Consider the following 56,551-nt stretch of genomic DNA (forward strand, 5'->3'; position numbering starts at 1 on the left):
GATGGAGGGGCATGCAGGAGCGCGCCCGATTCAATATCTCCCTCTGCCCACGCATGACCTAGCTCATCTAGGTTATCGAGCCAGGGCCGCAGGCTTGATGTGGCATCCGAGAAGCATTTGCGGTCTTTCACGGAGTCAATGTGAAAATTCTGGATAGTTTCCCTGCCCCCTCTTACCCGCATCGGGAAGCGGGCGTTGATCATCGGGATCCCATGATCGCGGGCCATGCGGTCAATGGCTCGAGAAAGTGGCTCACCGGCTCGGGCTCCACTGAATTGCAGTGCAGCATCATGAATTTTCCAAGCCGCGTACATTGGGCGCATCCTCTCAATGCTCGCGTCATGCAGGCCATAGAGAATCTTGAGATCGCTCAATCGCGTGTACTCTTCTTCGGTGAGCTCGTCACGAAGCGTTCTTCTACCTGAAAGGAACTTGAGCTTGCGGATGGCGGGCCACAGAATGAGGCTGCGAAATACCCCGCCATCGTGCTCCACGGTCACGCCCGGAGGGCTCAGAATTGCATCAGACGTCGAGATTGCTGCTTCAACGCTGCGAGTATCGATGGATAGGCTCTTTCTTAGGGGTTGAATCGTGCCCAGTACAAGCAGCGTTGAAGAGCCTTTTCTGAACTGCCAGATGCGCGGGCCGGGGGCTGAGTGGACCGCGTGGATCGCAGGAAGATGAGTTGCATCGGCATTCTCTTGATCCGTTGCGTATCCATTGATGGGCGCCATCGCCATCAGGGCGATGGCCGCCAAGGTAATGGAAGGAGAATGAAATCTATCCATGTTCAATCCAGGCATGCCGTATAACGCGTGTGTGGCTTGGTTCGCGGGTCATTGGAGAACATGTGCCAAGCTTCATCGATTGTTTCGGGGTGGAACATCGGGAACTTGGAGGATTTCATGAAGTGTTGCCTGATGTACTGCCAATAGATGGCCTGAGGTCCCATTGCACGCTCAAGGAAACGATAGACGTCAGCCATCGTCCAGTAGTCAGCTACTTCAGATGGAAGCGATGCTCGCGTCTGTATAGGCTCGATGGCATCTCCGAAAGTAATAGTTGCTCGAAGATCCCGGTCAACGACGGAGATGGCTGGCAATATGCAACTTCCGGTTTTGCGCGCCATTGCGGCGGTTCCCAGCATGATGTCCAAGGGGCGCCCCAAAAATGGAATGCAATAGGTTTCTTCGCGAAAGCGGTGGACATCGGGCATCATGATGACTGCAGCTCTATTTTTCAGTGCGCGAAGCGCTATGCCTATCCCTCTGGCATTCGAGTGGATGATGCTCGCGCGGCATCCGGCGTGATTGAAGAGCCGGTGGTACAGGTCGTCGAACAATTCGTTGCCTGCATGGTTCTTTGGGTCGCCATAGAAGATGTAGATGTCACGCAGATGGCGAATGTGCTCCATCAGACGGACCGCAGACAGGATATAGTGGCCGTGATGCGGCAGTGCGATCACAACTCCCCTGTCGGCAGGGAGCTTTCCATCGATTGAGGAGTAGTCGGAACGGTCGATGCTGTGGACCGCCTCCAACAGTGACGGGCGGCAAAGGTCAGCCAACTGGGAGCTGATGGAGGCTTTCGATTGATACCAGCTGTAGTAGGAATCCATATCGAGTCCGCTGACTTCGCATGCGGAGAGGATGGCTTTCCTTTCCCTATCGGAAAGGGTCAATCCAAGCTGTTGCTCTGTCTGGACGCTGTGCCGAAAGGTGGCCTCCGGGGCAGGCTGACGACTCTCATGTGCTTGACTTTCGTGCATCCTGGACCTCCTTTGCTCGCTGCGATGCGCGGTAGAGGTTCTTGAGTTGTCCATGGAGCCAATCGAAATGCTTGGGATTGAAGTCAGGATGCTTCCAGTACATGTGCATCAGAGCTGAGTGAAAGACACGCTGACGGAATCTGCTCTCGGCTAGCCGTGTAGCAGGCCATCGCTTTGTCTGAACTGGTTGCGCGAGCCAGTCTCCTCCAAGCTTCTGGTTGGAATCCAGATGGTTCGAAATAGTGCGCAGAACGGAAGTGATGGGTGAGCAGGGTGGCAATGTGATCGTGTCATCGCATGTGCCTGTCATGATTTGAAATTCGTGGATGCTGTTGAGGACTCCTTCCACCAGAGGCAGGTAGCGCTGCTGCCCGTGGTGGGATGTCAAGACAGGAGCGTCAAGGCTGGATGTAAGCTGGTCACTGAACACGATAATGGTGTGAATTCCCGCATCACCCTCCAGTTTGCGAATCGCGTCGGATGGCGTTGTCGAGTAAGCGGGATCTGTGCCAATTATCTCGGTGATCAATCCCCTTCTGCGGAGTTCGATAGCGCGATTAATATTGGATCGAGTCGTCGCGGCAATGATTGCGGTCGATGATGATGTGTCGTTTGGCAAGGGGAATGTTCCATCGCATCGCATGCGGCTTTGTTCTGGGCTTTGTGCTATTCGGCTCATGCCGTCATGACTGCGAGTCATCGTGATTCTGATCCTGTTTGATAGTGTTGATGACACGCATCCACGCCGCGTGCCATCAACGGAGTCTGTCAGCGCTCTTCGTAATTGTTCGATCCGCAGCAGTCACTGCTGAATGCGGCTACTTTGATTTCGTCCGCCTCGGTTTCAAACACTGCGTCGAGGGATCTTGCATTTGCGCTGGATGATTTCATCCATGCGGCGACGGCGCTTGGATCTGAAATGGTTGCGGATGCGTGCATGACGTATTTCCTTTTATAGGTGTGTGTTGATGACCAGGGCACATCCCTTGGTCGGCATCAAGAATGCGCCGTCCGTATGGCTACTTGCTGTCAGTGGTAGCGGGTTCGTTGCGTAGGACTTCTCTTCTAATTTCTGCATCAGTCTCGTAGTCGAGCAAGCTGCTCTGCGCGTTGTGTCCGTGGCTTGTTCTGATGCGTGGAGCTTCTCTTGAATGTCGGGGCCGGGGATGTAGCGCAGGGCGGCGTCGAGATCCTGGATCGGTTCGGCGCTCGCGTGTATCAATCAGACGAGGACGTGACTCAGGGAGCATCCTCGAGTGGGAGGCGATCACTGGATATTTCACGACTGGATGCGTTTGCATCGCGTGTCGGGGAGGTCATGGGTTGACGGTGCTACCATCCCCATTCGGTAGCTCGGAGAACGGTCTGTTCACCGTTTTGACATTGCCGTGCCGACCGTTGATCAGCAGACATGGGCTCGAGACTCTATCTGCACTATAGGAGCAGTGATGCAGGTTCAATCGTGCTCAAAGACTCGGATGCACTTCCGTATCTTTCGTTGCCTATCGCTGGTGACGAGCCTTGTGACCGCTGTTCCAGCCATGGCGGACAATGGCGAGGTGAGCAGAACACGTGAGGGCTCACTTGAGCAGGTCATCCTGCTCAGCCGCCACAACCTGCGCGCGCCGGTGGTGGCGTCGGGCGCGCTGGCCAATGCCACTCCGGAGCGCTGGCCAGGCTGGGACGTGGGCGCAGGCGAGCTCACCACCAAAGGCGGCGTGCTGGAGGTCTACATGGGCCGTTACATGGGCCAGTGGCTGCGTCAGGCGCAGCTGTTGCCGGCTTCGGGTTGCCCGCAGCTGGCTGACTTCCACGCCCATGCCAACAGCCTTCAGCGCACCCAGGCCACCGCGCAGTTCTTCGTTGCCGGTGCCTTCCCGGGCTGTCATGTCGCAGTCGAGCAGCGCATGGCGCTGGGCACGATGGATCCGTTGTTCAATCCGGTGATCCACAACAGAGACACGGTCTTCCGCGAGCGCGCACTGTCGGCAATGCAGCGAGCGCTGGCCGCATCGGGACTGGCACCGGCACTGTCCGTGGTGGAGCAGATCACCCGCTACCCGCAGTCGGCGGCCTGTGCGGGGCACAGCGAGTGCCATCTGATGCTGGCCGACACGATCTTCAATGCGGAACCGGGCAAGGAACCACGCGCGTCCGGTTCGCTGGCCCTGGCCAGCGGGTTGGTCGATGCCTTGTTGATGGAGCACTACCAGGGCAGTGGCGTCCCCCGCGAAGGCTGGGGCCGGTTGACCACCGAGGCGCAATGGCAGGCGCTGGCGCAGATCCGCAATCGCTACCAGGACATCCTGTTCGGAACGCCCGAAGTGGCGCGCGATGTGGCCGCTCCGCTGCTGGCAAGAGTGAATGCGTTGTTCGAGGACCCGGCATCGCCAAAGGTGAGCCTGCTGGTCGGCCACGATTCCAACATCGGTTCGGTGCTGGTGGCGTTGGGAATCACGGACTACAGCCTGCCGGGGCAGTACGAGAAGACGCCGATCGGCGGCCTGCTGCAGTTCGAGCGCTGGCGTGATCGTGGGGCCGGTGAAGTGCGTTACCGGTTGGTGTATGTCTATCCCACGCGCGAGCAGCTACGTGGTGCGATCCCGTTGACCGACGCACAGCCGCCGGGCCGGGCGGAGCTGATGCTGCCGGGCTGCGCGCAGTCGGGTTGCAGTGAAGCGCAGTTCAACAACCTGTTGCATTCACCTTGAATCCGGGATGGATGGTGGCGTCGCAGTGTGATGAGACGGAAGCAGCTTCGCGCCCCTTATGCTCGGATTCGAGTAGTCTCCAGCAATCAACCAAGCGATCCCGGTGAATCATGAACATCACGGACTTTCTTGTAATGGACGGCGATGGAGATGAAATATGGGCCGACCCCCATGGCAGCAACATTGCCTTTACGTGTTTTGATTGTGGATATCCGGTGGTGGCTGATGCCTCGGAGAACCAACGTGGGAGCGATGAGGATTGTCCCGCTGCCTGCCGCGGGTGTGGTGTGGAGTACTTCCTCGATTTGAGACTGGACTCGAGGAAGCTGTATATCCACATCGTCTGATTGAGTGGCGGCAGAAGCGGTGCGAACCAAGGTTCGCACCCACCAGGATGGCAGTTCGCACCGCCAGGATGGCAGTTTGCAACCGCCAGAACAGAAAACGGCCCGGGTTTTTCCCCGGGCCGTTATCATTCAGCTCACACCGGCGCGATCACTCGATCGGCTGGTCCAGCATCAGCTGGCGGGCGAAACGCACCGGCGGTGCGCCGTAGGACAGCATCTGGTCGTGGTAGGCCTTGAGGTTGAACTTGTCGCCCAGCTTGTCCTGCATCGCCTTGCGGGTGTCGAAGTGTTCCTGCGCACCGACAAAGTAGGTCGGTAGCTGCGCCGAGGTCAGCTGTGCACGCACCCACTTGCCCGCTGCCTCGCTCTCCTGCTGGAACGCATCGTGGGTCATCAGGTGCATCGCCTTCTCGCGATCCCAGTTGTCCACGTGCACGCCCTGGTCGAGGATCGCGTTGGAGATCGTGCGCAGGTAGAACTTCAGCTGCACCAGGTGGAACAGCGGGTCGTTGTTGAGGTAGCCCTGCTCCTGCATCATGCGCTCGGTGTAGACCGCCCAGCCCTCGGCGAACAGGCCTGAACGCAGTACCGCACGCAGGGTGGAGGGGAACTTCGCCGAATGCCAGCCTTCCAGGTAATGGCCCGGGGTGCCTTCGTGGATGCTCAGCAGGTGGATCATGCGCGAGTTGTACTCACGCAGGAACGAGTCGACCTGCTTGTCGTTCCAGTCGTCCGGAATCGGCGACACGGCGTAGAAGGTCTTCAGGTTCTTGTCCAGCGGGCCCGGTGAATCGCAGTAGGCCACGGCCACGCCGCGCTGGAATTCCGGCATCAGGATGATGTCCACCGGCGCATCGGGCAGCGTCATCAGGTCGTGCTCGCGCACGAACGCGGTGGACTGCTCCAGTGCGGCCTTGGCATCGTCGACCACCTTGTCGCGTGCCGGCTTGTCGGCGTAGGCCAGTTCCAGCGCGGCCTCGATCGCCTTCTGCTGCTGCTCGTCGGTCGGCTGCGCCGGCATTTCCGGCGCACCCGGCTTGTCCTTCAGCACGGTCTGCGCGATGCCGTACATATCTTCGCGCACGCGCTTGAGTTCGGCACGTGCACGCTCACCGATCTCCTGGCGCGACAGCGACGAGCTCAGCGCGAACTTCAGCTTCTGGTCGTACTTTTCCGCACCGATGCGGAAATCGCCCTTTGCGTTCGGCACCAGGGTCTTGTCCAGCCAGGTCTGCTGCTCGTCCACCGCCTTCTTCAGGCCGTCGATGGCCGCCTGCAGGCGCTGCTGGTCGGCCTGCGGCAGTTCACCGATGTGCGGCGTGATGAAGGTATCGACGATGCTGAGGATGCCCTTGTTCTGCTTGGCCACGGTCTCGGCATGGATCTTCGGCACGCGGGCCGGATCCAGGTTCTCGCGGGCCTGGGCGAAGATCGCCGGCAGCTTTTCCATGCGCGCGGTGGCCGACTTCAGGCGCTCCGGCAGCGGCGCGAACTCGCGGGCCATCAGGCCGTAGATCGCGCTGCCGGCGATGCCGTTGTACAGCTGCGGGTCCCACTTGCCGGACTGCAGCACTTCGGCGTTCCAGATTTCCGATTGCAGCTGGTTGCGCAGGATCGCCGCGTCCACCTGGTTCTCGCGGCCCAGCTTGGCTACCTCGATCTTGTCCAGTTCGCCCAGCAGCGCCTTGTATGCCGCCACGGTCTTCTGCTGGCCGGCGGCGCTCAGGTCGTCCAGTTCGCTGTCGTAGCGGTGGTCGCCGATCTGGGTGGCGCTGACCGGCGACAGCTGCATCCAGGTGTCCAGGGCGCGCTTGGACAGATCGGCGAAGGCGGCATCGACCGCCGCGTCACCGGCCTGCTGGCTGGTGGCCGGGGTGGAAGCGTTGGTCGGGGCGTCGGCCGGCTGGCAACCGGCGAGGGCGGCGACCAGGGCGAGGGCAAGAAGATGCGGGCGCATCGGCGTTCCTGTACAGGGTCAAACCCCGAGCATAGGGCCCCGGGGCTGCTTTGTCCCCGTGCCATAGGATTACCATGGGCGCAGACACGGACCCTCCAGCGGAGCGCAGGACATGGAATACCAGGGAAGCTGCCATTGCGGCAGGATCGCATTCACCGTACAGGCCGAGGCGCCGATCAGCGACGTCATCGACTGCAACTGCTCGATGTGCCGCCGCCGCGGCAGCCTGCTGTGGTTTGCCCCGCGCGAGGCGTTCCAGTTGGCCACCGATCCGGCGGACGTGGCCACCTATCATTTCAACAAGGCCCATATCGATCATCACCATTGCCGTGAGTGCGGTGTCGCGCCCTACAGCGAAGCGGTGGACCCGCGCACCGGCACGCCGATGGTGGCGGTGAACGTGCGCTGCGTACCGCAGGTGGATCTGGGCACGCTGGCGGTGACTTCCTATGACGGAGCTGCACTGTGAGGCCGATGCGCGCGTGGACGCGCGTGGCGGCGATGCCGGTGCTGCTGCTTGCATTGGCAGCCTGCGCCAAACACGGCGATGCAGCGGCCGATGCGGGCGCCAGTGCCGCCGAAGCTGCCGTCGCTTCACCGGAAGGCGCATTCCTCGCCTACGAACACGACGTGCAGGTGCAGCTGGAAGCGGCGCAGATCGCACCCCGCATCCAGCAGGTGGCGCAGGCCTGCCAGAGCGCGAAGTTCGGCGATTGTGCGGTGCTGCAGGTCGACCAGCGCAGTGGCGAGCAGCCCAGCGGCGAGGTCAAGGTACGTATCGCGCCGAAGGGCACTGAGCCCTTGATCGCGTTGGCCGGTGAGGGGGGCACGCTGCAGTCGCGCAACACGCGCGCCGAGGACCTCGCTCAGGCGGTGGCCGATACGGCACTGACCAAGGCACGGCTGGAGAAGGAGCACGCGCGGCTGCTGTCCTACCAGGACCGCAAGGACCTGAAGATTGAAGACCTGATGGCGATCACCACGCGCCTGTCGGAGATCGAAGCGGGTGTCGAGCAGGCCAACAAGGATGCCGCGCAGCAGCGCCGGCGCATCGATACGCAGCTGGTGACGATCCATTTCGACACCACCTCGGGCCAACGCAGCCGCAGCGAAATCGGTGAGGCGCTGAGCGAGTCGGGCAGCATCCTCAGCACCAGCGTGGCGTTCCTGATCCGCGCGGTTGCCGCGCTGCTGCCGGTGGCGGTGCTGGCCTTGATCGCGGCCTGGGGTGTGCGGGCGTGGTGGCGTCGCCGTCGTCGCAAGCTACCCCCCAACCTCTGAGGTGAAGGCTGATGCCGGTAGCCTGCCGGCATCAGCCCTCGTCGGTCTCGTACTCGACGAACACATCCAGTTCCAGGGCCAGCTCCTGCACCGCATCGCGCACCTTCTGCGCGGTGCTTTCATTGCCGACTTCCACTTCCACCTCGTGGATGCCCGGGCCGATGTCATCGGACAGCCCGGCCGAACTGGAATCGTCGTCGTCCATGTGCGGCATCAGGTCGTCGGTTTCCTCGACATGTTCGATGCCGTCCAGGCCGAGCAGCAGGTCGCTGATGGCGCGGGCGTCGTCTTCGGTTCCGGTGATGCGCAGTCGCAGCATGGCCATGGCATAGGTACGTTGTGGGTTCGCCAGCAGCCTAGCCAGCGTGAAGCAAAGAGCGGGTGAGGGCGCAGTCAGGCGCGTGTGGCCGGGCGCCCGAGCAGGCTGTCCGGCAATGCCGGAATGGGCGTGCGTTCGTCCTGCGCCTGCTCCAGCAACCAGTCGATGAACAGGCGCGCGGTGGGGCTGGGTGGTTGTCCTTCGGCATGCACCACGTGATACGCATAGCGCGCCTTGAGCGCCGGGCCGGGCAGGCGCACCACCTCGTAGCGCTGCAGGTAGGGTTGAGCGATGTGGGTGCGCGCCAGCACCGCACCCATGCCGTATACCGCTGCACGCATCGCATCGGTGCTGTCGGCGAAGGTGTGCATCGGCGGCAGCGGCGACGGTGGGCGCACGCCGGCGTGACGGAACCAGTCGCGCCAACCCTGCGGTGACAGGTCGGTCAGCAGTGGCAGCTCGGCGATGCGGGCCGGATCGTCCAGCGTTTCGACCCCGGCCAGCGCGGGTGAGGCCACCGGGAACAGGTAGTCGTCCATCAGATGCTGCGCACGCAGGCCCGGCCATTGGCCCAGGCCGTAGCGGATGCCGACCTCGGGCCCATTGTCGTCGTAGCGATCCAGGCCGCTGCCGGTGTGCAGCTCGATGCGGATGTGCGGATAGGCCTGGGTGAAGCGTGGCAGTCGAGGCAGCAGCCAGCAGTAGGAAAGCGAGCGCAGCGTGGTGATCCGCAGCGGCACGCTGTCGGCATCCGGCTGCAGATGATGGGCGACCGCCGCGACATCCGTGAAGGCGGCGCTGGCGGCGTCGGCCAACTGCCGGCCCTCCGCGGTCAGGCGCACGCCGCGGGCATGGCGCAGGAACAGCCGGGTCTCCAGTACCTCTTCCAGGCGCCGCACATGGTGGCTGACCGCGCTGGCCGTCAGGTGCAGTTCCTGCGCGGCCTGGGCGAAGTTCTGATGGCGCGCCGCGACCGCGAAGACGGCCAGTGCGGGGAGCAGGGAAGGGCGTAGCTGCACGGCGAGCCTCAAACCATATTTGTGGCTGGCAGCGATACTACTCGCTTGTGCGGCGGGCGTCTGCACCCGATCCTGTCTGCCTTGGCGAGAAACAGACGATGGACGGAGGCAGGGTATGAATGCGGTCCCACAGGCGGTCGAGCGCGACTGGCGCACGCCGCTCGAATTGACCCTGCTGGGCGCCATCTGGGGCTGCTCGTTCCTGTTCATGCGGGTGGCGGTGCCGTCGTTCGGCCCGTTCGCGCTGGTCGAGGTGCGGCTGGTGCTGGGCGCGCTGGTGCTGCTGCCGTTCCTGTGGCGCGCCCGCGCGCAGTTCCCGCCGCGTCGTTGGCTGTGGCTGGCACCGATCGGCCTGATCAATTCGGCGCTGCCGTTCGTGCTGTTCGCCTATGCTGCCGAGCAGGCGCCGGCGGCGATCGGCGCGATCTGCAATGCGATGACCGTGCTGTTCGCCGCGCTGATCGCCTTCCTGTTCTTCGGCGAGAAGATAGGCATGCGCCGCGCCGGCGCCTTGCTGGTTGGTTTCGCCGGCGTGGTGGTGCTGGCCACCGCCAAGGTGTCCGGCCTGAGTATTGGTACCGCAGTGATCGCCGGCGCTGCGGCGTCGTTGCTGTACGGGCTGGGCGTGAACCTGGTGAAGCGGCACATGACCGGCCTGCCATCGGCCGCGGCGGCGGCAGCCACGCTGTCGTGTGCCTCGCTGTGGATGCTGCCGATGGCGGTGACGCACTGGCCACAGGCCGCCATTCCGCTGAAGGCCTGGGGTGCAGCGATCGCCTTGGGCGTGGCCTGCACCGGCCTGGCATTCCTGATGTTCTATCGCCTGATTGGCCGCATCGGCCCGTCACGCGCGTCGACGGTGACGTACCTGATTCCGCTGTTCGGCGCGGCGTTTGCGTGGTTGTTCCTGGGCGAGGCGGTGACGGTACAGATGTTGGTGGCGGGGGCGTTGATTCTGGGGAGCGTGGCGGTGAGTCAGAAGGGCTGAGGCGTTGGCGTTTTGCGCGTGGCGCGTGCTGAAGGTGCTTCATTGTTCATGGGCGTCACTTTTCTTTTCGCGCGAAAAGAAAAGTAACCAAAAGAAACGCGCCGCCAGGTCGCGAGCCGCCGCGCTTCGCACGTCGGTCCCCTGCGCTTCTCGGTGAATCAGGGGACGGTGCCGAACTCGCTGCGCTCAGACATCGGCACCTCTTCGCCCCTGATTCCCCTGCGATGCTCGGCTCGCTCAAGGCGGACCCAGATCAAAGGCCACAGCTGCACCCAGTAGATCCACGCCATGCGTGGATGCTCTTGCTGTTGATCTTGACCTTCCAGTCCGCCTTGAGCGAGCCGAGCACCGCAGGTCCGGCGAGGGCGAAGAGGCGCCACGCACTTTTGTAGAGCCGAGCCATGCTCGGCTGCTCTCCGCGCCGTCCCTCGACGGGCCGAGGAGCGCAGGGTACCGGCGCGCAGCGCCGGCTCGCGACCGGCGGAACGTTTCTTTTGGTTACTTTTCTTTGCGTACAAAGAAAAGTAACGCCCATGAACAGTGACGTACCTTCAGCACGCGCAACGCGCAGCAAGCCAGGCTCCTACCGCACCGGCACCGGAATATTGCAGAGATCGATATGTCCCGCCGGACGCTTGTAGAAATCATCCACGCGATTGCGTCGCGCCTCTACCGTATCGGCGAAGGTCTTCGAATCGGTGCGCAGCACCTGGATCGGCGTGCGCTCTGCCGCCGGCACGTCGCTGGCACGGCGGATCGACACGATCGGCGTACGCAGCTTCGGGTCGGTGTAGAAGCCCATCGGCGCCGGGCCGCGCGGCGTCGCGCTGAGCAGTTCCATGCCCTTCAGCACGCGACCCACCAGCGTGATGTTGCGGTCGAGCTGGCGCGGTGACTGGCCGGTCACCACATAGAGTTCGGCGCCGATGCTGCTGTCTTCCTCGTTGCTGCGGCCGGCACCGAGCATCCCGTAGCAGTGCGCCAGCCAGGCCTTGCCGGCCTGCGGGTCCTGGCCGACCGGGAAGCCGTCGACGAAACCGGTCTGCGCGGCCCAGCCATCGCGGTCCGGCAGCACGCTGACCTTCAGGCCGGCGCTGGCGCGCTCGAACTCGGCCGGCAGCTTGCGCGCGGCACTGCCGAACGGCTTGGCCTTGGCTGCGTCATCGGCGTCGGCATCGCCGAACTGCACCACGAAGTTGTCCTGCGAGCGGTAGATGCTTGTGCCGTCCCAGAAATGCTCGTGGGCGAAGGTCTGGATGTTGGCGACATGGCGCGGGGCGAACTGCGGCGCCAGCTCGATGATCACCCGCCCGGCGGGCAGGTCCATGTACAGCAGGTTGGCCGGGTCCGGTGTGCGCCAGTCGCTGGCCGCCGAGGCATCGAGGATCTGCTGCGGGCTGCGGTACGGGGCGGCAGCGCTGGCCAGCGAGGGCAGCAGGCAGGCCAAGGCGAGGGCGGTCAGGGCAAGGCGACGGCGGTGCGGCATGGGAACCCCGGAACATGAACGAGGCTTCGATTCTGCGTGAGCCGCGCAGCCGCGCCAACCGGCACGATGACTAACGACACATTCGCTATACCGAACTTCGCACTACTGTGGACTTCAACGTAGTGGAGGGCCGGCCATGTCCGAGGACGATGTCCACCTGAAGAAGTTCCAGAAGGAGCTCAGCGCCGGAACCGTGTCGCTGGCCCTGCTGGCGGTGCTGGCCCGGGCCGGGGAGCCGCTGTACGGCTACCTGATCGCCAAGGAGCTGGAGCGGGTGGGCGAGGGCGTGCTGAGCGGCAAGCAGAGCGCGCTGTACCCGGTGCTGCGCAACCTGGAGGGCGCCGGGCTGCTGGAAAGCCATGTGGAGCCATCCAGCAGTGGTCCGCCCCGGCGCTACTACCGCATCAATGAACGTGGCCGCGGCGTGCTGGCGCAGTGGCGCCAGGCCTGGCAGGCCACCCGTGATTCCGTCGATTCCGTGTTGGAGGGGGTACCGCAATGAACGACCCGAGCCTGGCAGGCCGCGCCCTGCCGACCACCATCCCGCAGTATCTGGCGCAGCTGCGCGCGGCGCTGGAAGGTGCCGATCCGGCGATGGTGCAGGACGCGTTGTACGACGCCGAAGAATACCTGCGCTCGGAGCTGGCGGCGCAGCCAGGCCGCAGCGAAGCCGAGGTCATCGCCGATGTGGCCGGCAGCTATGGCGCCCCGGACGAAGTGGCCGAGATCTACCGCGAGACCGAAGTGACGGTGAACCGCGCGCTGCGCACGCCGCGTGCGGATACCACGCCGGTGCTGCGTGCGGCGGCGGAAGCCAGTGGCGTCGAGCCGGCCTCACCGCCGCCGGCGCCGGTGCAGCGTTCGCTGCTGGCGCGTGTCTTCGGCGTGGTGACCGATCCGCACACCTACGGTGCGCTGTTCTACATGCTGCTGTCGCTGGCCACCGGCATCTTCTTCTTCACCTGGGTGGTGACTGGCCTGTCGCTGTCGCTGGGCCTGCTGATCCTGATCGTGGGCATTCCGCTGACCGTGCTGTTCTTCGGCTCGGTGCGCGGGCTGGCGCTGCTGGAAGGACGGCTGGTGGAAGCGCTGCTGGGAGAACGCATGCCGCGCCGTCCGCGCTACACCGACCGCAGCCGCACGTGGCTGCAGCGCATCGGCGACATGTTCACCGATGGCCGTACTTGGCTGACCCTGCTGTACTTCGTGCTGATGCTGCCGTTGGGCGTGGTCTACTTCACCATCGCGGTGACGCTGCTGTCGCTGTCACTGGGGTTCATCTGGGCGCCGGTGGCCGCGCTGTTCAGCGGTGACATTCCGGGTGTCTACATCGATGGCGTGAACGTGTTGCCGATGGCCGCCTCGCCGCTGGTGGGCATCGTGATCGCAGCCGTGGGCGTGCTGCTGCTGCTGTTGACGATGCACCTGGCACGGGGCATCGGCAAGCTGCACGGGCTGATTGCCAAGAACCTGCTGGTGCGGTTGTAACAGGCCAGGGGTCGGATCCCTGTTCGCAGAACAGGGCTCTGACCCCGGATCCCATCATGCTGGGTCAGAGCCCTTTCCGTTGGAAAGGGATCCGACCCCACGGCGGCGAGTTACCCCGCCTTTCGCCGCAGCGGGGTGACGTTGCTCTTCTTCTTCGCGGCCTTCGCCGCCGGTGCTTCGGCATGCGCGGCGAAGAAGTCGCGCACCTTCGGGTACACCACTTCGCGCCAGCGACGGCCGCTGAAAATGCCGTAGTGGCCGGCACCTTCGACGATGAAATGCTCACGGCGGTCCGCAGTGATGCCGGTGCACAGCGCCTGCGCGGCTTCGGTCTGGCCGAGACCGGCGATATCGTCCAGCTCGCCTTCGATGCTCAGCAGCGCGGTATCACGGATCGCTGACGGATCGACCTTCTCGCCGTTGACCACCCACTCGCCACGCGGCAGCAGGAAGTCCTGGAACACCACGGAAATCGTATCCAGGTAGTACTTGGCCGGCATGTCCAGCACGGCGTTGTACTCGTCGTAGAAACGACGGTGCGCGTCGGCATCTTCCAGGTCGCCCTTGACCAGGTCGGTGTAGAAATCCCAGTGCGAGCTGAAATGGCGGCTGGGGTTCATCGACAGGAAGCCGGCGTGCTGCAGGAAGCCCGGGTACACGCGGCGACCGGCGCCGGGGTAACTGGCCGGCACCGTGTGGATGACGTTGTTCTCGAACCACGACAGCGGGTTCTGCGTGGCCAGGTTGTTCACTGCGGTCGGGCTGCAGCGCGCATCGATCGGGCCACCCATCATCACCAGCGTGCGCGGCGTCGGTTCGCCACGGCTGGCCATCAGCGAAACCGCGGCCAGCACCGGCACTGTGGGCTGGCACACGCTGACCACGTGCAGGCGCTCGACACCGAGGTGGCGGATGAATTCCTGGATGTACGCAATGTAGTCGTCCAGGCCGAATTCGCCCTCGCTGGACGGCACCATGCGCGCGTCGACCCAGTCGGTCACGTACACGCGGTGGTCGCGCAGCAGCGTGCGCACGGTGTCGCGCAGCAGGGTGGCGTGGTGGCCGGACAACGGCGCAACGACCAGCACGAACGGCTGGTTGAGCATGGTATGCAGCTGGTCGGCTTCATTGCTGTGGCGCTTGAAGCGCAGCAGTTTGCAGAACGGCTTGCTCACTTCCTCGTGCACCACGATCGGCACGCGCTCGCCGTCGACCTCGATTTCGTTGATGCCCCATTCGGGCTTCTCGTAATCCTTGCCGATGCGATGGAAGAGTTCATTGACCGCCGCCAGGCGATCAGCGCCCGGCATCTGCGACCACCAGTGACCCTGGTTGGCGAAGAATCTGGCGTTGGCCTGGGCCTGATGCACCCAGGGGGCGAGCAGGTTGCGGGTCAGTTCGTGCAGTTGATAGAGCATGACGACCGAATATGTATGGTCATATGTTGCCGCGCAGCATATCCCATCCGGGTGTCCCGCAGGTTAAGTCGGCTGAAAATAATGAATCCGGATTCACATCCGTTCCAGCGCGGCCGCATCGCCTGCCAGGGCGGGGCCGAGCCAGCAATGCGACCCTACCGGCTGCAGGCCGTGCCGGGCCAGCGTGCGGCGGTACCAGCGCGCTGGGCGGGCCTGGAAGCCGTCGTGGTCGCCCTCGAACGCGTCCTCGGCGGCGAAGGTCTCCAGGAAGGCCACGCCGCCGGTCAGCTCGGCCACGCCGGCCAGTCCTGCACGCAGCTCGCGGTCGGGCACGTAGTGCATCACGTCCGAGCAGATCAGCAGGTCGACCGGGGCACAGGGCCGCAGCCAGGCGAAATCGCCGAAGCGGGCCAGGTGCAGGTTGCGGGTGCGACCGTAGCGGCGCACAGCGTACTCGCTGCTGTCGAAGCCGAGGTATTCGACCTTCGGACGCAGCTTCAGCAGCGGCGCGCGCCAGGCGCCTTCACCGCAGCCGATATCCAGCACGCTGCGGATCGGCCGCTCCAGGTAGTACTCGGCGCTGGCCACGGCCAACGCGACCTTGCGCGCCAGGCGGGCGCTGCCGCCGATGTCGGCACGGCGGTACCAGCGTTGGAAGTAGGCGGCGTCGTAGGTCTTGTCCATGGGGCGGTGCGCGGTCGGGGAAAACGGCGCCTATCGTACGGTGTTGCGGCGCGCCATGCGTCGATGTGTCGCGGCGGCGGTGCGTGGGGCGCGGTGGTCACCGCGTGCGAGAATGGCCGCCCATCTACGCCAGCCGCTGGAGCGAGCGCATGCAGAGCTACTACTGGGTGAAGACCTTCCACATCGTGTTCGTGGTGGCGTGGATGGCCACGGTGTTCTACCTGCCGCGCATTCTGGTCAACCTGGCCGAGACCGCAGGCCAGCAGGCCGTGACCGAGCGCCTGCAGCTGATGGGCCTGCGCCTGTACCGCTTCGGCCACTCGATGTTCGGCCTGGCATTCCTGCTCGGCCTGGTGCTGTGGCTGGGTTACAAGGTCATCCCGGATTTCCCGACCATGGTCGCGCCCGGTGGTGCCGGTTGGCTGCATGCCAAGCTGGGGCTGGTGGTGGTGCTGCTGGTGTACTTCAGCTGGATCGGCCGCCTGTTGAAGGGCGTGGCCAAGGGCAGGGCGTTGCCGTCGTCGCGCGCGCTGCGCTGGATCAACGAGATCCCGCTGCTGGCCTTCATTCCGATCGTGTGGCTGGTGCTGGCCAAGCCGTTCTGACAGTCTGTTATCCGTAGAGCCATGCTTGGCTCTACGGGTTCGCGTGATTCTTCGCCAAAGCAGAGGCATCCACGCATGGCCTGGATCTACTGGGTGCAGCTGTGGCTTTTGATGTTCAGGTCCGCCGTGAGCGAGCCGAGCATCGCAGGTGAAACAGGGGCGAAGAGGCGCCGATGTCTGAGCGCAGCGAGTTCGGCGCCGCCCCCTGATTCACCGAGAAGCGCAGGGAACCGGTGCATAGCACCGGCTCGCGTTCGGCGGCGTGTTCTTTGGTTACTTTCTTGCACGAGCAAGAAAGTAACAAGCCGATGAATCAGGCCGCTTCGTACGTGCCGTAGCTGCGCAGGCGGGTGTAGCGCTGTTCCAGCAGCTGTTCGGTGGACAGCTTGTCCAGCGCGTCCAGTTCGTTCAGCAGCACGGCCTTCAGGCGCTTGGCCATCTGGGTCGGGTTGCGGTGGGCGCCGCCGGTGGGCTCGCGCACGACCTTGTCGACCAGGCCCAGGCTCTTCAGGCGCGGCGCGGTCAGGCCCAGCTGCTCGGCGGCTTCCTTGGCCTTGCCGGCGTCCTTCCACAGGATCGAGGCGCAGCCTTCCGGCGTGATGGTCGAGTACACCGCGTATTCCAGCATCACGGTGCGGTCGCCCACGCCCAGCGCCAGTGCGCCGCCGGAGCCGCCTTCACCGATCACGGTGCAGATGATCGGCACCTTCAGTTCGGCCATCTCGATCAGGTTGCGTGCGATCGCTTCGGACTGGCCGCGCGATTCGGCGTCGATGCCCGGCCAGGCGCCGGCGGTGTCGATCAGGGTCAGCACCGGCAGGCCGAAGCGCTCGGCCATCTTCATCAGGCGCAGGGCCTTGCGGTAGCCCTCCGGCTTGGGCATGCCGAAGTTGCGCTTGATCTTTTCCTTGGTGTCGCGGCCCTTCTGGTGGCCGATCACCATCACGGAACGGCCATTGATGCGGGCCAGGCCGCCCATGATGGCCTTGTCGTCGGCGAAGGCGCGGTCACCGGCCAGCTCCTGGAACTCATCGAACATGACGCGGATGTAGTCGGCGGTATACGGGCGCGACGGGTGGCGGGCCAGCTGCAGCACCTGCCACGAGGTCAGGTTGCGGAAGATCTGCGCGGTGCGCATGCGCAGCTTGTCCTGCAGCGCGTGCACTTCCGCCTCGACATTGACCGCCGGCCCGGCACTGGCGTTGCGCAGTTCCTGGATCTTGGCTTCCAGGTCGGCGATGGGTTGCTCGAAGTCGAGGTAGTTCGGATTCATCGGAAGCCGTCGTGTAAAGAAGAGGGGAATTCTAGCCGAATGCGTGCAAACCACCCGTACGCCTTCGTCTGGAAGGCGACGGTAGCGCAGCCGGGCAGGGCGCGCCAGTCAGCTCAGGGCACCACCAGCGCGCTGCGGCCCATCAGCTGGCTGCGCTGGGAAACGAAGTCGTTGTAGGCCTCGTTGGCTTCCCGGCCCAGGCCGCTGCCCAGGGTGGCGGTGGCCGAGGTGAAGGCCATCTGCGCGTCGAAGTCCTGCTTGCGCAGGGCCTTCTGTTCATCGGCGGTGGTGGCCTTCAGCCAGCGCGCATAGACCTCGCGCAGCGGCGCGGCGTGCGCCTCGAAGGCGGGGTCCAGTGCCGGCAGGCTGGCCGGGGCCGGTTCCAGGCTGAATGCCGGGGCCACGTAGCCGGCCGGCTGTTCGCGCTTGAATGCACCGGGTTCGCCCATGCCTTCCTCGACGTAGGCGATGAAATCCGGGGCCGTGAATACCTTGGCCACGATCTGGCCGCCGCTGGAATCGACGTGGGCCACCACCTTTTCCTTCGGGAAGGGCTCGCGCACGCCGTAGGTCCAGGTCTTGTCGATGAACAGTTCGTGGTGCTTCTCGAACGGACCTTCGAAGTCGACGCCGCCCAGCTCGATGCCGGCCTTGCCGGTGCCGAAGTTCTTCAGCTTGCTCTCGTCGGTGACGTAGATCTCGCGGGCGACCACGTACTCGCTCAGGGTCGGGTTGATCAGTCCGCCGCGGCCATCGACGTAGACGATGAAGCGCACGTCGCCCAGTTTGTCGGTGTGCAGGCGGTGCTCACCGACGGCGAGCGAGATCGGGCGCGAACCCTGTGCGGCCACCGGCAGGTCCTTGCCATCGATGCTCAGCGCCAGCGGCGTGTCGGTCGGGTTGTCGATCTGGAACTCGATCTTCGACGGCGAGCAGGCGGCCAGGGCCAGAGCGGCGGCAAACGGGAACAGCAGGGTCTTCATCGGCAATCGTCCTTGATACTTGGAACGGGGAAACAGGGGGGCAGGAAAACCAGGGAGCCAGCCTCAGCTGGCCCACGGTGGGCTGTAGCGCACTTTCAGCGTGCGCACGGCCGGGTCGGCGCGCAGCGCCTCCATCAGCTTGGAATCAATGCGTACCGCGCTTTGCCCGGACACATCAAGCATGCCGGCGATGCCACCCTGCGGGCCCTTCAGCAGCAGGTCCAGGCGCAGCGGCGTGCGCCCCGGGCGATGGCGGTCGAGCAGGGCATTGATGCGCTCCCAGACCGGGCGCTGCTGGCGCAGGTCCAGGCGCAGCGACAGCCGCGTGGCGTAGTTGGCGCACACTTCGTCGAAGTCCCAGCACTGGCGGATGCGCAACGCGAAGCCGCCGTTGAATTCGTCCTCACGCAGGCCGCCCTTGACCACCAGGATGCGGTCCTTGGTCATCAGGTGGCCGAACTCGGCCATCGCATCGGAGAACGCGCTGCACTCCACCCGGCCGCGACCGTCCTCCAGCTGGATGAAGATCTGGCTTTCGCCCTTGCGGCGCACGCCGACCACCTGGCCGGCCAGCACGGTCTGCACTTCCGGGCGCCAGCGCTTCTCGCCGCCACCGCCGCCGCTGTTGGCGCTCCAGATCTTCTCCACCGAACCCAGGTCGTTGCCTACCAGATCGCGCACATCGTCGCGCCAGGGATCGAACGGGTGGCCGCTGAGGTAGAAGCCCAGCGTATCGCGCTCGCCGTTGAGGCGCTGCAGCAGCGGCCATTCTTCGGCTTCCGGCAGGTCCAGCTGGATCGAAACGGTGCTCGGATCGGGCCCGCCAAACAGCGAATTCTGCCCGGACGCACGCTCGCGTGCCATCTGGTCGGTGGCCTTGATCACTTCCGGCAGCTGCAGCATCAGCGAGGCACGGTTGCGGCCGAGTTCATCGAGCGCACCACAGTTGATCATCGCTTCCAGCGTGCGCCGGTTGAGCTTGGCCGAGCCGACGCGGGTGCAGAAGTCGAGCAGGTCCTTGAACGGGCCGCCCTTCAGCCGCTCCTCGACCACCGCCTCGCAGGCACCCTGGCCGACGCCCTTGATCGCACCGAGGCCGTACTGGATGGTGTCCGGGGTGACCGCTTCGAACATGAAGGCCGATTGGTTCACCTTGGGCGGCAGCACGGTCAGGCCAAGGTTGCGCACCTCGTCGAGGAAGCCGACCACTTTGTCAGTGTTGTCCAGGTCGGACGACAGCGTGGCCGCCATGAACTCGGCCGGGTAGTGGCGCTTCAGCCACGCGGTCTGGTAGCTGACCAGCGCATAGGCGGCGGCGTGCGACTTGTTGAAGCCGTAGCCGGCGAACTTCTCCATCAGGTCGAAGATCGCATCGGCCTTGGCTTCGTCCACGCCGTCCTTGGCCGCACCTTCGCGGAAGATCTCGCGGTGCTTGGCCATTTCGGCCGGCACCTTCTTGCCCATCGCACGGCGCAGCAGGTCGGCGCCGCCCAGCGAGTAGCCGCCGACGATCTGCGCCATCTGCATCACCTGCTCCTGGTACACCATGATGCCGTAGGTGTCCTTCAGGATCGCTTCGGTGCGCGGATCGGGATAGATGATTTCTTCCTGGCCGTGCTTGCGCGCGTTGAACGAAGGAATCAGGTCCATCGGGCCAGGGCGGTACAGCGACACCAGCGCGATCAGGTCTTCGAAACGGTCGGGGCGCGCGTCCTTCAGCAGGCGGCGCATGCCCGAGGATTCGAACTGGAACACCGCGCCGGTGTTGCCGTTGGCGAAGATGTCCTTGTAGGTGGGCGTGTCGTCCAGCGGGATCGCGGCGATGTCCACCGGCGGAATGCCGGCGCGCTCGTGGCGCTTGTTGATCGCCTTCACCGCCCAGTCGATGATGGTCAGCGTGCGCAGGCCGAGGAAGTCGAACTTCACCAGGCCCACTTCTTCCACGTCGTTCTTGTCGAACTGGGTGACCGGGTTCTTGCCCAGCCCGTTCTCGTCGTGTTCGGCATACAGCGGGCAGAACTCGCTCAGCGGCTCGGGCCCGATCACCACGCCACCGGCATGCTTGCCGGCGTTGCGGGTCAGGTCTTCCAGCTGCAGCGCCAGGTCGATCAGGTCGCGGACATCGTCCTCGGTCTCGTAGCGCTGGATCAGTTCCGGCGAGGCCATTTCCGAGCTGGGGCCTTCCTTGCCCTTGCCCAGTGCATCCTTCAGGTGGATGCCCAGGATGTTCGGGATCAGCTTGGAAACGCCGTCGACCAGGCCGTACGGGAAGCCGAGCACGCGACCGGAGTCGCGCACCACCGCCTTGGCGGCCATGGTGCCGTAGGTGATGATCTGGCTGACGCGCTCGCGCCCGTACTTGCGTGCGACGTAGTCGATCACCTCGTCGCGGCGGTCCATGCAGAAGTCGATGTCGAAGTCGGGCATCGACACGCGTTCCGGGTTCAGGAAGCGCTCGAACAGCAGGTTGTACGGCAACGGGTCCAGATCGGTGATCTTCAGCGCCCACGCCACCAGCGAACCGGCACCGGAACCACGGCCCGGGCCGATCGGGATGCCCTGGTTCTTGCCCCACTGGATGAAGTCGGCCACGATCAGGAAGTAGCCCGGGAAGCCCATCTTGATGATGGTGTTGAGCTCGAACTCCAGGCGCTCGAAATACTCTTCGCGGGTCTTGCCCGGCGCCAGCGGATTCTTCTCCAGGCGCTCTTCCAGGCCGTCGCGCGACATCTTCTGGATCCAGGTGTCCAGGGTCTCGTCGTCGGGCACCGGGTAGTTGGGCAGGAAGTAGGTGCCCAGCCGCATCTCGATGTTGCAGCGCTCGGCCAGCGCCAGCGTGTTGTCGATCGCATCGGGGATGTCGGCGAACAGCGCGCACATCTCCTCGGCCGACTTCAGGTACTGCTGGTCGCTGTACTCGCGCGGGCGCTTGGGATCGTCCAGCACGCGGCCGGTGGAAATGCACACGCGCGCTTCGTGCGCGCTGAAATCGGTGGGCGACAGGAAGCGCACATCATTGCTGGCCACCACCGGCAGGCCACGCTGGCCGGCCGCCATCAGCGCGAACTGGTTGAAGGTTTCCTCGCCCTCGCGGCCGGTACGGGTAAGTTCCAGGTGCAGGCCGTCGCCGAACACGCGCTGCCAGTCGGCCAGCTGCTGCTCGGCCAGCTCATGCTTGCCGTCCAGCGCCAGGCGCCCGGCCAGGCTCTGCCGGCCGGCCAGCGCGAACAGGTTGGCGTTGCCGGCCTTCAGCCAGTCCGGATGGATGGCCACACCGCCTTCCGGGCGATGGCCTTCCATCCAGGCGCGGGTCAGCAGCCGCGACAGGCTCAGGTAGCCCTCGCGATCGCGGCACAGCAGGGTCATCCGCCACGGGTCCTGGCCTTCCTCGGCGATCAGCACGTCGGCACCGGCGATCGGCTTGATGCCCACGCCTTCGGCGGCCTTGTAGAACTTGACCAGCGCGAACAGGTTGTTGAGGTCGGTCACTGCCAGCGCGGGCAGGCCGAGCTCGACCGAGCGCGACAGCAGGTTGGCCTGCTTGGCCTTCTTCGGGTCCGCCTGGTCCGGTTTGGCCGGCACACGGATGGTGGAGTCCGCCAGCGAGAACTCGGTGTGGACGTGGAGATGTACGAAGCGGGAGTTGGACATGCCGGACCAGGTTGGAGCGCGCGGGCCCCGGGTGCTGACGGGGGAATCGTCGCCGGGGTCGGGAAGCGCTGGAGTGCCCGGTCAGGGTAACGAGGGCGGGGGGAGGCGACAAGGACTTGACGGTACGTCGATTGCGCGAATACCGCCGGGCATGGCCCGGCGCTACCGGGTGCGTTCACATTGCCGTGGTAGCGCCGGGCCATGCCCGGCGGCTGTTCAGGCGATCGTGGCGGGCTGCTCGGCCTGCTCGGCCTGCAGGCACTCACGTACCGGGGCGAAGCTGCGCCGGTGCTCCATGCAGGGGCCGTGCTCGCGCAGGGCGGCCAGGTGGGCCGGGGTGCCATAGCCCTTGTGTTGCTCGAAGCCGTACTGCGGGTGGCGGGCGTGCACGTCCTGCATGTAGCGATCGCGCGAGACCTTGGCCAGGATCGATGCGGCCATGATCGCGCGGTCGATGCCATCGCCGCCGATCAGCGCCTGCGCCGGCAGTACCAGGCCCTTGGGCACCACGTTGCCGTCGATGCGCGCGAAGCCGGCCACGTGGGCGACCGCGGCGACGACATCGCGCATGCCCTGCAGGGTGGCCTGGTAGATGTTCAGGCGGTCGATGGTGTCCACGTCCACCAGCACCACGTGCCAGGCAAGGGCGCGCTCGATGATGCGGTCATGCAGCTGCTCGCGGCGCGCCGCGGTGAGCTGCTTGGAATCGTCCAGGCCGTTGATGCGTGGCCGTGCCGGGTCGAACACCACCGCCGCCACCGCCACCGGCCCGGCGAGCGGACCACGGCCGGCCTCATCGACGCCGGCAACCAGGCGTTCCGGCTCGATTACCGCGCTGCCATCGAACAGGGCCAGGCTGGCCGCTGCGGCGTGGCGGCGGCTCATGCCTGGGCCTGGTCGCGCATCAGCAGCTCGCCGACGGCGTCGGCGGCACGTGCCGAAGCATTGCGGCGCAGGCGCTCATGCAGGCGTGCATAGGTGTCCTGCAGGTCGGTTACCCGTTGTGGGTGGTCGAACCACTGCTGGATGGCCGCGGCCAGCTTGTCCGGCGTGCAGTCGTGCTGCATCAGTTCCGGTGCCAGGTCCTGCCCGGCCAGGATGTTGGGCAGGGCGAAGCGGTCGACCTTGATCAGGCCGAATGCCTTGACCAGACGGTAAGTCAGTTCGTTGACACGGTAGCCGACCACCATCGGCCGCTTCACCAGCATCGCCTCCAGGGTCGCGGTACCGGACGCCAGCACCACCACGTCGGCGGCGATCATGGCGTTGCGGGCCTGGCCGTCGAGCACATGCGAGTACGCGACCGGCAGCGCCGAGCGTGACAGCTGCTCTTCGATCAGGCGCTTGCAGGCGGGGTTGGCGGCAGGCACCACCACGTGCAGGCCCGGGATGCGTTCGGAGACCTGCCACGCAGCCTCGAAGAAGGGCTCGCCGAGGCGCGAGATTTCGCCCAGGCGGCTGCCCGGCAGCACCGCCAGCACCTTGGCCGAGGTCGGCAGGCCAAGCGCGGCGCGCGCTTCCTCGCGGTTGCCCTGCAGCGGAATGTCGTCAGCCATCGGATGGCCGACGAAGCGCGCGTCGATGCCGTGCTTGGCATAGATGGGCGGTTCCATCGGGAACAGGCACAGCACCAGGTCGGCGCTGCTGCCGATCTTCTCGGCTCGCTTCTCACGCCAGGCCCAGACCGAGGGGCTGACGTAATGCACGGTGCGCACGCCTCGCTGCTTCAGCCAGCGCTCGATGCCCAGGTTGAAGTCGGGGGCGTCGATGCCGATGAAGACGTCCGGCTGCCAGTCCAGCGCACGCTGGCGGAACGCCGAGCGCAGCTTCAGCAGGCGCGGCAGATGGCGCAGTACTTCGGTCAGGCCCATCACCGCCAGTTCGCTGGCATCGTGCCAGGTCTGGCAGCCGGCGCTGCGCATGGCGTCGCCACCGATGCCGGCGAACTCGGCATTCGGGAAGCGCGCTTTCAGTTCGCGAACCAGGCCCGCACCGAGCAGATCGCCGGAGGCCTCACCGGCCACCAGGGCGATCCGCAACGGGCGCTCGCTGAGCACCCGTTGCGCGGGGACGCTGCCGGTCATCGAGGCCAGCGGAATCACAGCGGCGCCGGCCGGCGCCTGGCCGGTCGTGCTGCTCATCGCAGCAAGGGCCTCTCGGCGTGCTCGATGAAGTCCAGCATGGCCTTCACGTCATCGCTGTCACGCGCCTGTTCGGTCAGCTGCACCTTGGCTTCGGCCAGCGGCAGGCCCGCCACGTACAGGGTGCGGTAGGCACGCTTGATGGCGGAAATGCGCTCGGCATCGAAGCCGCGGCGCTTCAGTCCTTCGCTGTTGATGCCGCGCGGGCGGCCCAGCGAATCGGTGCCGACCATGGTGAACGGCGGAACGTCGCCATTGGTCAGCGCCCCCATGCCGAGGAAGGCATGCGCGCCGATCCGGCAGAACTGGTGGGCACCGGCGAAGCCGCTGATGATCACGTAGTCGCCCACGGTCACATGGCCGGCCAGGGTGGTGTTGTTGGAGAACACGCAGAAGTTGCCGACATGGCAGTCATGCGCCACGTGCGTGTAGGCCAGCATCCAGTTGTCGTCGCCGATGCTGGTGATGCCGCCGCCGCCGCCGGTGCCACGGTTCAGCGTGACGAACTCGCGGAACACGTTGCGGTCGCCGATCACCAGCTCGGTGCGCTCCCCTGCATACTTCTTGTCCTGCGGTTCGCCACCGACCGCTGCGTGGCCGATGAAGCGGTTGTCGCGGCCGATCTTCGTCGGGCCGTGGATGCTGCAATGGGGGCCGATCACCGTGCCGGCACCGATTTCCACATCGGCACCGATCAGGGTGAACGCGCCCACCTGGACGTCATCGGCCAGGCGCGCGGCCGGGTCGATGACGGCGGTCGGGTGGATCCGCGGTGCGTTGTCAGTCATTCCTGCCTCCAGTGGATCAGCCCTTGGCGCCGGCACACATGACTTCGGCCGAGGCAACGACTTCACCGTTGACCTTGGCTTCGCCGTAGTACCAGCCCATGTTGCGGATCAGGCGCTTCATCTGCACATCCAGCATCAGCACGTCGCCGGGCACGACCTGCTTGTTGAAGCGGGCGTTTTCCACCTTGACCATGTAGAACAGCTTGGACTGCGAGTCACGGCCGAGCGTGAGCTGGGTCATCACGCCACCGGCCTGCGCCAGCGCTTCGATGATCAGCACGCCAGGCATGATCGGGCGGCCCGGGAAGTGACCCTGGAAGAACGGCTCGTTGATGCTGACGTTCTTCTGCGCAAGGATGCGCTTGGCCTCGATGTCGAGCTCAAGCACCCGGTCCACCAGCAGGAACGGGTAGCGGTGCGGGAGCAGTTCCTGGATCTGGCAGACGTCGATCGGAAGCTGCAGCGTGTCGTTCATTCTTTCTCCTTGCCAGCAGCCAGGACGCGGCGAGCCAATGCGTCCAGCTGCTTGAAGCGCGCGGCGTTCTTGCGCCACGTGCGGTTGTCGGTCAACGGGGTGCCGGACGAGTACTCGCCCGGCTCATGGATGGAATTGCGGACCACCGACTTGCCGGTGATCACGACTTTGTCGCAGATCTCGAGGTGGCCGACCACGCCGACGTGGCCGCCGAGCAGGCAGTAGCGGCCGATCTTGGCACTGCCGGCGATGCCGGTGCAGCCGGCGATGGCCGAGTGCGCGCCGATCTGCACGTTGTGCGCGATCTGCACCAGGTTGTCCAGGCGCACGTCTTCGTCCAGCACGGTGTCTTCCAGCGCGCCACGGTCGACGCAGGTGTTGGCGCCGATTTCGCAATCGTCGCCGATGCGCACGCCGCCGAGCTGCGGCACCTTGATCCACTTGCCGGCGTCCATGGCCAGGCCGAAGCCATCGGCGCCGAGTACGGCGCCGGGATGCACGCGAACGCGCTTGCCGAGCTTGACCCGGGTGACCAGGGTGACCCGCGCGATCAGCTCGCAGCCGTTGTCCAGGCTGCAGTCTTCGCCGATCACGCTGCCAGTGCCGATGATGCAGTTCTCACCGACCACGCTGCGCGCGCCGACGGAGACGAAGGGACCGATATGGGCGCTGGCGGCGACCTGGGCGCTGGGATCGATGACGGCGCTGGGGTGGATGCCCGGCGGGCGCGTTGGCGCGATATCGAACAGCGCGGCGATCTTGGCGAAGGTGGTGTACGGGTCCTTGGCCACGAGCGCGGCGCCGGGGGCGGCCTCGGCGTCGTCGGCACGCAGGACCACCAGCGAGGCCTGGCTGTCGGCCAGCTGGGCGCGGTAGCGTGGATTGGCGAGGAAGGTCAGCTGGCCAGTACCGGCATGGGCGAGGGTAGCCACGCCATGGATGGCGGTGGCGGGGTCGCCATGGACCTGCAGGCCGAACTGCTCGGCGAGTTGCTGGGCGGTGTAGGTGGGAGTATTCACGGCGGGAGTTTAACGTGTGACGCCATTGCGGTCATGCGGGGCGGTTCTGCGGCCAACGGCGGGGCCCCTCGTGGCTGGCAGAGTCAGGCCCGTGGGCTGGGTCGGACGGGTGGGGCCCGCGAGGGACGGCGCAAGTACGTCCATGTAGCCTTGGTCGCCGCATCCATGCGGCTCACACCCTCGCAGGCCCCACCCATCCGTCCTCCGACGGCGTGGCGCGAGTGCCAGCCACGGAAAAACAGGAAAGATCAAAAGCGGAGCGCTCGCTTCCGCCAGCCCTTCTAAACGAAAACGCCGGGCAATGCCCGGCGATTCGAGACCCGTCTGGTGGAGAGCCCCCCTTCTGTTAAGGGGGGCGCGCCAGCGGCGCGGGGGATAGGTGAAATGCGCGGGCAATTCACCGGAGGTGGATCAGTTCTGGGGAACAACGTTCCTCAGAACTGGCCACCGAACGTGAATTGCAGCCGTTCGATCTTGTCGCCGTCTTCCTTCTTCAGCGGGAACGCGTAGCTGATCGAGATCGGGCCGACCGGGGCGCGCCACAGCAAGGCCACACCGGTGGAGACACGCAGCTCGTTGGCCTTGAAGTTGTCCACGCCGGTATAGACGTTACCGAAGTCGACGAAGGCCGACACGCGTGCCGACGGGCTGTCAAACAGGCGCGGGAAGTAGGCTTCGACCGAACCGACGGTCTTCAGCGATCCACCCAGCGGCTGGCCTTCTGGATAGCCACGGGTGACTTCGCGCGGGCCGAGGGTGTTGTCCTCGAAGCCTCGCACGGAGTTGGTGCCACCGGCGTAGAAGTTCTCGTAGAACGGCAGCCCCTTGGCGGTGACTGAGCGCAGGTTGCCGTTCTCGTCCGGCACCATTGCGGTTTGGTCCTTGCCGTAGCTGTCGCCGTAGCCGATTTCGGCGCGGGTGTTGATGACCAGTGACGGCATGATCGGCCAGTACTTGCTGATCTGGTAATTCAGCTTGTAGTACTCGATGGTCGAGCCCGGCAGGGTGGTTTCCAGGCCAACACGCTGGTAGGTACCGCGGGTCGGCATGAAGTAGTCGTTGCGCGAGTCGCGTGCCCAGCCCAGCTCCGTACGCCACGCGTGGAAGGTCTTGCTGCCCAGCACGTTGATGTAGTCGATGATCGACTGCGGGGTCGAGCCCTGGTAGGTGGTGATCTGGTTGCTGTCGATGCCGAACATCAGCGAGACGGTATCGGTCTCGGTGATCGGCACGCCGAACACCACCTGCGCCGAACCATTGGTGCTGTTGTACTGCGCGGTGTTAAAGTCGGAGTAGTCCAGCTCGCGCCAGGACAGGTTGTAGCCCAGCGACACGCCGTCATCGGTGAAGTACGGGTTGGTGTAGCTGAAGCCGTAGCGCTGCAGGTAGCTGCTGCGCGAGGCTTCGACCGACACGCGGTTGCCGCCGCCGAGGAAGTTGTTCTGCGACAGCTGCACCGACGTGGTCATGCCGTAGGACTGCGAGTAGCCCAGGCCGAACACGAAGCTGCCGGACGTGGTTTCCTTGACGTTGTAGACGACGTCAACCTGGTCGTTGCTGCCGCTGACGGCCGGGGTTTCCACGTCCACCGACTCGAAGTAGCCCAGGCGCTGCAGGCGGATCTTGGAGCGGTCGATCGCGGCCTGCGAGTACCAGCTGTTCTCGAACTGGCGCATTTCGCGACGCATCACTTCGTCGGACGTACGTGTGTTGCCACGGAACAGGATGCGACGCACCGACACGCGAGGGCCGGGCACGACCTGCATGTTGATCGCCACGGTCTGCTCGGGGCGGTTGGTGGTCGGGATCGGGTTCACCTTGGCGAACGCATAGCCGATGTTCGACAGCGAGTTGGTGATGGTGTCCGAGCTGAATTCCAGCAGCGCACGCGAGAACGTGTCGCCGGACTTCTGGATCACCATGCGCTCGACGTCCTCCTGCGGGAGGATCGTGTCGCCGCTGACCTTGATCTCGGAGATCTTGTACTGCGCACCTTCGGTCACGCCGGCGGTGAGGAACATGTCGCGCTTGTCGGGGCTGATCGACACCTGGGTCGAATCAATGCTGAAGTCGACATAGCCGCGGTCGAGGTACCAGGAATTGAGCTTTTCCAGGTCGCCGGACAGCTTTTCCTTGGAGTACTGGTCGTCACGGCGGTACCACGACGCCCAATTGTGCTCCTTGGACTCCCAGGTCTCCAGGATGTCCTTGCTCTCGAACTTCTCGGTGCCGACCAGGTTGACGTGACGGATCTTGGCCGCCTTGCCTTCCTTGATCGCGATCGCGATGTCCACGCGGTTGCGGTCCAGCGGGCTCACCGTCGGGGTGATCTCGACGTTGTACTTGCCGCGGTCGTTGTACTGGCGGCGCAGTTCCTGGGTCACGCGGTCCAGGCTCAGGCGATCGAAGGTGCCGCCCTCGGTCAGGCCGATGTCGGACAGGCCCTTGAGCAGCTGCTCGGACTTGATGTCCTTGTTGCCGGTCACGGTCAGCTTGTTGATCGCCGGGCGTTCCTTGACGGTCACCACCAGGATGCTGCCCTGGCGGTCCAGCTGCACGTCTTCGAAGAAGCCGGTCTTGTACAGGGCGCGGATGGTCTCGCCGACCTTGTTGTCGGTGACCGTCTCGCCACGCTCCACCGGCAGGTAGGTGAATACCGTGCCCGAGCTGATGCGCTGCAGGCCATCCACGCGGATGTCGCTGACAGTGAAGGGCTCGGCTGCCTGGGCCAGGGCGGGAGCGCCGGTGACGGCGGCGAGGGCGAGGGCCAGCAGGCGGCGATTGGGGAGTCGCGTCATGTCACGTCCGGTAGGAAGGTCGATTTCGTTGGTGCGGGATGCCGACGCTGTAGACGGCAACAACATGGAAAAGTTCATCGCGGGACCAGGCCGAGGATGTCGTTGTAGAACGCCAACCCCATCAACCCGGCCAGCAACGCCAGGCCGATGTACTGGCCGGCGGCGATGGCACGCTCGCTCAGCGGGCTGCCCTTGACCAACTCGATAAGGTAATACAGCAGGTGGCCGCCGTCCAAGATCGGGATCGGCAACAGGTTGATGATGCACAGGCTGAGTGACAGCAGGGCAAGGAACTGCAGGAACCAGTCCAGGCCGCGTTTGGCTGAAACATTGGCCACGCGGGCGATGGTCACTGGTCCGGAAACGTTCTGCAGCGAGGCTTTGCCGGTGACGATGCGGCCCATCATGCCCAGCGAATCGGCCGCCAGGCGGCCTGTTTCGCGCACGGCCACGGTGACCGCGTCGAGCGGGCCATAGCGCAGCAGGGTGTCATAGGGCGGGCTGAACGAGGTCGGGAACTGCACGCCGATCTGCCAGATCGGCTCGCCCTTGGAATCCTTGCCCTGGCGCGGGGTGACTTCCAGCGCCAGGCGTTCGCCGCCCCGCAGGACCTCGATCATGCCCGGGCCGCCAGCGCGGCCCAGCGTCTGGATCTCGCCGATGACCTGGTCGGCACCGTCGATGCGCTGGCCGTCGATCGCCACGATCAGATCGCCCGGCTGCAGCTGCCCGGCCACCACGGAGTCCGCGGTGAGCGAATCGACCCGTGCCGGTTGCAGCCACGACTGCCAGTAAAGGCCAGCCAGGATCGGCACGCGTCGTTCATCGAAACCGGGGGGCAGCTGCGACAGCGGCAGGGTGCGCACGCGCACCTGATCGGCCGGGTCCAGCACTTCCAGCGTCACGTCGCGGCGGTCCATCGCTGCGGCGGTCAGCGCCATGCTGGCCTCGCCGAGGGTGATCACCGGGCGCTCGTCCACGCGCAGCACGCGGTCGCCTCTGGTCAGGCCGGCGCTGGCGGCGATGCCGCTGACACGGCCGATGGTCGGCGAATAATCCTGCTTGCCGATCACGAACATCGCCCACAGCAGCAGGATGCACAGCAGCAGGTTGGCGATCGGTCCGGCGGCGACGATGGCGATGCGCTGCCAGACGGTCTTGTGGTTGAAGGCCTGGCCGCGCTCGTGCGGGTGGACTTCGACTTCGCGTTCGTCGAGGAATTTCACATAACCGCCCAGCGGGATGGCGGCGATGGCGAACTCGGTACCGTGCTTGTCCCGGCGCGACCACAGCGGCCGGCCGAAGCCGACCGAGAAGCGCAGGATCTTGACCCCGCACAGGCGCCCGACCCAGTAATGCCCGAACTCGTGGAACGTGACCAGCAGCCCGAGGCTGACGATCATCCACCAGACCGATCCGATGAAGTCAGTCATGCAGGCTCACAGTGGCGGGCAGGGGCGGCGTCGTCATGCGTGTGCGAGGCGGTCGTTCAGGCGGCGTCGATGGCGTTCAGGGTGAGCTGGCGTGCCCGCTGGTCGGCGGACAACAGGACCTCCAGTGTATCGGCTGGCTGGGTCGGCAGTGTTGAAAGAGCGTTAGCAACCAGTTCCGGGATGGTCAGGAAACCGATCCGGCCCTGAAGAAACGCTGAAACGGCCTCTTCATTGGCAGCGTTCAGCACCGCCGGCGCGGTGCCACCGGCCTGCATCGCCTGCCAGGCGAGGGCCAGGCAGGGGAAGGCGTCGGTGTCGGGGGCCTCGAAATCCAGACGGCCCTGGGCCAGCAGGTCCAGCCCCGCCACGCCCGATTCGATGCGTTGTGGCCAGCCCAGGCCAACGGCCAGGGTGGTGCGCATGTCCGGCAGGCCCATCTGCGCCAGGGTCGAACCGTCCACGAACTCGACCAGCGAGTGGACCAGGCTCTGCGGATGCACCAGCACGTCGATGCGCTCACCGGGGATGCCGAACAGGTGGTGGGCCTCGATCACTTCCAGGCCCTTGTTCATCAACGTCGCCGAATCGACCGAGATCTTCGGGCCCATCGACCATTTCGGGTGGGCCACGGCCTGGGCCGGGGTGACCTGGGCCAGCGCGGCCCGGCTGCGGCCGCGGAACGGGCCACCGGAGGCGGTCAGCAGGATGCGGCGCACACCGGCACCGTCAATGCTGGCGTCGCGCGAGCGCAGGCACTGGAAGATCGCGCTGTGTTCGCTGTCGATCGGGATGATTTCGGCGCCGGCACGTTCGGCAGTGCGGGTCAGCAGCTCACCGGCCAGCACCAGCGATTCCTTGTTGGCCAGCAGGATGCGCTTGCCCGCGGCGGCCGCGGCCAGGGTGGAAGACAGCCCGGCCGCACCGACGATGGCGGCGACCACGGTGTCGCAGGCATCGCTGGCGGCCAGCTGATCCAGCGCGGCATGGCCGGCATGCGCCTCGGTGGCCAGTCCGGCATCGCGCAGGCCGTCGCGCAGCTCGGCGAACAGAGATGCGTCGGCGATCACCGCGTGCGCGGGCTTGTGCTGGCGGCACAGCGCCAGCAGCGCCTGCACCTGGCGGCCGGCGGCCAGCACGGTGGCCTGATAGCGCTGCGGGTGGCGGGCGATCACGTTCAGCGTGGAGGCACCGATCGAGCCGGTGGCGCCGAACACGGCGACCCGGCGCAGGTCTGCGACAGCATTCATGGTCAGAACCCGAAGATTTCCTTGCCGAGTGCGAACACCGGCACTGCAGCCAAGACGCCGTCGACACGGTCGAGCACGCCGCCATGGCCCGGAATCAGGTGGCCCGAGTCCTTGGCGCCGGCGTGACGCTTGATCAGGCTTTCAAACAGATCACCCAGTACCGAGGCGAACACGGCCACCACCGAGGTGATCAGCAGGCCCGGCAGATGTGCGGTATCGATGCCGGCCAGCCAGCCCAGGCCGACGGCCACGGCGACACCGGCCAGCAGGCCGCCGAACAGGCCTTCCCATGTCTTGTTGGGGCTGATGCGCGGGGCCAGCTTGTGCTTGCCGAAGTGACGGCCGGCGAAATAGGCGCCCGAATCGGCCGCCCAGACCAGTGCCAGGGCAGCCAGTAGCCACAGGTGGCCCTGCTTGCCCGGCGGATCGCCGCCAGCATGGATCAGCACCAGCGCGGCCCAGGCCGGAACGATGGCCAGCGTTCCGGCCAGCATCTTCACGATGCGCGAGGGTGCCGACGGTTGCGCGCCGAAATTGAAGAAGCGAAGCCAGACCAGCGCCGCCAACCACCAGGCGACGCCGGCCAGGGTGGTTATCTGGAACAGCACCAGCGTGCTGCCATCGGCCCAGACCAGCAGCACCATCAGCAGCAGGTTCAGCACCAGCAGCACGGTGCGCGCGAGGGTGTCTTCGATGCCGGCCAGCTTCAGCCACTCCCACAGGCCGATCAGCAGCACCGCAGCCGCCGCCGCTGCCAACCATTGGGTCGGCAGCAGCAGGATCGCGGCAATGGCGACCGGCGCCATGATCAGCGCGGCAAGGACTCGGGTCTTGGTCATGGGCTGGAAGTCTCGGTGGCCAGTGCGGCGATCTGGGCGCTGGTCAGGCCGAAACGACGCTCACGGCTGCCATAGGCGTCCAGCGCCTGCTGCAGCAGAGCGGGATCGAAGTCCGGCCACAGCGCCTCGGTGAACCACAGCTCGGTGTACGCCAGCTGCCACAGCAGGAAGTTGCTGATGCGGGTGTCGCCACCGGTGCGGATGAACAGGTCCGGTGGCGGCAGGTCGGCCAGGGCGACCTGGCTGCCCAGCAGCGATTCGTCGATCTGTTCGGGCAGCAGGCGGCCGGCGGCGACTTCGGTGGCCAGTGCGCGCGCGGCACGGGTGATGTCCTGGCGGCCACCGTAGCTGGCGGCGATCGACAGGGTCAGGGTGCTGTTGTCCGCGGTGCGCTGCTCGGCCAGCTGCATGCGGCTGACCAGCCCGGCGCCGAAGCGTTCGCGCTCGCCGATGAAGCGCACGCGCACGCCACGCCGATGCAACTCGTCCACTTCGCGGTCGAGCGCGCCGAGGAACAGCTTCATCAACGCATCGACTTCTTCCTGCGGCCGGCCCCAGTTTTCGCTGGAGAACGCGAACAGGGTCAGCGCCGGAATACCCAGCTCAAGGCAGCGCTCGATGGTGCGGTTGACCGCACGCGCGCCGGCCCGGTGGCCGATCACGCGCGGACGACGGCGCTGCTGTGCCCAGCGCCCATTGCCATCCATGATGATGGCAATGTGGCGGGGCAGGGCGGCCGGCAACGGAGGCGGGACTGAAGGCATCGACTTCAGACCGACAGCAGTTCTTTTTCCTTGTCGGCAACGACCTTGTCGACGTCCTTGATGTGGGTGTCGGTCAACTTCTGGATGTCGTCTTCACCGCGCTTCTTCTCGTCTTCGCTGATCGCCTTGTCCTTGACCAGCTTGGCGATTTCCTTGTTCGCGTCCTGACGGATGTTGCGGATCGCGATCTTGGCGCCTTCCCCTTCCTTCTGCACCTGCTTGACCAGCTCCTTGCGGCGCTCTTCGGTCGGCGGCGGCATGTTGATGCGGATCGCGGTGCCCAGCGTGTTCGGGGTGAACTCGGCGTTGTAGAGACCCTTTTCGATCTCCTTGATCATGCTCTTGTCGAACGGCGTGACGAGCAGCGAGTGGGCGTCGGCGTTGGAGATCGATGCGACCTGGTTCAGCGGGGTGCTGGCGTTGCCATAGGCGCTGACCGTGACGCGGTCCAGCAGGGCCGGGGTGGCGCGGCCGGTGCGGATCGAGGTGAGGGTGTGCTTCAGAGCGTCGATGCTCTTGGCCATGCGCGTCTGCGCGTTGTTCTTGATGTCGTTGAGCATCGCCCGGTCCTGGGTGTAACTGGAATCGGGCGATTATAGGCGAATACGGGACGCTGCCGGGCCTGAATCGGCCCGGAGCTCGCCTGGCACTCAGGCTCAGGCCGGGTCGCGGCCCTGGACCAGGGTGCCGATGTTCTCGCCGCTGAGGATCTTCAGCAGCTCGCCCGGCTGGCCCATGTCGAACACGCGCATCGGCAGGTCGCTGTCGCGGGCCAGTGCGAAGGCGGCGGTATCCATCACTTCCAGGCCACGGCGGATCACTTCGTCGTAGCTCAGGCTGTCGAAGCGGACCGCGTCGCTGTGCTTGTTCGGGTCCTTGTCGTACACGCCGTCAACCTTGGTCGCCTTCAGCAGCAGGTCGGCGCCGATCTCGATCGCGCGCAGGGCGGCACCGGAGTCGGTGGTGAAGAACGGGCTGCCGACGCCGGCGGCGAAGATCACCAGGCGGCCCTTTTCCAGATGGCGGATGGCGCGGCGCCGGATGTAGTCCTCGCACACGTCGTTGATCTTGATCGCGCTCATCACCCGGGCCTTGGCGCCCAGCTTTTCCAAGGCGTCCTGCATGGCCAGAGCGTTGATGACCGTGGCCAGCATGCCCATCTGGTCGCCGGTGACCCGGTCCATGCCGCCAGCGGCCAGGCCGGCGCCGCGGAAGATGTTGCCGCCGCCGATAACCAGTGCAACTTCGGCGCCTGCCTGCTGGGCTTCGATGACCTCACGGGCCAGGCGGTTGATGATCTTCGGGTCGATGCCGTAGTCCTCATCTCCCATCAGCGCCTCCCCGGACAGTTTCAGAAGGATGCGGCGATAGGCGAGCTTGGACATAGGGACCTCGGGTGCGTGGAAATCGCGGGCGATTCTACGCGCATGCGGCGTCGGGCCAAAGTGTTTTGTGCACTGCGGCGCAAAATCCTGCCATCCGCCCCGGTCACGCGGGGCGTCCCGTTCAGCCCAGCTCGGCGCCGGCGGTGGCTGAAAGCTTGTCGTGGCCGAGGGCGCCTGGGGAGCGGGCGATCACCCGGTTGCGGCCCAGGTTCTTCGATCGGTACAGCACATCGTCGGCGGCACGCAGCAGGTCCTGCACGTCGGCAAAGCGCTCGTAGCCGCCCTGGGTGGCCACGCCGGCGGAGAAGGTGACGAACAACGGACCTCCCTCCAGCTCGGCCATCGGCGTGGCGACGATGTTGGCCAGTACCCGGCGGATCACGTCCAGGGCCACGCTTTCGCTGGTATTGGGCAGCAGCGCGACGAATTCCTCGCCGCCGAAGCGGGCCACGGTGTCGCTGTTGCGCAGCTGGCCCTGCAGCTTGCCGGCAAAGGCGCGCAGCACCTCGTCGCCGGTCAGGTGGCCGTGGGCATCGTTGATCTTCTTGAAGTCGTCCAGGTCGATGAAGGCCACCGACAGCGGCCAGCCCTGGCGCCCGGCGCGCAGGAACTCCTGCTCCAGCACCGCCTCCAGCTGGCGGCGGTTGAGCACGCCGGTCAGGGCGTCGCGGTGGGCCTGGTCGGCCAGGCGCTTGGCCCGCGCCTCGAATTCGTCGGCGCGGCGGCGCGCCTGGTCGGCATCCTGCAGCTCGCGCAGGTTGCGCAGGGTGGCCAGCTCCTGCGCGTGGTCGATCAGCTCACGGACCCGCGAGGGCGAATTCAGCCCGGCCTCGAACAGGCTGGCGATGTCCGGCAGGGCCTCGCTGATGCGGGTCAGCACCTGGTCGAAACGGGCGCTGTCGAGTTCCAGCCGGTCATGTACCTGGTGCAGGGCGCGCTCGCGGGCGGCATCGGCATCTTCGTCCAGCCAGATGTCGGCGACCGCGCCGGACAGCTGCACGCAGGCCTGGAACGGCGAATCGGCAGCGTCGTCGTCCTCGCTGTGGCTGATGCTCTCCACCAGATAGCGCGGCAGGCCCCATTGCTCGGCCACCCAGGCGCCGACATCGGCGTGGCTGCAGCCGAGCGCGTCGCGCTCGCGGGCAACCAGGTCCGTGTTGTCACGGGCTTCGCGCAGCAGCGGCAGGTAGCGCTCCGATTCGGCCTGGGCCAGGCACAGCACGCCCAGGTCCTGCAGCAGCCCGGCCAGCATCAGTTCCTCCAGGCGGCGCAGGCCGCGGGCCTGGCCCAGCTGGCTGGCGGCCAGTGCGCTGAGAATGCTGCGCTTCCACGCGCGCTGGCGCAGGTCGTGGTCGGCACCGGCGCCGCCGGTCAGGCCCTGGGTGACGGTGAAGCCCAGGGCAAGGCTGATCGTGGCATTCAGGCCGAGCATGGTCAGTGCCTGGCCGAGGTTCTCGATGCGGCGACGACTGGCGTACAGCGGCGAATTGGCGATGCGCAGCATGCGAGCGCTCAGCGCCATGTCGATGGCGATGATGTCGGCGGCGGTGGCGATGTCCGCTTCCGGGTCCTGTGCCAGTTCGATGATGCGCAGGGCAATACCGGGTGGCGAAGGCAGGTTGCGGCAGAGCGCCAGGGCAGCTGTCAGCTCGGGAGGCATGTCGGGTCGTTCAATTCCATTGGGACAAGAATACCTAGGAATGCATCACAGTCCGCGATTTTCGTTCCTGCTATGTGACTGTGGATTCCCTGCGCCGAGTATCGGCTTGATTCGCGCGCAACGCAAAGGTGCCGGTGTGCGCGGCGTCGGTGTGCGCAACAACAGTTGGAGCATGAGCCTCCCATTGTCCCGGGCATAAAAAAAGAGCCGCGGTTTCCCGCGGCTCCCTCTGGTCGCTTCGCAGCCGGAAGGCTGGAATCAGACCTGCATCGCCTTGGCAACTTCAGCGGCGTAGTCTTCCACGACCTTCTCGATGCCTTCGCCGACGATCAGCAGCTTGAAGCCAGCCACGTCGGCGCCAGCGGCCTTGACCACCTGCTCGACGGTGGTGTCGCCCAGCACGTAGGTCTGGCCGTACAGGGTCACGTCGCTGACGATCTTGTTGATCTTGCCGCTGATGATCTTTTCCAGGATCTCGGCCGGCTTGGCCTTGTCCTTTTCGGACATCTTGGCCAGCTCGATTTCCTTTTCCTTTTCGACGAAGTCGGCCGGAACGTCCGACGCCTTGTTGTGCGGCGGCTTCAGGGCAGCCACGTGCATCGCCAGGCCACGGGCCAGCTCGACGTCGCCGCCGATCAGGTCGACCAGTACGCCAACCTTGCCGTTGGTGTGGACGTAGGCACCGATGTTGCCGGTGGTGTCGACCTTGACCATGCGGCGGATCTGGATGTTCTCACCCAGGGTCTGCACGGCGGTGGCGCGGGCTTCTTCAACGGTGCGGCCATCGGCCAGCTTGGCAGCCTTCACGGCTTCGACGTCGGTGGCGCCCGATGCCAGGGCGGCAGCGGCGACGGCATTGACGAAGGACTTGAAGTTGTCATCGTTGGCGACGAAGTCGGTTTCCGAGTTGACTTCGACCAGCACGGCCTTGCCGCCATCCTGGGCCAGGCCCAGGCGGCCTTCGGCGGCCACGCGGTCAGCCTTCTTGTCGGCCTTGGCGGCGCCGGACTTGCGCATGGCTTCAGCAGCAGCGTCGATGTCGCCGTTGGCTTCGGTGAGAGCCTTCTTGCATTCCATCATGCCGGCGCCGGTGCGCTCGCGCAGTTCCTTGACCAGGGAAGCAGTGATTTCCACGGGATTACCTCACGAAAGAAAGGGGTTGGGCCGGCATGGTGGCCGGCCCGTGTGACACGGTCCTGTCACGCGCCAAAGGCTGCGTGCAGGGAGGGTGGATGCCGGGCGTCCACCCCGGGGCCTGGATCAGGCCTGGGCGTCGTCGCCCTTCTTGGCAGCCTTCTTGGCCGGAGCGCGGCGGGCCGGCTTCTCTTCGCCTTCAGCAGCGGCTTCAGCGAACTCTTCCTCACGCACCGAGGCAGCGTGCGGAGCAGCAGCCTTGCCTTCCAGCACGGCGTCGGCAGCGGCGCGGGCGTACAGCTGCACAGCGCGGATGGCGTCGTCGTTGCCCGGGATGGCGTAGTCCACCAGTTCCGGGTTGTAGTTGGTGTCGACCACGGCGATGACCGGGATGCCCAGCTTCTTGGCTTCCTTGATCGCGATGTCTTCGTGGCCGATGTCGATCACGAAGATGGCGTCCGGCAGACGGTTCATGTCCTTGATGCCGCCCAGCGAGGCTTCCAGCTTGTCGCGCTCGCGACGCAGGCCCAGCACTTCGTGCTTGACCAGCTTCTCGAAGGTGCCGTCGGTTTCGCCGGCTTCCAGTTCCTTCAGGCGGGCAACCGACTGCTTGACGGTACGGAAGTTGGTCAGGGTGCCGCCCAGCCAACGCTGGTTCATGAACGGCATGCCGCAACGCTCGGCTTCTTCCTTGATGGTCTCGCGGGCGCTGCGCTTGGTGCCCAGGAACAGGACGGTGCCGCGCTTCTGGGCAACCGACGAGATGAAGTTCATCGCGTCGTTGAACAGCGGGACGGTCTTTTCCAGGTTGATGATGTGGATCTTGCCGCGGGCGCCGAAGATGTACGGAGCCATCTTCGGGTTCCAGTAGCGGGTCTGGTGGCCGAAGTGGACGCCGGCTTCCAGCATCTGACGCATGGTGACCTGGGGCATTGCAATACTCCTGATATGGAACCAGCGATTCCGCCCGCGGGGATAGGTATGCGGGACGCGTGGAAGCGCGATCGGTTCCGGGGTTGGGCTTCCCTGTTGCCTCCGTGGCCGAACTCCTTGCGGAGCACCCCGGCACGGATGGGGGCAGCAGGTGTGGATTCACCGGTGACGTCCGGTGTGGACGGTCTCCCGCGCACGCAGGCGGCAGGAATCCGGTCGATTATAGCCCGCTCGGTGCGCTCGCTGCAATTGCCGGGTCCGGCACGGTCAGATCGACCACGCGGTCGTCCTGCAGCCGGGCCTGGAAATGGCCACGGGCATAGCCGTCGGCATGGGCGGGGAGGGCCCAGCGACGCTCCCGGCCCGCCAGCAGGTAGCCGGCCAGTCCCGGCAGCAGCAGGGTGCGGCGGCCATCGTCGGCGACGAACGCAAGATCGTGCAGGCGGGCGTGTACGGTACCTGCGTTGCTCAATCGCAGAAAGGGATGTGACGTACCGGGTTCGATCCCGGCATGCAGCTCCGGCCACGCCAAGGGCATGGCGTGTCCCCTGAACAAGGGCAGTGAGTACCGTGGCAGGTCCGGTTCAGTGGGAGCCAGAAGCACCCGGTAGGCCTGCTCGACGGCAATGGGCGACCTGTCCCGGGGCAGCAGCCAGATGCGTTGGCGGGTGCCGGGCGGGAGGTCGAGCCGGGCAGGGCTGGCCAGGATCTGGTCGCTGGGCCGCAGCTTTTCCGCGTCGGCCTGCTGTTCCCAGGCCAGGATCCGAACCTCGCCCTGCCAGCGGCCGGGACCGGGGTTGTACAGCCACAGCTCGCTGTGTTCCCCTTCGGCTGGCAGCTGCAGGGTGGTCGGCACCAGGTCCAGCGCCGACGCGGGCAGCGCCAGCAGCAGTACCAGCAGGCTCAGCAGGGTACGCATCAGTAGATGACGGTCACGGCGGGCGCCGCGTCGTCGCTGTCGGCCGGCGGCGCGAGATCGCGGATCTGTTGCGGAAGCTCGGGCGCGTCGCTGCGCTTGTGCGGTGCCGCGCATCGGGTGTTGCCGGCATCACCGCTGCAGCCCTCGACCACGGTCAGCCGGATCTGCAGGGGTGTACTGCCGGGATCGGCCCACGCGGGCGTACTGGCGACCAGCATCGCCCCGATCAGAAGTGCGCGAACCACCTGCCATCCACCGTGCTGTAGGACCCGTTGCGCGGTATCGGCAGGTTGCGCCGGAACTGTAGAGCCGAGCCCATGCTCGGCTTGCCGGATGCCAGAAAATGAAGCCGAGCATGGGCTCGGCTCCACAGGGGACTCAATAGGTGATCGTCACCTGCACCAGATCGTTGTAGGTACCGGCCGCGGGCTGGCCGGTGACCGGCGGCACCCGGCCATAGATGGTCAGCTGCTGCGCGCTGCCACTTCCGGTGCCGCCAACGGTATCGACGTTGAGGGTACTACCCCAGCGCAGGCTGCGCGCGGCATCGCGGTACAGCTCATAGGGGAGGTAGTAGGTGCCGCTGCCAATGGTGGTGGCCATGCGCCGGGTGGTGGAGGCGCCGGGGTTGTTCTGGCCATTGTTGAGGCTGATCTGGTAGGCAGTGTTCTTCAGGCAGGTCAGCGTGAGCGTGGCGGTCCGGTCGATGTTGGCGGGAATGCTGCCGGTGACGTTGCCGAAGTCCATGCTGGTGGTGACGTAGCTGCCGCATTGCGGCAGCACGTTGGCAGTGGCGGTGAAGCTGAAAGCCCCACTGGCGCTGTTGGTGCCGGTCGCGCCGCCGTTGCAGGTGGCCGGCACGGTGGCGGTGCCGAGCAGGACTTCGTTCCAGGCCCAGGTAAGCACCACGTTGGCGCCGCTGAAGGTGCTGCTGTAGGCACCCGAAGCGAGGATCTGGTTGGCAGGGATCTGCGCGAACAGCTGCACGGACTGCGCACCGCTGCCGCCGGTCAGCAGCGGCACGCTGTAGCTCATGGTCAGTTCCTGCGCGGGTGGCGTGCCGCGCGGCACCAGGCCGGTGGCCTGGCTGTAGCTGGCGGTGTTGTACAACTGGAAGTTCATGGTGTCGCTGGTGGAGGTGGACATCGTGCGGAAGGTGGAGCTGCTGCCGCCGCCACTGCCGGCGCCGATACCCACGCAGACGCGGACGCCGGTGGTGGCCAGCAGGCTCAGTGCGGCGGTGGTGCAGGTCACCGTGATGTTCAGCGTTGCCGCTGTAGGGCCGGGAGCGTTGCTGTTGATGTTGCCGAATGGCAGGGTCGGGTTCGCGATTGCCGTGCAGACCGCTGTCGCCCGGGCCGGCAGTGCCGCGAGCAGGCCGGCGACCAGCAGCACGCCGAGCAGCAGCACCCTCACGGCGCGACCTCCGGAATGCACTGCAGCGGTGCCGGCTTCGGCCGGGCGCCAGACGCCACCACCTTGGGCTGGTCGGGTACCTTCACCCGGCACTGGCCGCGGCTGGTGGTGATGTACAGCACGCTGCCGGCAGCGATGTCTTCCAGGTACAGCAGGCCGTCATAGCCCACCGTGGCCTGGCGTCCATCGGGCAGCTGCACTTCGCTGCCCACTTCCAGTGGCTGCCCGTCCATGCTCTGAAGCGTCAGGCTCAGAGAGGGACGCGAGCGCAACTGGAACGTCACGTGGGTACCGGCGCGCTGGCGCGGCGTCACCCAGTCCTCGATGCGGTCGGCACGCATGTCCTCGGGCAGGTCCAGGGTGTCGATCGAGACCCGGTTGCGCTGCCAGGACAGCAGCGGGCTGACCAGCAACAGGCCACGATCATCGGTGACGCCGATCAGGCGGTTCTCCAGACGCACCGGCACGCCGCCGACGCCGTTGGTGCTGATCACCGCGAACGCGTCCGAGACCTCGCGGGTGGCGAACGCGTGCCCGCTCATCCAGACCAGGCTGCCACTGGCGCTGCCGTAGGCATAGTTGAGCCCGCCCTGGCGCGAGGCGCCGAACGAATAGCGGCCGATGTCATTGAGGATGCCGACTTCGGCCAGGCCGCCGTTGCCGTCCTCGCCGTGGCGCACCTGCGCGCGCCAGCCGATGCCGCCTGCACTCCCATCACCGGGCACCGGCTGGGTGACGTCGGCCACCCAGGTCTGGCTGTCGCCGTTGCGCTGGCTGGACAGGCTGGCCTGGCGGTTGTTGCCCAGGCTGGCGGTCACCGACAGATAGATGCTGCGGTCATCACTCTGGTCCAGGTTCTGGTTCACCGACAGGTAGGCCGACCAGCGCTGGCTCCAGGTGCGCGACCAGAACAGGCTGGCATAGCGGTTGTCTTCGCCATCGGGGTAGCGCAGGCGCAGGTAGCTGGCGCTGAGCGTGCCCAGCCGCAGCAGATCCAGCCCGACCGTGGCCTGTTCGCTGATGCTCGGCGGCAGGTTGCCCTGCAGCGCGCCGAGGTCACGGTAGTCGCCGTGGCTGCGCACGCTGCGCAGGTTGACGTTGAGACGGCGGTTGTTCCAGCTGTAACCCAGTGCCCACTGCCCGCCCTGCAGGCCGTGATGGTTGCTGTGCGCGTAGGCCGCATTGAACACGCCGGCGCCGCCCAGCAGCCACCAGCCGCCGATGCCGGCCTGGGCCAGGCCACCTCCGCCCTCGGCATGCGCTTCACCGGTGAAGGTATCGCTGATGCCGCCGCGCCAGCTGGCACTGGCCACGGTGCGATCGTCGTAGGCGAAGGAGCGCTGGCCGAAGTCCTGGCGCAGGTGGCCGACGCCGACCGACCAGTCGGACAGTCCCTTGGCCAGCAGTTGCTGGGTGCCATAGAAACTGAAATCCAGTGTCTGCATGCGGCCGAATGCGTCGGTGACCACGACCTGTGCGTTGCCGGTGCCGCTGATGCCTGGCTGCGCGGCCAGCTGGAACGGGCCGACCGGGACCTGGCCGCTGTACTGGCGCAGGCCGTCGACATACAGCTCGACGGTGGAGGGCACCACGGCCTGGCCGAGGAAGCTGGGCGTGGGAGTGAGCACGCGATACGGCTGCAGGCCGTAGTTGCGGCCGATCTGCAGGCCGCCCAAGCGCACCGGGCGGGTCCAGTCGACGAAGCCGCTGTAGAAATCGCCGACCTCCAGCGTCATCGCCTTGTCGGGGAAATCCAGGCTCCAGCGCGTATCCAGGCGCACGCTCTCACCGCGCCAGCGACGATCGCCGGGCTGCTGGTAGCGTCGGCTGACCGCGGTGTTTTCGAAGGTACCGTTGCCGACGCCGAACAGGCGCAGTTCCGAGCTCAGGCTGAGGTTGCCGAGCGTATCCACCCGGCTGCCATACACGTCATAGTTGAGCAGCAGTCCGGGTGAGGCACTGCCTGCAGGGGCGCGCGTCTGCGGGCGGCTGAGCACGGTAGTCGGCAGGGTCAGCTGGTCCAGCGGCACGTCCAGCGCCAGGGTCTGCAGGCGTGCGTCATAGCGCACCACCGCGCCGCTGATCTGGTCCAGGTACACCGGTGCATCGCCGTTGGCGTTGAAGCCGAGCTGGCGCAGCACGTCGGGGCTGGCCTGCAGGCGGCCACGGTTCTCGATGAAAGGCATCAGGCCGCGTGGGGTGCTGTTGAGCGCCACGTCCAGGTACAGCGTCTGGTTGGCGGTCAATGGTGTGGGCGGTGGCAGGATCGCATCGGCGGAGATGCCTGATACATCGGCGGCGGTGGTGGCCGCTGCACCGGACACATCGGCGGCTTGGATCGCCGCAGGAGCCAAGGCAGCAAGCAGCGCACCCATCAACGCCTCAGCGAGCCGATGGAGGCGACAGCGGCGTCTGTTCCGACTCGCCATTGAGCTTGGCCGTGATCTGGTCGTTGTCGCGGTCGATCGCCGTGCGCTCGATCGGCCAGCGCATCACCTGCCCGGGCAGCACGTATCCCAGCAGTCCGGGATGCACGATGCGCGGGCGCGTGGCACTACCCAGCGCGAGATCGGCGATCTGCGCATAGCTGTTGCCCGCGTTGGCCACCTCGACGCCGTTGCGGCCATCGGGCAACTGCACCAGGCGGGCCTGCAGCTGCGGCGCGAGCTTGCCGGCGGCGGGCTGCACGAACACCGGTATCGAATAGCGCAGCACGAACTGCATCCCTTCGGCACGGGTGGCCAGATCGGGCACCTCGTCGACGATCAATCGGTAATGCTGCTGTGCAGGCGGTGGCGTCCTGTCCGGACGCATCACCCGGACCAGCTGCTGCTGTCCGGCAGCCAGTTCCTGCATCGGCGGGGTGACCACCAGCCCATCGGTGGGCAACAGTTGTTCCTGCCCGTCCTGCTGCACCCAGCGGAACACCCGCACCTGCAGCTTCACCGGCGAGGTGCCGCTGTTGGTCAGCCAAAGCTCGCCGGCGCGCTGGCGCGCTTCCAGCTGCAGGCTGGTCGGGGCGACCTGCAGGCTGGTGGCTTCGACCGGGGCGGCGAGTACCAGGCTCAGGACGAGCAGCGCCACGCCGGTGGCGCGCCACGGGCGGGGTCGGGCCATGCGGGCGTGCTCCATCAATAGGTGATCGTGGCGGTAACCGTATCCAGGTAGTTACCGGTCGCCGGGTTGTTCGTACTGAGGTTCAGGATCTGGCCGTAGACGATGTAGGGCACGGCCAGCCCGGTGCCGATGCCAGCCTGGGTGTTGGTGCCGGAGGTGGCACCCCAGACCAGGGTGTGTGCGGCGTCCTGGTAGAGCTGGTAGCCGACGTAGTTGTTGGCGGTCACCGCGGCGTTGGTGTTCTTCATCCGGCGGGTGGTGACGTCATTGGCGGTGCTGGCGTTGGCACCTGCATTCAGTGAAATCGTGTACGGGGTCAGTGCCGAGCACTGGGCGGTGACCGTGCCCTGGCCCAGGGTGGGGGTCGCCGTGGTCGAGGCGGCGGTGCCGAAGTCGACGTTGGTGGCCGCCGCGGCGGTGATGGTGCAGGCCTTGGTGACCACCAGGGTGACATTGAAGGTGGTGGTGTCTGCGGCCAGGGCCGGGCTGGACAGCAGAACCCCGGTCAAAGCCCAGGCAAGCGGGGAACGAAGCGCGGATCGCATGGACAACCTCCCTGACCCGAAGGTCCGTTGAACAAGGCGAAGGCGGCACGTTCGGCACCGCTTCGGCGACGGTGACCCCAGCTTAGGTGGCGTAAGTGTCTGTATTCCGTGATAAATGAGGAGGCGAAAGGGTGGCGGGGGTCACGCTTTCACTTTCCTTGCCGGAACCGTGCATGGCCCGGATCGCCAGTTGGGTGGCGTTCGTTCAGATTGTGGCCGGATCGGCGATAATGGCGGCCATGAGCGTGAATCTGAAAACCCCGCAGGAAATCGAGATGATGCGAATCGCTGGCCGCCTGGCCAGCGAAGTGCTCGACATCGTCACCCCCCACGTCAAGCCCGGTGTCACCACCGAGGAACTGGACCGCATCTGCCACGACCACATCGTGAACGTGCAGGGCGCCATTCCGGCCAACGTCGGCTACCGCGGCTTCCCGAAGACCGTGTGCACCTCGGTCAACAACGTCATCTGCCATGGCATCCCCAGCGAAGGGAAGGTGCTCAAGGATGGCGACATCATCAACATCGACGTCACCGTCATCAAGGATGGCTGGCACGGCGACACCAGCCGCATGTACTTCGTCGGCACGCCGTCGGTGATGGCCCGCCGCCTGGTGGAAACCACCTACGAAGCCATGTGGCGCGGCATCCGCGCGGTACGCCCGGGTGCCACGCTGGGCGACATCGGCCATGCCATCCAGAGCTATGCCGAAGGCGAGCGTTTCAGCGTGGTGCGCGAGTACTGCGGCCACGGCATCGGCAAGGTCTACCACGATGAGCCGCAGGTGGTGCATTACGGCCGCCCGGGCCAGGGCCTGGTGCTGCAGCCGGGCATGACCTTCACCATCGAGCCGATGATCAACGAGGGCACCCGCTACAACAAGGTGCTGCCGGATGGCTGGACCGTGGTGACCAAGGACCGCAAGCTGTCGGCACAGTGGGAGCACATGATCGCGGTCACCGAGACCGGCGTGGACGTGCTGACCCTGTCGCCGGGCGAGTCGCAGGTCTCCTGAGGATGCTGCCGGCGAGTTCGCTGCTGGACACGCCGGCCGCGTCGCTCAACGACCCGGACTGGGCTGCTGCCGCGCGCCAGGCGCTGCAGCAGGCCGACGCGCGCCTGTACCGCCGCTTCGACCAGGGCGACAACATCGAGCGCCTGCTGGCGCTGCGCGCGCGTGCCGCCGACCATCTGATCCGCCTGGCGTGGCAGCGTTGCCTGGCGGCCGATAGCGGGCTGTCGTTGTTCGCGGTGGGGGGCTATGGCCGCGGTGAACTGTTCCCGCGATCGGACATCGACCTGCTGGTGTTCGGTGATCCGCCGGCACAGTTGGCGCATGAATCCGCACTGGCACGCCTGTTCGCGCTGCTGTGGGACTGCGGGCTCGCAGTCAGCCATGCGGTGCGTTCGGCGCCGCAGTGCCGTGAGGCGGCGGCGGACCAGACCGTGCTGACTGCACTGATCGAGGCGCGCCCGATCCTGGCCGATGATGCGGCACGCCGCGCGCTGCGCGAGGCCATCGACGATCGGGAACTGTGGCCGGCACGCGCGTTTTTCCTGGCCAAGCTGGAAGAGCTGCGCAACCGCCACCAGCGTTTTGGCGACACCGCCGACAACCTGGAGCCGGACCTGAAGGATGGCCCCGGTGGCCTGCGCGATCTCAACACGCTGGGCTGGATGGCACTGCGTGCCTTCGGCGTGCGTGACCTGGAGGCGCTGGTCGGGCTCGGCCATCTGGGCGCCGACGAAGCGGCAGCACTGAAGCGCGAACGTGCGGTGCTGGCGCGGCTGCGTTTCGGCCTGCACCTGGTGGCGCGACGCCCCGAAGAGCGGTTGCGCTTCGATTACCAGAAGACCCTGGCTGCACGCCTGGGCTTTGAAGACGATGCCGAGAATCTCGGTGTCGAGAAGATGATGCAGGGCTTCTACCGCGCCGCGCTGGTGGTGCGCCGGATCAGCGACCGCCTGCTGCAGCGCTTCGAGGAGCAGTTCGACGGCGAGGCGCAGCCGGAGCCGTTGACCGTGGGCTTTTCCCTGCGCCGTGGCTACCTGGCGGCCAACGAAGCCGACTGGCCGCGCGGCGATATCGGCCAGGTGTTCGCACTGTTTGCCAGCTGGGCCAACAATCCGCAGGTGCGCGGCCTGCATTCGCTGACCGCGCGGGCGCTGGCTGAAGCGCTGCCGCTGTTGCCGGCCTACGACCAGGCCGACGCCGATGCGCGCGAGCAGTTCCTGGCGTTGCTGCGCGGCCAGCGCCCGGTCGATACGCTCTCGCGCATGGCACGGCTGGGCGTGCTTGGCCAGTGGATTCCCGCCTTCGCCCAGGTCAGTGGGCGCATGCAGTTCGACCTGTTCCATGTCTACACCGTCGACCAGCACACGCTGATGGTCCTGCGCAACATCGGCCTGTTCGCCAGCAGCCGTGCCGACGAGCGCTTCTCGATCGCGCATGAAGTGTGGCCACGCCTGCGCAAGCCGGAGCTGCTGCTGCTGGCCGGCCTGTTCCATGACATCGCCAAGGGCCGTGGCGGCGACCATTCGGAGCTGGGCGCGGTCGATGCGCGCGCGTTCTGCCAGGCGCATGCGCTGAGCACGTCCGACACCGAACTGGTGGCGTGGCTGGTCGAGCAGCACCTGCGCATGTCGGTGACCGCGCAGAAGCAGGACATCGCCGACCCGGAGGTGATCCATCGCTTCGCCACCCTGGTCGGCAGCCGCGACCGCCTGGACTACCTGTACCTGCTGACCTGCGCCGACATCGCCGGCACCAGCCCGAAGCTGTGGAATGCCTGGAAGGACCGCCTGCTGGCCGACCTGTACTTCGCCACCCGGCGCGCGCTGCGCGAGGGGCTGGAACACCCGGTGCCGGCAGCCGAGCGCGTGGCCGAGGCGCGTGACAGCGTGCGCGCGCTGGTGCGCGAGCGGGGTTACGACGATGCCACCATCGACCGCCAGTTCGCGGTGATGCCGGATGAGGGCTTCATCCGCCTGCGCCCGGAGCAGCTGGCCTGGCAGGCCGCCGCGCTGGTGCCGGTGAAGCAGGGCCAGGCGCTGGTGAAGGTACGCCGGATCAGCGTCGACGACCCCGCGCTGGAAGTATTCGTGCATTCGCCGGACCGCGACGGCCTGTTTGCCGCCATCGTGATGACGCTGGACCGCAAGGGCTACGGCATCCACCGCGCACGCGTGCTGGACGGCCCGGCCGATACCATCTTCGATACCTTCGAAGTGAACCCGGCCGATACCTTCGCCGATGGCAGCAGTGCCAATCTGGAAGCGGCGCTGCGCGAGGCACTCAGTGGTGACCTGTCGCGCCTGCGGCCGTCACGCCGGGTGGTGCCACGGCAGCTGCGGCACTTCCGCTTTGCCCCGCGCATCGAATTCCGCGATGAGCCGGGTGCAACCCGTTTCGCCCTGGTCGCTCCCGACCGCCCCGGCCTGCTGGCCGATGTGGCGTTCGTGCTGCGCAACCAGGGCCTGCGCGTGCATGATGCGCGCATTGCCACGTTCGGCGAACGCGCCGAAGACACCTTCGTGATCAGTGACGAACACGACCTCCCCCTGACTGAACCTGCCCGGCAGCAGTTGCATGACGCGATGCTGGCCTGCCTGGACCCTGATCGAAACGCCGGAGACCCCGCCTGATGGCCACCAAGCCCGCCAAGAAGACCGCCGCGACCCCCAAGAGCGCAGCGGCCCGGAAACCTGCTGCTGCCGCAACGGCCGCGAAGAAGACCACTGCGCCGAAGAAGGCCGCTGCGGTGAAGGCCCCGGCGAAGAAAGCGGCTGCAGCGAAGAAGGCACCGGCCAGGAGCGCCGAAGCCGTCCGCGCCGAAACCATCGCCCGCAAGTCGCTGCGCAAGCCGTCGGCACCGGGTGTGGAAGAGCTGAAGTTTGGTATCGAGAGTGCCTTCGAGCGCCGTGCCACCTTGACCCTGCACGAGCTGGAAGGCTCGACCAAGCCGCTGGTCAACCGCGTGATCGACGGCCTGGAGAGCGGTGAGTTCCGCGTCGCCGAGCCGGACGGCCAGGGCGGCTGGAAGGTCAATGAGTGGCTGAAGAAAGCCGTGCTGCTGTATTTCCGCGTCAACGACATGGCGGTGGTCGATGCGCGCCCGGCGCCGTTCTGGGACAAGGTTGAATCGCGCTTCGCCGGCTATGACGAAGCGAAGTTCCGCCGTGGTGGCGTGCGCGTGGTGCCGGGCGCGATCGCCCGCCGCGGTACCTACTTCGGCAAGGACGTGGTGCTGATGCCGAGCTTCACCAACATCGGCGCCTACGTCGGCGAAGGCACCATGGTCGACACCTGGGCCACCGTCGGTTCGTGCGCGCAGATCGGCCAGCACTGCCACCTGTCCGGTGGCGCCGGCATCGGCGGCGTGCTGGAGCCGCTGCAGGCCAGCCCGACCATCATCGAGGACCATTGCTTCATCGGCGCGCGTTCGGAAGTGGTGGAAGGCGTGGTGGTGGGCCACCACAGCGTGATCGGCATGGGCGTGTTCCTCAGCCAGAGCACCCGCATCTACAACCGCGCCACCGGCGAGATCACCTACGGCTACATCCCGCCGTACAGCGTGGTGGTGTCCGGCTCGCTGCCGAGCAAGGACGGTACCCATTCGCTGTACTGCGCGGTGATCGTCAAGCAGGTTGATGCCAAGACCCGCAGCAAGACCAGCGTCAACGACCTGCTGCGCGGCCTGGCCGACTGAAGGTGGCTGCGCCGGAGGATCTGGCGCAGTCCGCGATCTACCGGCATCCGTCCGACACCCTGTTCGGGCGGATGCTGCCGCGCCTGCTGCACGCCCCGCGCTGGACCCGGCTGCGCCGCGCACTGTCGCGGCGCTGGCCGATGCCGGCGATGGTCAGCGATGTGCGCGATGTGGTCTACGTGAGCTGGTGGGTCGATGTGCGCCACGCACCATCGCCACCGCCGGGCCATCATTACGTGGTCCATGCCGGACGTACGCCTTACACCATCCTCAGCTACCGTCACGGCCACTTCGGGCCGGCGTTGGCCGGACCGCTGCGCTCCCTGATGCCGTCTCCAAGGCAGAGCAACTGGCGCTGGTACCTGCGTCGTGACGACGCTCCGGACGGGACACCGGTGGTGCTGTTCGACCGCAACGTGATGGACCAGCTGCCCTTCGTCGCCGGCGCGCGTGCCTTCAGCGATGCCATGCAGCCGCATCTTTCCACCCGCTTCGAACATGCGGTGCGCACTGATGGCCGTGGGAATACCCGGATCGAAGGCGGGCAGGGCAGTGCGCCGGAGCTGTACCTGCAGTGGCAGGCTGCTGCGGGCTGGGAGGACGCGGCATGGACGGCGGCTTTCGGTGGCCATCAGGCCCTCCTGCGTTTCCTCACCTGCCAGGACGAGGCCATCGCCCGTACCTGCGACTGTCGCTGGGCCAGCACCCGTATCGCGCTGCCGGTCGAGATCGACCGCCTGCAGCCGCTGCAGCTTGAAGGCGAGCTGCAGTGCCCGCGCCTGCAGGCGCTGGGTGTGAACCTGACCGAGGGGCTGGCCTTCCTGCTGCCACGGGTGCCGTTCCGGGTCGTGTCCGAGCGCCTGTTGTGAGATTCTGGCCCTCTGTTTTCCAGCATCACAGATGGCCATGAGCACCACTGTCTACGGTTTGAAGAACTGCGATACCTGCAAGAAGGCGACCAAGTGGCTGGACCGCTTCGGCGTGCCGTACACCTTCGTTGACTACCGCGACAACAAACCCAGTCCGGAAACCCTGCTGGCGTGGGCAGCGCAGCTGGGTGGCCTGGCGGCGATGGTGAACAAGTCGTCCACCACCTGGCGGCAGTTGCCGGACAACCGCAAGGCCGCCGATTCCGAGGCCGAATGGAAGCTGCTGCTGCGCGAGTACCCGCAGCTGATCAAGCGCCCGCTGGTGGTCACCGCCGACGGCACGGTCAGCCAGGGTTTCAGTGACAACGGCTTCAAGGCTCGCTTCGGCGTGGGTGACGCATGAGCGCGGTCCTCGACCTGACCTGCGAACTGATCGCACGACCCTCGGTGACGCCGGATGATGCTGGCTGCCAGGCACTGCTGGCGGCACGCCTGAAGCAGGCCGGGTTCCAGTGCGATCACCTGCGCCTGGGCGAGGTCGACAACCTGTGGGCGACCCACGGCCAGGGCGCGCCGGTACTGGTACTGCTGGGCCATACCGACGTGGTGCCGACGGGTCCGCGCGAGGCCTGGACCAGCGACCCGTTCACGCCGCAGATCCGCGATGGCGTGCTGTATGGCCGTGGCGCCGCCGACATGAAGGGCAGCGTGGCCGCGTTCGTGGTCGCCGCCGAGCAGTTCGTCGCCGCGCATCCCGATCACCCCGGTACGCTGGCGGTGCTGCTGACCAGCGACGAGGAGGGCGACGCCATCGATGGCGTGCGCCACGTCGCACGGTTGTTCGCCGAACGCGGCCAGCGCATCGACTGGTGCATCACCGGTGAGCCGTCATCGACCGCGATCCTGGGCGACCTGCTGCGCGTGGGGCGTCGTGGCAGCCTGTCGGCCAAGGTGCGCGTGCAGGGCGTGCAGGGCCACGTGGCGTATCCGGAAAAGGCACGCAACCCGATTCACCAGGCGGCTCCGGCCCTGGCCGAACTGAGTGCACGGCGCTGGGACGAAGGCTACGAGAGCTTTCCGCCGACCAGCCTGCAGATCTCCAACATCCACGCCGGCACCGGTGCCAACAACGTGATTCCCGGCGAGCTCGAAGTGGATTTCAACATCCGCTACAACCCGCACTGGGATGCGCCGAAGCTGGAGGCGGAGATCACCGCACTGCTGGACCGGCATGGCCTGCAGTACACGCTGAAGTGGCACCGCAGCGGTGAGCCGTTCTACACCCCGGAAGGCACGCTGCGCGCCACCGCCCGTGCAGTGCTGGCCGAGCACATCAGCCGTGCCCCGGAAGAAAGCACCGGCGGCGGCACGTCCGATGCCCGCTTCATCGCGCCGCTGGGTGCGCAGTGCATCGAAGTGGGGCCGGTGAACGCCAGCATCCATCAGGTGGACGAGAACGTGCGCGTGGACGAACTGGAAGCACTGCCCGGGCTGTACCAGCGGCTGGTGGAACGGCTGCTGGTGTGAGCCTGCGACGGTGGGTGCCGACCGTTGGTCGGCACGCCCCCCGCCGGAGCTACATCTCTGTAGAGCCGAGCCATGCTCGGCTGATGTCTACCGGCAGAAGCAGCCGAGCATGGCTCGGCTCCACTATTCCGAAAAGAGGAAGAACGGCGGCTCGACCGCTTTCTTCCAGTAACTCGGCGCCGCCATGTAGAAGCGCTGCGCCTCGGCCTTGGCAAACCAGCGCGCCGCCGCCTCGGTGTCCTTCTCCACCCCCGGCGCGCTGCGGCCCAGCAGCAGCCCGGCGAAGTACTGGCCGAACACATTGCCCTTCTCGCCAGCGCGCTGGTACAGCTGCAGCGCACGCGCCGGATCGCGCGGCAGTCCCATGCCCCCCTCCAGCAGCGCGCCCAGGTCTACCTGCGCTTCGGCATCGCCACGCTCGGCACGGCGCTGGATCTGCGCAACCCGCGGATGCACGGTGTCATCCTGTGCGGCCACCGCATCCGGCAGTCGCGACGACGAACTCGGGTATCGCTTGTAGATCATTTCGCGCAGGTCCCAGCGCAGCGCCTGTTGCGCGTCGCCACGCTGACGATAGGCCTTGGCGAGTTCGTAGAACGCATAGGGATTGCCGTGGTAGGCCGCCGCCAGATAGGCGCGTTCGCCACGTCGCCAGGATGCGCGCAGCACCGGTGCCGGGTTGATGTGGGGGCTGTCGGCATGGCGCAGCGTGCCGGAGATCCAGATCCGGCCCAGTGCTTCTTCCGCCTTGGTGTTGTGGAAGGTCCAGGGGGCGACCGCTGCGGCACGCTCGTAGTAGGCGATGGCGCGCGGATCGTTGAAGCGCTCGAAGGTTTGCGCGGTATCGAAGGCACCCTCGAAGCTGCCGTCGGTGCCGCGTTGTTCCAATGCCTGCCGCTGGGATTGCGGCAGCGTAGAAGGCGGGGGCAGGGTCTGGCAGGCCGCCAGGCCCAGGCAGAGCAGGGCGGCCAGTGCCCCGATGCGTCCATTGCAGTGTTGCATTCCTGTTACACCGGTTCAGGGCGCGCCATTATGCGCCTCAGGCGTGGTTGCCGACGCAACTGTTGCGCCGCGCCGGAAACAGGGGTAGGGTCGATGCCATGTCGATCCGCCTGGCCACCGCCGTCAATAACAACAACCGCAATAATCTGCGCGCGAATAATCGTGCGCGGCCGATGCGGGACTGCGCCCTGGGTAGATAGACAGCAACACACGCCCGGACACCAGAAAACCCGCATCAGCCGATGCGGGTTTTTTTGTGCCCGGGCGCCGCCCACCCGGGCCTGGATGCCCGGTCGAACACCTTCCCACCCGTGAAATTCCCCAACAGGAGCTCCCCCATGTGTTCGATCTTCGGAATCTTCGGCCTGCAGGCCGGTGACGATCTTCCGGCCCTGCGCCGCCATGCGCTGGAACTGTCGCAGCGCCAGCGCCACCGTGGCCCGGACTGGAGCGGCGTGTACCTCGACGAAGGCGCGCTGCTGGTCCACGAGCGGTTGGCCATCGTCGACCCGGCCGGTGGTTCGCAGCCGCTGCTGTCGGCCGATGGCCAGCTGGCGCTGGCGGTCAACGGCGAAATCTACAACCACCAGCAACTGAAGGCCGCACTGACTACCGCCTACGACTTCCAGACCGGTTCGGACTGTGAAGTGATCAACGCGCTGTACCGCCAGGGCGGATCGCCGGCGCAGTGGCTGGAGCAGCTCAACGGCATCTTCGCCTTCGCCCTGTGGGATCGTGCTGCCGGACGCGTGCTGGTGGCGCGGGATCCGGTTGGCGTGGTGCCGTTGTACTGGGGCCACGATGCCCAGGGGCGCCTGCGCGTGGCCTCGGAAATGAAGGCGCTGGTCGATACCTGTGCCGACGTCGCGCAGTTCCCGCCGGGCCACTATTTCGACAGTGCCCGTGGTGAGCTGGTGCGCTACTACCAGCAGCCGTGGCGCGACTATGCCGACGTGCAGGGCCGCCAGGCCGATCTGGCCGAACTGCGCCAGGCGTTCGAGCATGCGGTGGAACGCCAGCTGATGAGCGATGTGCCGTACGGCGTGTTGCTGTCCGGTGGCCTGGATTCGTCGCTGGTGGCGGCAGTTGCCGCACGCTACGCGCGTCGCCGCATCGAGGATGGTGGGCAGACCGAAGCCTGGTGGCCGCGGCTGCATTCGTTCGCGATCGGTTTGAAGGGCTCGCCTGATCTGGCCGCCGCCGCGATCGCCGCCGAGGCACTCGGCACCGTGCACCACGGCTTCGAATACACCTTCGAGGAAGGCCTGGATGCACTGCCGGAAGTGATCCGCCACATCGAGACCTACGACGTCACCACCATCCGTGCATCGACGCCGATGTTCCTGCTGGCGCGACGGATCAAGGCGATGGGGGTGAAGATGGTGCTGTCCGGCGAGGGCAGCGACGAGATCTTCGGTGGCTACCTGTACTTCCACAAGGCACCGGATGCGCGCGAATTCCACGACGAGCTGGTGCGCAAGCTCGATGCCCTGCACAACTACGATTGCCTGCGTGCCAACAAGTCGATGATGGCCTGGGGCGTGGAGCCGCGCGTGCCGTTCCTGGATCGTGAGTTCCTCGACGTGGCGATGCGCTTCGATGCCGCGCACAAGATGGTCGGTGCCGGGTTCGGTGGCCGTCGCATCGAGAAGGCGGTGCTGCGCGAGGCGTTCGATGGCTACCTGCCGGACAGCATCCTGTGGCGCCAGAAGGAGCAGTTCAGCGATGGCGTCGGCTACGGCTGGATCGACGGGCTGAAGGCGCATGCCGAAGCGCAGGTGAGCGACCGTGTGCTGGCGGCTGCCGACAAGCGCTTCCCGCACAACCCGCCGCAGACCAAGGAGGCGTACTACTACCGCCACCTGTTCGAGCAGTTCTTCCCGAGCCGCGCGGCCGCCGAGACCGTGCCGGGCGGCAAGTCGATTGCCTGTTCGTCGCCGGCGGCCATTGCCTGGGACGCCAGCTTTGCGGCGGCGGCCGACCCTTCCGGCCGCGCGATCGTCGGCGTGCACGAACAAGCCCTGGCGTAATGCTTCCGCCGGGCACGGCGCGGCGCTACCGAGCGATGGTAGCGCCGGGCCATGCCCGGCGGGCACAAACGACTTAATCCCCTCCGTCCCCTTTTTGTATGATCGCCCCCTGCGCATTGGGGAATGTTCATGGACGTACAGGCGAGCGGCGGCATGCGGCCCACGAAATGGGGATGGCGTTATCTGGCCTGGGCCGGTGTCCCGCTGCTGGCCGGCGTGCTGCTGGCGCGCTATGCCGGGCCGGCCGCCCCCGAGGCGGTTGCGCGTACCACGGTCGCTGCCGAAGGCAGCTGGGCACGGCATCTGGCGTCACCGCTGGGCCTGTTCCTGCTGCAGCTGCTGGTGCTGTTGCTGGTAGCCAAGGGCGCCGGTGCGCTGCTGAAGCGGCTGGGCCAGCCGGCGGTGATCGGCGAGATGGCGGCCGGCCTGATGATGGGCCCGCTGGTGCTCGGCAGCCTGTTGCCGCAGCTGCATGGTGCCCTGTTCCCGGTCAGTTCGCTGGGCCCGCTGGGCATGCTCAGCCAGCTGGGTGTGCTGATGTTCCTGCTGGTGGCCGGTGCCGAGCTGGACCTGGCGGCGCTGCGCGGGCGCCGGTGTTTCGCCTTCACGGTCAGTCATGCCGGCATCGCGGTGCCGTTCGTGCTCGGCGTCGCCCTCGCAATCTGGCTGTATCCGCAGCACGGCCCGCAGGGCGTGGGCTTCACTGCATTCGCACTTTTCGTTGGTATTTCGATGAGCATCACGGCCTTCCCCGTGCTGCTGCGCATCCTTGCCGACCGCGGTATCACGCAGACACCGCTGGGGCAGACCGCCATCGCCTGCGCGGCATTGGGCGATGCCACCGCATGGTGCCTGCTGGCGCTGATCGTGGCGGCTGCACAGGCCAGCGGATGGCTGCCGGCCAGCCTCAACCTGCTGTGCGTGGTCGCCTTCGTGGCGCTGATGCTGGGGCTGGTGAAGCCGTGGTTCGCCCGCCAGCAGATCGTGCCGGGGCGTGAAGGGCGCTGGCTGCTCGGCATGCTGCTGCTGTCGCTGGGCAGTGCCCTGATCACCGAGATGCTCGGCATCCATGCGCTGTTCGGTGCATTCGCTGCGGGGGTGGCGGTGTCGTCCAACGCGCAGCTGCGCAACCTGTTGATGGCCCGCGTCGAGCCGTTTGCGGTGACCCTGCTGCTGCCGTTGTTCTTCGCCATGACCGGCCTGCGCATGCGCGCCGATGCGCTGCAGGCCAGCGACATCGTGCTGTGCGCGGTGGTGATCGCGGTAGCCACGGCCGGCAAGCTGCTGGGCACCTTCAGTGCCGCACGCAGTGCGGGCATGCCCACGCGCGAGGCGTGGCGGTTGGGCGCGCTGATGAACACCCGGGGCCTGATGGAGCTGATCGTGCTCAACCTGGGCTACGAGCTGGGCCTGCTCGGCGACCGCCTGTTTGCAGTGCTGGTGATCATGGCGCTGGTGACCACGGCGATGACCGGGCCGCTGCTGAACCTGATCGAGCGGCGCAGGGGCTGACCCGGTAGCGCCGCGCCGACATTCTGTGGAGCCGAGCCCATGCTCGGCTCCGCGCCAGAAGCAGCCGAGCATGGGCTTGGCTCTACAGCGTGCAGCGCACCCTTGGGCATGTGGGTGCCGCCGTCAGCGCGCTGGCACCAGCGTCATCGTGTGCTGCGCCTTGCCGGGCAGGAACGGCGTCGGCCGCCCATGCACCCAGTCTTCGTGGCCGGCGCCCCAGTACGGCGACAGCGGGTGCCCGCTCTGGCCGCCGGGCATGTGCACGATGCCGTCGGCCTCGTGGCCGGGCGAGACCACCATGCGCTCGGAG

Annotated in this window: 51 protein-coding genes (2 of these 51 running past the window's edge); 15 read left to right on the forward strand and 36 right to left on the reverse strand. The window is 66.3% G+C overall.

What is annotated here, in order from left to right:
* The 4 genes from AC5P6E_RS15430 to AC5P6E_RS15445 all read right to left on the reverse strand — a co-directional run.
* Positions 1–788: the 5' portion of a TraB/GumN family protein gene (locus AC5P6E_RS15430; protein ID WP_049455661.1), read on the reverse strand. The gene continues 289 nt to the left of window position 1, outside the view; only the first 788 of its 1,077 coding nucleotides appear in the window; its start codon is at positions 786–788; the stop codon falls past the left edge of the window.
* A gap of 2 nt (positions 789–790) precedes the next feature.
* A complete protein-coding gene (locus AC5P6E_RS15435; protein WP_329835391.1) occupies positions 791–1,768 on the reverse strand; it encodes an LpxL/LpxP family acyltransferase in 978 nt (325 codons plus the stop codon).
* Positions 1,746–2,468, reverse strand: coding sequence for a hypothetical protein (locus AC5P6E_RS15440; RefSeq protein WP_329835389.1), 723 nt, complete (start codon positions 2,466–2,468; stop codon positions 1,746–1,748). Before AC5P6E_RS15440 ends, AC5P6E_RS15435 begins: the two co-directional genes overlap by 23 nt.
* 68 nt (positions 2,469–2,536) lie before the next feature.
* Positions 2,537–2,707 carry a hypothetical protein gene (locus AC5P6E_RS15445; protein ID WP_160314098.1) on the reverse strand — a complete coding sequence of 57 codons (171 nt, stop codon included), beginning with the start codon at positions 2,705–2,707 and terminating at the stop codon, positions 2,537–2,539.
* Positions 2,708–3,309: 602 nt separating this feature from the next.
* Here AC5P6E_RS15445 and agp point away from each other — a divergent pair.
* On the forward strand, positions 3,310–4,479 hold the full coding sequence (gene agp / locus AC5P6E_RS15450; RefSeq protein WP_191851422.1) for a bifunctional glucose-1-phosphatase/inositol phosphatase: 1,170 nt from the start codon (positions 3,310–3,312) through the stop codon (positions 4,477–4,479).
* 495 nt (positions 4,480–4,974) lie between these two features.
* On the opposite strand, the gene AC5P6E_RS15455 is transcribed toward agp, so the two are convergent.
* Entirely contained in the window at positions 4,975–6,783 is a 1,809-nt protein-coding gene (locus tag AC5P6E_RS15455) for a DUF885 domain-containing protein (RefSeq protein ID WP_126559932.1), read from the reverse strand.
* A gap of 112 nt (positions 6,784–6,895) precedes the next feature.
* Between AC5P6E_RS15455 and AC5P6E_RS15460 the strand changes: the two genes are divergently transcribed.
* Both AC5P6E_RS15460 and AC5P6E_RS15465 read left to right on the forward strand, forming a co-directional pair.
* Positions 6,896–7,252, forward strand: a complete 357-nt coding sequence (locus tag AC5P6E_RS15460) for a GFA family protein (protein ID WP_019337620.1) — start codon at positions 6,896–6,898, stop codon at positions 7,250–7,252.
* A 5-nt stretch (positions 7,253–7,257) separates the two neighbouring features.
* Positions 7,258–8,064, forward strand: coding sequence for a DUF4349 domain-containing protein (locus tag AC5P6E_RS15465; RefSeq protein ID WP_313208441.1), 807 nt, complete (start codon positions 7,258–7,260; stop codon positions 8,062–8,064).
* 31 nt (positions 8,065–8,095) lie between these two features.
* On the opposite strand, the gene AC5P6E_RS15470 is transcribed toward AC5P6E_RS15465, so the two are convergent.
* Positions 8,096–8,389 (reverse strand): hypothetical protein, encoded by a 294-nt coding sequence (locus tag AC5P6E_RS15470; RefSeq protein ID WP_313208375.1) that lies wholly within the window; start codon positions 8,387–8,389, stop codon positions 8,096–8,098.
* Positions 8,390–8,457: 68 nt separating this feature from the next.
* Complete coding sequence (locus tag AC5P6E_RS15475; RefSeq protein WP_010486365.1) at positions 8,458–9,402, reverse strand: LysR substrate-binding domain-containing protein; 945 nt, start codon at positions 9,400–9,402, stop codon at positions 8,458–8,460.
* Positions 9,403–9,517: 115 nt separating this feature from the next.
* Here AC5P6E_RS15475 and AC5P6E_RS15480 point away from each other — a divergent pair, with 115 nt between their 5' ends.
* Positions 9,518–10,390, forward strand: coding sequence for a DMT family transporter (locus AC5P6E_RS15480; RefSeq protein ID WP_099560113.1), 873 nt, complete (start codon positions 9,518–9,520; stop codon positions 10,388–10,390).
* A 583-nt stretch (positions 10,391–10,973) separates the two neighbouring features.
* Here the strand turns inward: AC5P6E_RS15480 and AC5P6E_RS15485 are convergent.
* Positions 10,974–11,876, reverse strand: a complete 903-nt coding sequence (locus tag AC5P6E_RS15485; protein WP_248854487.1) for a peptidylprolyl isomerase — start codon at positions 11,874–11,876, stop codon at positions 10,974–10,976.
* Between the two features lie 136 nt (positions 11,877–12,012).
* Between AC5P6E_RS15485 and AC5P6E_RS15490 the strand changes: the two genes are divergently transcribed.
* Positions 12,013–12,378 carry a PadR family transcriptional regulator gene (locus AC5P6E_RS15490; protein ID WP_071305498.1) on the forward strand — a complete coding sequence of 122 codons (366 nt, stop codon included), beginning with the start codon at positions 12,013–12,015 and terminating at the stop codon, positions 12,376–12,378.
* Positions 12,375–13,364 carry a sensor domain-containing protein gene (locus tag AC5P6E_RS15495; protein ID WP_043396486.1) on the forward strand — a complete coding sequence of 330 codons (990 nt, stop codon included), beginning with the start codon at positions 12,375–12,377 and terminating at the stop codon, positions 13,362–13,364. The genes AC5P6E_RS15490 and AC5P6E_RS15495 overlap by 4 nt, the downstream gene beginning before the upstream one ends.
* 110 nt (positions 13,365–13,474) lie before the next feature.
* Here the strand turns inward: AC5P6E_RS15495 and AC5P6E_RS15500 are convergent, their stop codons facing one another.
* Together AC5P6E_RS15500 and AC5P6E_RS15505 are read right to left on the reverse strand one after the other, a co-directional pair.
* Positions 13,475–14,782 (reverse strand): polyhydroxyalkanoate depolymerase, encoded by a 1,308-nt coding sequence (locus tag AC5P6E_RS15500; protein WP_134958342.1) that lies wholly within the window; start codon positions 14,780–14,782, stop codon positions 13,475–13,477.
* A 93-nt stretch (positions 14,783–14,875) separates the two neighbouring features.
* Positions 14,876–15,466, reverse strand: coding sequence for a class I SAM-dependent DNA methyltransferase (locus AC5P6E_RS15505; protein WP_019337630.1), 591 nt, complete (start codon positions 15,464–15,466; stop codon positions 14,876–14,878).
* Positions 15,467–15,615: 149 nt separating this feature from the next.
* Here AC5P6E_RS15505 and AC5P6E_RS15510 point away from each other — a divergent pair, with 149 nt between their 5' ends.
* Complete coding sequence (locus AC5P6E_RS15510) at positions 15,616–16,071, forward strand: CopD family protein (RefSeq protein WP_019337631.1); 456 nt, start codon at positions 15,616–15,618, stop codon at positions 16,069–16,071.
* A gap of 313 nt (positions 16,072–16,384) precedes the next feature.
* Here the strand turns inward: AC5P6E_RS15510 and AC5P6E_RS15515 are convergent, their stop codons facing one another.
* The 24 genes from AC5P6E_RS15515 to AC5P6E_RS15630 form a co-directional block, all read right to left on the reverse strand.
* Complete coding sequence (locus AC5P6E_RS15515) at positions 16,385–17,344, reverse strand: acetyl-CoA carboxylase carboxyltransferase subunit alpha (RefSeq protein ID WP_043396479.1); 960 nt, start codon at positions 17,342–17,344, stop codon at positions 16,385–16,387.
* A gap of 113 nt (positions 17,345–17,457) precedes the next feature.
* On the reverse strand, positions 17,458–18,327 hold the full coding sequence (locus AC5P6E_RS15520) for a hypothetical protein (RefSeq protein ID WP_049482820.1): 870 nt from the start codon (positions 18,325–18,327) through the stop codon (positions 17,458–17,460).
* 63 nt (positions 18,328–18,390) lie between these two features.
* Positions 18,391–21,978, reverse strand: coding sequence for a DNA polymerase III subunit alpha (gene dnaE, locus AC5P6E_RS15525; protein WP_109814400.1), 3,588 nt, complete (start codon positions 21,976–21,978; stop codon positions 18,391–18,393).
* A gap of 216 nt (positions 21,979–22,194) precedes the next feature.
* On the reverse strand, positions 22,195–22,863 hold the full coding sequence (rnhB, locus tag AC5P6E_RS15530; protein ID WP_495231074.1) for a ribonuclease HII: 669 nt from the start codon (positions 22,861–22,863) through the stop codon (positions 22,195–22,197).
* Positions 22,860–24,119 carry a lipid-A-disaccharide synthase gene (gene lpxB, locus AC5P6E_RS15535; RefSeq protein WP_049455669.1) on the reverse strand — a complete coding sequence of 420 codons (1,260 nt, stop codon included), beginning with the start codon at positions 24,117–24,119 and terminating at the stop codon, positions 22,860–22,862. The genes rnhB and lpxB overlap by 4 nt, the downstream gene beginning before the upstream one ends.
* Positions 24,116–24,907: an acyl-ACP--UDP-N-acetylglucosamine O-acyltransferase gene (gene lpxA / locus AC5P6E_RS15540; protein WP_010486342.1), complete on the reverse strand. Its 792-nt coding sequence runs from the start codon at positions 24,905–24,907 to the stop codon at positions 24,116–24,118. Before lpxA ends, lpxB begins: the two co-directional genes overlap by 4 nt.
* Positions 24,908–24,923: 16 nt before the next feature.
* Positions 24,924–25,382: a 3-hydroxyacyl-ACP dehydratase FabZ gene (gene fabZ / locus AC5P6E_RS15545; protein WP_008265823.1), complete on the reverse strand. Its 459-nt coding sequence runs from the start codon at positions 25,380–25,382 to the stop codon at positions 24,924–24,926.
* Positions 25,379–26,401 carry a UDP-3-O-(3-hydroxymyristoyl)glucosamine N-acyltransferase gene (lpxD, locus tag AC5P6E_RS15550; RefSeq protein WP_495231075.1) on the reverse strand — a complete coding sequence of 341 codons (1,023 nt, stop codon included), beginning with the start codon at positions 26,399–26,401 and terminating at the stop codon, positions 25,379–25,381. Before lpxD ends, fabZ begins: the two co-directional genes overlap by 4 nt.
* A 434-nt stretch (positions 26,402–26,835) precedes the next feature.
* Positions 26,836–29,199: an outer membrane protein assembly factor BamA gene (bamA, locus tag AC5P6E_RS15555; protein WP_043396460.1), complete on the reverse strand. Its 2,364-nt coding sequence runs from the start codon at positions 29,197–29,199 to the stop codon at positions 26,836–26,838.
* 74 nt (positions 29,200–29,273) lie between these two features.
* Positions 29,274–30,632 (reverse strand): RIP metalloprotease RseP, encoded by a 1,359-nt coding sequence (gene rseP, locus AC5P6E_RS15560; protein WP_495231076.1) that lies wholly within the window; start codon positions 30,630–30,632, stop codon positions 29,274–29,276.
* 56 nt (positions 30,633–30,688) lie between these two features.
* Positions 30,689–31,879 (reverse strand): 1-deoxy-D-xylulose-5-phosphate reductoisomerase, encoded by a 1,191-nt coding sequence (locus AC5P6E_RS15565; RefSeq protein WP_495231077.1) that lies wholly within the window; start codon positions 31,877–31,879, stop codon positions 30,689–30,691.
* Positions 31,880–31,881: 2 nt separating this feature from the next.
* Positions 31,882–32,718, reverse strand: a complete 837-nt coding sequence (locus tag AC5P6E_RS15570) for a phosphatidate cytidylyltransferase (protein WP_010486331.1) — start codon at positions 32,716–32,718, stop codon at positions 31,882–31,884.
* Positions 32,715–33,482 (reverse strand): polyprenyl diphosphate synthase, encoded by a 768-nt coding sequence (gene uppS / locus AC5P6E_RS15575; RefSeq protein ID WP_100448140.1) that lies wholly within the window; start codon positions 33,480–33,482, stop codon positions 32,715–32,717. Before uppS ends, AC5P6E_RS15570 begins: the two co-directional genes overlap by 4 nt.
* Before the next feature lie 5 nt (positions 33,483–33,487).
* Positions 33,488–34,042 carry a ribosome recycling factor gene (gene frr, locus AC5P6E_RS15580; RefSeq protein ID WP_010486327.1) on the reverse strand — a complete coding sequence of 185 codons (555 nt, stop codon included), beginning with the start codon at positions 34,040–34,042 and terminating at the stop codon, positions 33,488–33,490.
* Between the two features lie 96 nt (positions 34,043–34,138).
* Positions 34,139–34,867, reverse strand: coding sequence for a UMP kinase (gene pyrH, locus AC5P6E_RS15585; protein WP_010486325.1), 729 nt, complete (start codon positions 34,865–34,867; stop codon positions 34,139–34,141).
* 121 nt (positions 34,868–34,988) lie between these two features.
* The gene (locus AC5P6E_RS15590; RefSeq protein WP_010486323.1) at positions 34,989–36,527 is read right to left on the reverse strand and encodes a GGDEF domain-containing protein; all 1,539 of its coding nucleotides are present in this window, start codon (positions 36,525–36,527) and stop codon (positions 34,989–34,991) included.
* Between the two features lie 258 nt (positions 36,528–36,785).
* Positions 36,786–37,661: a translation elongation factor Ts gene (tsf, locus tag AC5P6E_RS15595; RefSeq protein WP_010486320.1), complete on the reverse strand. Its 876-nt coding sequence runs from the start codon at positions 37,659–37,661 to the stop codon at positions 36,786–36,788.
* Between the two features lie 126 nt (positions 37,662–37,787).
* Positions 37,788–38,594 carry a 30S ribosomal protein S2 gene (gene rpsB, locus AC5P6E_RS15600; protein WP_005408748.1) on the reverse strand — a complete coding sequence of 269 codons (807 nt, stop codon included), beginning with the start codon at positions 38,592–38,594 and terminating at the stop codon, positions 37,788–37,790.
* Positions 38,595–38,814: 220 nt separating this feature from the next.
* The gene (locus AC5P6E_RS15605) at positions 38,815–39,513 is read right to left on the reverse strand and encodes a fimbrial biogenesis chaperone (protein WP_313208371.1); all 699 of its coding nucleotides are present in this window, start codon (positions 39,511–39,513) and stop codon (positions 38,815–38,817) included.
* On the reverse strand, positions 39,513–39,758 hold the full coding sequence (locus AC5P6E_RS15610; protein ID WP_392421799.1) for a hypothetical protein: 246 nt from the start codon (positions 39,756–39,758) through the stop codon (positions 39,513–39,515). The genes AC5P6E_RS15605 and AC5P6E_RS15610 overlap by 1 nt, the downstream gene beginning before the upstream one ends.
* A gap of 133 nt (positions 39,759–39,891) precedes the next feature.
* Entirely contained in the window at positions 39,892–40,929 is a 1,038-nt protein-coding gene (locus AC5P6E_RS15615; protein ID WP_010486313.1) for a Csu type fimbrial protein, read from the reverse strand.
* Entirely contained in the window at positions 40,926–43,304 is a 2,379-nt protein-coding gene (locus tag AC5P6E_RS15620; protein WP_197617528.1) for a fimbria/pilus outer membrane usher protein, read from the reverse strand. Before AC5P6E_RS15620 ends, AC5P6E_RS15615 begins: the two co-directional genes overlap by 4 nt.
* A 7-nt stretch (positions 43,305–43,311) precedes the next feature.
* Positions 43,312–44,061 carry a fimbrial biogenesis chaperone gene (locus AC5P6E_RS15625; RefSeq protein ID WP_019336945.1) on the reverse strand — a complete coding sequence of 250 codons (750 nt, stop codon included), beginning with the start codon at positions 44,059–44,061 and terminating at the stop codon, positions 43,312–43,314.
* Positions 44,061–44,591 (reverse strand): Csu type fimbrial protein, encoded by a 531-nt coding sequence (locus AC5P6E_RS15630; protein WP_010486309.1) that lies wholly within the window; start codon positions 44,589–44,591, stop codon positions 44,061–44,063. The genes AC5P6E_RS15625 and AC5P6E_RS15630 overlap by 1 nt, the downstream gene beginning before the upstream one ends.
* A 173-nt stretch (positions 44,592–44,764) precedes the next feature.
* Between AC5P6E_RS15630 and map the strand changes: the two genes are divergently transcribed.
* Genes map through dapE form a run of 6 tightly spaced genes read left to right on the forward strand, consistent with a single transcriptional unit; the run spans position 44,765 to position 51,697 of the window.
* A complete protein-coding gene (map, locus tag AC5P6E_RS15635; protein ID WP_019336946.1) occupies positions 44,765–45,607 on the forward strand; it encodes a type I methionyl aminopeptidase in 843 nt (280 codons plus the stop codon).
* A gap of 20 nt (positions 45,608–45,627) precedes the next feature.
* The gene (locus tag AC5P6E_RS15640; RefSeq protein WP_461288682.1) at positions 45,628–48,237 is read left to right on the forward strand and encodes a [protein-PII] uridylyltransferase; all 2,610 of its coding nucleotides are present in this window, start codon (positions 45,628–45,630) and stop codon (positions 48,235–48,237) included.
* Complete coding sequence (dapD, locus tag AC5P6E_RS15645; RefSeq protein WP_312660426.1) at positions 48,237–49,301, forward strand: 2,3,4,5-tetrahydropyridine-2,6-dicarboxylate N-succinyltransferase; 1,065 nt, start codon at positions 48,237–48,239, stop codon at positions 49,299–49,301. The genes AC5P6E_RS15640 and dapD overlap by 1 nt, the downstream gene beginning before the upstream one ends.
* 2 nt (positions 49,302–49,303) lie before the next feature.
* A complete protein-coding gene (locus AC5P6E_RS15650) occupies positions 49,304–50,170 on the forward strand; it encodes a hypothetical protein (protein ID WP_019336949.1) in 867 nt (288 codons plus the stop codon).
* A 31-nt stretch (positions 50,171–50,201) separates the two neighbouring features.
* On the forward strand, positions 50,202–50,573 hold the full coding sequence (locus AC5P6E_RS15655; protein WP_012510522.1) for an arsenate reductase: 372 nt from the start codon (positions 50,202–50,204) through the stop codon (positions 50,571–50,573).
* Complete coding sequence (gene dapE / locus AC5P6E_RS15660; RefSeq protein WP_241872577.1) at positions 50,570–51,697, forward strand: succinyl-diaminopimelate desuccinylase; 1,128 nt, start codon at positions 50,570–50,572, stop codon at positions 51,695–51,697. Before AC5P6E_RS15655 ends, dapE begins: the two co-directional genes overlap by 4 nt.
* Positions 51,698–51,820: 123 nt before the next feature.
* Here the strand turns inward: dapE and AC5P6E_RS15665 are convergent, their stop codons facing one another.
* Positions 51,821–52,699 carry a tetratricopeptide repeat protein gene (locus tag AC5P6E_RS15665; RefSeq protein WP_049411535.1) on the reverse strand — a complete coding sequence of 293 codons (879 nt, stop codon included), beginning with the start codon at positions 52,697–52,699 and terminating at the stop codon, positions 51,821–51,823.
* 338 nt (positions 52,700–53,037) lie between these two features.
* Between AC5P6E_RS15665 and asnB the strand changes: the two genes are divergently transcribed.
* Together asnB and AC5P6E_RS15675 are read left to right on the forward strand one after the other, a co-directional pair.
* Positions 53,038–54,729 carry an asparagine synthase B gene (gene asnB / locus AC5P6E_RS15670; RefSeq protein ID WP_159359949.1) on the forward strand — a complete coding sequence of 564 codons (1,692 nt, stop codon included), beginning with the start codon at positions 53,038–53,040 and terminating at the stop codon, positions 54,727–54,729.
* A 123-nt stretch (positions 54,730–54,852) separates the two neighbouring features.
* Complete coding sequence (locus AC5P6E_RS15675) at positions 54,853–56,241, forward strand: cation:proton antiporter domain-containing protein (RefSeq protein WP_425518234.1); 1,389 nt, start codon at positions 54,853–54,855, stop codon at positions 56,239–56,241.
* Between the two features lie 123 nt (positions 56,242–56,364).
* Here AC5P6E_RS15675 and AC5P6E_RS15680 read toward each other — a convergent pair whose 3' ends face one another.
* Positions 56,365–56,551 carry the end of a penicillin acylase family protein gene (locus AC5P6E_RS15680; protein ID WP_329835370.1) on the reverse strand. Its footprint extends 2,141 nt past the window's final position, so 187 of the gene's 2,328 nt are visible here — the last part of the coding sequence; its start codon lies beyond the right edge, outside the window; it ends in the stop codon at positions 56,365–56,367.

The sequence above is a fragment of the Stenotrophomonas sp. YJH_SMC_16 genome, assembly GCF_059367875.1.

Bases quoted from the DNA above. Each gene is read 5' to 3' on its own strand.
- AC5P6E_RS15435 (WP_329835391.1), bottom strand. From the start codon at position 1,768: ATGCACGAAAGTCAAGCACATGAGAGTCGTCAGCCTGCCCCGGAGGCC.
- AC5P6E_RS15440 (WP_329835389.1), bottom strand. From the start codon at position 2,468: ATGACTCGCAGTCATGACGGCATGAGCCGAATAGCACAAAGCCCAGAA.
- AC5P6E_RS15445 (WP_160314098.1), bottom strand. From the start codon at position 2,707: ATGCACGCATCCGCAACCATTTCAGATCCAAGCGCCGTCGCCGCATGG.
- agp (WP_191851422.1), top strand. From the start codon at position 3,310: ATGGCGGACAATGGCGAGGTGAGCAGAACACGTGAGGGCTCACTTGAG.
- AC5P6E_RS15455 (WP_126559932.1), bottom strand. From the start codon at position 6,783: ATGCGCCCGCATCTTCTTGCCCTCGCCCTGGTCGCCGCCCTCGCCGGT.
- AC5P6E_RS15460 (WP_019337620.1), top strand. From the start codon at position 6,896: ATGGAATACCAGGGAAGCTGCCATTGCGGCAGGATCGCATTCACCGTA.
- AC5P6E_RS15465 (WP_313208441.1), top strand. From the start codon at position 7,258: ATGCGCGCGTGGACGCGCGTGGCGGCGATGCCGGTGCTGCTGCTTGCA.
- AC5P6E_RS15470 (WP_313208375.1), bottom strand. From the start codon at position 8,389: ATGGCCATGCTGCGACTGCGCATCACCGGAACCGAAGACGACGCCCGC.
- AC5P6E_RS15480 (WP_099560113.1), top strand. From the start codon at position 9,518: ATGAATGCGGTCCCACAGGCGGTCGAGCGCGACTGGCGCACGCCGCTC.
- AC5P6E_RS15485 (WP_248854487.1), bottom strand. From the start codon at position 11,876: ATGCCGCACCGCCGTCGCCTTGCCCTGACCGCCCTCGCCTTGGCCTGC.
- AC5P6E_RS15490 (WP_071305498.1), top strand. From the start codon at position 12,013: ATGTCCGAGGACGATGTCCACCTGAAGAAGTTCCAGAAGGAGCTCAGC.
- AC5P6E_RS15495 (WP_043396486.1), top strand. From the start codon at position 12,375: ATGAACGACCCGAGCCTGGCAGGCCGCGCCCTGCCGACCACCATCCCG.
- AC5P6E_RS15500 (WP_134958342.1), bottom strand. From the start codon at position 14,782: ATGCTCTATCAACTGCACGAACTGACCCGCAACCTGCTCGCCCCCTGG.
- AC5P6E_RS15505 (WP_019337630.1), bottom strand. From the start codon at position 15,466: ATGGACAAGACCTACGACGCCGCCTACTTCCAACGCTGGTACCGCCGT.
- AC5P6E_RS15510 (WP_019337631.1), top strand. From the start codon at position 15,616: ATGCAGAGCTACTACTGGGTGAAGACCTTCCACATCGTGTTCGTGGTG.
- AC5P6E_RS15515 (WP_043396479.1), bottom strand. From the start codon at position 17,344: ATGAATCCGAACTACCTCGACTTCGAGCAACCCATCGCCGACCTGGAA.
- AC5P6E_RS15520 (WP_049482820.1), bottom strand. From the start codon at position 18,327: ATGAAGACCCTGCTGTTCCCGTTTGCCGCCGCTCTGGCCCTGGCCGCC.
- dnaE (WP_109814400.1), bottom strand. From the start codon at position 21,978: ATGTCCAACTCCCGCTTCGTACATCTCCACGTCCACACCGAGTTCTCG.
- rnhB (WP_495231074.1), bottom strand. From the start codon at position 22,863: ATGAGCCGCCGCCACGCCGCAGCGGCCAGCCTGGCCCTGTTCGATGGC.
- lpxB (WP_049455669.1), bottom strand. From the start codon at position 24,119: ATGAGCAGCACGACCGGCCAGGCGCCGGCCGGCGCCGCTGTGATTCCG.
- lpxA (WP_010486342.1), bottom strand. From the start codon at position 24,907: ATGACTGACAACGCACCGCGGATCCACCCGACCGCCGTCATCGACCCG.
- fabZ (WP_008265823.1), bottom strand. From the start codon at position 25,382: ATGAACGACACGCTGCAGCTTCCGATCGACGTCTGCCAGATCCAGGAA.
- bamA (WP_043396460.1), bottom strand. From the start codon at position 29,199: ATGACGCGACTCCCCAATCGCCGCCTGCTGGCCCTCGCCCTCGCCGCC.
- rseP (WP_495231076.1), bottom strand. From the start codon at position 30,632: ATGACTGACTTCATCGGATCGGTCTGGTGGATGATCGTCAGCCTCGGG.
- AC5P6E_RS15565 (WP_495231077.1), bottom strand. From the start codon at position 31,879: ATGAATGCTGTCGCAGACCTGCGCCGGGTCGCCGTGTTCGGCGCCACC.
- AC5P6E_RS15570 (WP_010486331.1), bottom strand. From the start codon at position 32,718: ATGACCAAGACCCGAGTCCTTGCCGCGCTGATCATGGCGCCGGTCGCC.
- uppS (WP_100448140.1), bottom strand. From the start codon at position 33,482: ATGCCTTCAGTCCCGCCTCCGTTGCCGGCCGCCCTGCCCCGCCACATT.
- frr (WP_010486327.1), bottom strand. From the start codon at position 34,042: ATGCTCAACGACATCAAGAACAACGCGCAGACGCGCATGGCCAAGAGC.
- pyrH (WP_010486325.1), bottom strand. From the start codon at position 34,867: ATGTCCAAGCTCGCCTATCGCCGCATCCTTCTGAAACTGTCCGGGGAG.
- AC5P6E_RS15590 (WP_010486323.1), bottom strand. From the start codon at position 36,527: ATGCCTCCCGAGCTGACAGCTGCCCTGGCGCTCTGCCGCAACCTGCCT.
- rpsB (WP_005408748.1), bottom strand. From the start codon at position 38,594: ATGCCCCAGGTCACCATGCGTCAGATGCTGGAAGCCGGCGTCCACTTC.
- AC5P6E_RS15605 (WP_313208371.1), bottom strand. From the start codon at position 39,513: ATGCGTACCCTGCTGAGCCTGCTGGTACTGCTGCTGGCGCTGCCCGCG.
- AC5P6E_RS15620 (WP_197617528.1), bottom strand. From the start codon at position 43,304: ATGGGTGCGCTGCTTGCTGCCTTGGCTCCTGCGGCGATCCAAGCCGCC.
- AC5P6E_RS15625 (WP_019336945.1), bottom strand. From the start codon at position 44,061: ATGGAGCACGCCCGCATGGCCCGACCCCGCCCGTGGCGCGCCACCGGC.
- AC5P6E_RS15630 (WP_010486309.1), bottom strand. From the start codon at position 44,591: ATGCGATCCGCGCTTCGTTCCCCGCTTGCCTGGGCTTTGACCGGGGTT.
- map (WP_019336946.1), top strand. From the start codon at position 44,765: ATGGCCCGGATCGCCAGTTGGGTGGCGTTCGTTCAGATTGTGGCCGGA.
- dapD (WP_312660426.1), top strand. From the start codon at position 48,237: ATGGCCACCAAGCCCGCCAAGAAGACCGCCGCGACCCCCAAGAGCGCA.
- AC5P6E_RS15655 (WP_012510522.1), top strand. From the start codon at position 50,202: ATGGCCATGAGCACCACTGTCTACGGTTTGAAGAACTGCGATACCTGC.
- dapE (WP_241872577.1), top strand. From the start codon at position 50,570: ATGAGCGCGGTCCTCGACCTGACCTGCGAACTGATCGCACGACCCTCG.
- AC5P6E_RS15665 (WP_049411535.1), bottom strand. From the start codon at position 52,699: ATGCAACACTGCAATGGACGCATCGGGGCACTGGCCGCCCTGCTCTGC.
- asnB (WP_159359949.1), top strand. From the start codon at position 53,038: ATGTGTTCGATCTTCGGAATCTTCGGCCTGCAGGCCGGTGACGATCTT.
- AC5P6E_RS15675 (WP_425518234.1), top strand. From the start codon at position 54,853: ATGTTCATGGACGTACAGGCGAGCGGCGGCATGCGGCCCACGAAATGG.